The sequence below is a fragment of the Pontibacter oryzae genome, assembly GCF_003576375.1.
Lineage (GTDB): Bacteria > Bacteroidota > Bacteroidia > Cytophagales > Hymenobacteraceae > Pontibacter > Pontibacter oryzae.
On sequence record NZ_QWGE01000001.1, the window covers coordinates 230,351 to 288,021 of the forward strand.

At 45.9% G+C, this 57,671-nt stretch carries 49 protein-coding genes and 1 tRNA gene (1 of these 50 cut by a window edge); 6 read left to right on the forward strand and 44 right to left on the reverse strand.

Translation table 11 applies throughout. From position 1 onward, the window contains the following. Positions 1 to 121: 121 nt before the first annotated feature. Positions 122 to 195 (forward strand) — tRNA-Arg (locus D1627_RS00975). A 451-nt stretch (positions 196 to 646) separates the two neighbouring features. Here D1627_RS00975 and D1627_RS18245 read toward each other — a convergent pair. The 3 genes from D1627_RS18245 to D1627_RS00995 form a co-directional block, all read right to left on the reverse strand. Beyond that, positions 647 to 976 carry a hypothetical protein gene (locus D1627_RS18245; RefSeq protein WP_147383158.1) on the reverse strand — a complete coding sequence of 110 codons (330 nt, stop codon included), beginning with the start codon at positions 974 to 976 and terminating at the stop codon, positions 647 to 649. A 419-nt stretch (positions 977 to 1,395) separates the two neighbouring features. After that, entirely contained in the window at positions 1,396 to 1,587 is a 192-nt protein-coding gene (locus D1627_RS00985) for a hypothetical protein (protein WP_119430358.1), read from the reverse strand. A gap of 355 nt (positions 1,588 to 1,942) precedes the next feature. Next, entirely contained in the window at positions 1,943 to 2,395 is a 453-nt protein-coding gene (locus tag D1627_RS00995; RefSeq protein WP_119430360.1) for a hypothetical protein, read from the reverse strand. A 282-nt stretch (positions 2,396 to 2,677) separates the two neighbouring features. On the opposite strand from D1627_RS00995, the gene D1627_RS01000 reads away from it, so the two are divergent. Further along, positions 2,678 to 3,664 (forward strand): IS110 family RNA-guided transposase, encoded by a 987-nt coding sequence (locus tag D1627_RS01000; protein ID WP_233555515.1) that lies wholly within the window; start codon positions 2,678 to 2,680, stop codon positions 3,662 to 3,664. A gap of 151 nt (positions 3,665 to 3,815) precedes the next feature. Here D1627_RS01000 and D1627_RS01005 read toward each other — a convergent pair whose 3' ends face one another. From D1627_RS01005 to D1627_RS01130, 26 genes are all read right to left on the reverse strand, one after another. After that, entirely contained in the window at positions 3,816 to 4,595 is a 780-nt protein-coding gene (locus D1627_RS01005) for a hypothetical protein (protein ID WP_119430362.1), read from the reverse strand. A gap of 124 nt (positions 4,596 to 4,719) precedes the next feature. Further along, positions 4,720 to 5,184, reverse strand: coding sequence for a hypothetical protein (locus D1627_RS01010; protein ID WP_147383161.1), 465 nt, complete (start codon positions 5,182 to 5,184; stop codon positions 4,720 to 4,722). 91 nt (positions 5,185 to 5,275) lie between these two features. Then, entirely contained in the window at positions 5,276 to 6,259 is a 984-nt protein-coding gene (locus D1627_RS01015; RefSeq protein ID WP_119430364.1) for a gliding motility protein GldB-related protein, read from the reverse strand. A 95-nt stretch (positions 6,260 to 6,354) separates the two neighbouring features. Continuing rightward, a complete protein-coding gene (locus tag D1627_RS01020; protein WP_119430365.1) occupies positions 6,355 to 7,077 on the reverse strand; it encodes a hypothetical protein in 723 nt (240 codons plus the stop codon). 73 nt (positions 7,078 to 7,150) lie between these two features. Continuing rightward, a complete protein-coding gene (locus tag D1627_RS01025; protein ID WP_119430366.1) occupies positions 7,151 to 8,275 on the reverse strand; it encodes a TlpA family protein disulfide reductase in 1,125 nt (374 codons plus the stop codon). 303 nt (positions 8,276 to 8,578) lie between these two features. After that, a complete protein-coding gene (locus tag D1627_RS01030) occupies positions 8,579 to 8,884 on the reverse strand; it encodes a hypothetical protein (protein ID WP_119430367.1) in 306 nt (101 codons plus the stop codon). A gap of 663 nt (positions 8,885 to 9,547) precedes the next feature. Then, entirely contained in the window at positions 9,548 to 10,360 is an 813-nt protein-coding gene (locus D1627_RS01035) for a S1 family peptidase (RefSeq protein WP_119430368.1), read from the reverse strand. Positions 10,361 to 10,529: 169 nt separating this feature from the next. Beyond that, on the reverse strand, positions 10,530 to 11,984 hold the full coding sequence (locus D1627_RS01040) for a tyrosine-type recombinase/integrase (protein WP_233555461.1): 1,455 nt from the start codon (positions 11,982 to 11,984) through the stop codon (positions 10,530 to 10,532). A 152-nt stretch (positions 11,985 to 12,136) separates the two neighbouring features. Next, entirely contained in the window at positions 12,137 to 12,484 is a 348-nt protein-coding gene (locus D1627_RS18680; RefSeq protein ID WP_233555462.1) for a hypothetical protein, read from the reverse strand. A 443-nt stretch (positions 12,485 to 12,927) separates the two neighbouring features. Beyond that, a complete protein-coding gene (locus D1627_RS01050; protein ID WP_119431060.1) occupies positions 12,928 to 13,590 on the reverse strand; it encodes an NAD-dependent epimerase/dehydratase family protein in 663 nt (220 codons plus the stop codon). A 52-nt stretch (positions 13,591 to 13,642) separates the two neighbouring features. After that, entirely contained in the window at positions 13,643 to 14,143 is a 501-nt protein-coding gene (locus tag D1627_RS01055) for a hypothetical protein (protein WP_119430370.1), read from the reverse strand. 100 nt (positions 14,144 to 14,243) lie between these two features. Continuing rightward, on the reverse strand, positions 14,244 to 15,323 hold the full coding sequence (locus tag D1627_RS01060; protein WP_119430371.1) for an aldo/keto reductase: 1,080 nt from the start codon (positions 15,321 to 15,323) through the stop codon (positions 14,244 to 14,246). A 101-nt stretch (positions 15,324 to 15,424) separates the two neighbouring features. Then, complete coding sequence (locus tag D1627_RS01065; protein ID WP_119430372.1) at positions 15,425 to 16,417, reverse strand: SDR family oxidoreductase; 993 nt, start codon at positions 16,415 to 16,417, stop codon at positions 15,425 to 15,427. Positions 16,418 to 16,469: 52 nt separating this feature from the next. Then, positions 16,470 to 17,597, reverse strand: a complete 1,128-nt coding sequence (locus D1627_RS01070) for an MBL fold metallo-hydrolase (RefSeq protein WP_119430373.1) — start codon at positions 17,595 to 17,597, stop codon at positions 16,470 to 16,472. A gap of 68 nt (positions 17,598 to 17,665) precedes the next feature. Beyond that, positions 17,666 to 18,580 (reverse strand): AraC family transcriptional regulator, encoded by a 915-nt coding sequence (locus D1627_RS01075; protein ID WP_119430374.1) that lies wholly within the window; start codon positions 18,578 to 18,580, stop codon positions 17,666 to 17,668. A gap of 349 nt (positions 18,581 to 18,929) precedes the next feature. Beyond that, a complete protein-coding gene (locus D1627_RS01080) occupies positions 18,930 to 20,081 on the reverse strand; it encodes an adenylate/guanylate cyclase domain-containing protein (RefSeq protein WP_119430375.1) in 1,152 nt (383 codons plus the stop codon). 360 nt (positions 20,082 to 20,441) lie between these two features. After that, positions 20,442 to 21,161, reverse strand: coding sequence for a 3-ketoacyl-ACP reductase (locus D1627_RS01085; protein WP_119430376.1), 720 nt, complete (start codon positions 21,159 to 21,161; stop codon positions 20,442 to 20,444). Positions 21,162 to 21,259: 98 nt separating this feature from the next. Then, positions 21,260 to 21,829, reverse strand: coding sequence for a Crp/Fnr family transcriptional regulator (locus D1627_RS01090; protein ID WP_119430377.1), 570 nt, complete (start codon positions 21,827 to 21,829; stop codon positions 21,260 to 21,262). Positions 21,830 to 22,155: 326 nt separating this feature from the next. Beyond that, positions 22,156 to 23,019 carry a pirin family protein gene (locus D1627_RS01095; protein WP_119430378.1) on the reverse strand — a complete coding sequence of 288 codons (864 nt, stop codon included), beginning with the start codon at positions 23,017 to 23,019 and terminating at the stop codon, positions 22,156 to 22,158. 11 nt (positions 23,020 to 23,030) lie between these two features. Beyond that, complete coding sequence (locus tag D1627_RS01100; protein WP_119430379.1) at positions 23,031 to 24,050, reverse strand: pirin family protein; 1,020 nt, start codon at positions 24,048 to 24,050, stop codon at positions 23,031 to 23,033. 36 nt (positions 24,051 to 24,086) lie between these two features. Continuing rightward, positions 24,087 to 24,464 carry a DoxX family protein gene (locus D1627_RS01105; RefSeq protein ID WP_119430380.1) on the reverse strand — a complete coding sequence of 126 codons (378 nt, stop codon included), beginning with the start codon at positions 24,462 to 24,464 and terminating at the stop codon, positions 24,087 to 24,089. A gap of 96 nt (positions 24,465 to 24,560) precedes the next feature. Next, the gene (locus tag D1627_RS01110; protein ID WP_119430381.1) at positions 24,561 to 25,031 is read right to left on the reverse strand and encodes a Crp/Fnr family transcriptional regulator; all 471 of its coding nucleotides are present in this window, start codon (positions 25,029 to 25,031) and stop codon (positions 24,561 to 24,563) included. A 705-nt stretch (positions 25,032 to 25,736) separates the two neighbouring features. Beyond that, on the reverse strand, positions 25,737 to 26,693 hold the full coding sequence (locus D1627_RS01120; RefSeq protein ID WP_119430383.1) for an SRPBCC family protein: 957 nt from the start codon (positions 26,691 to 26,693) through the stop codon (positions 25,737 to 25,739). Between the two features lie 299 nt (positions 26,694 to 26,992). Then, positions 26,993 to 27,157, reverse strand: coding sequence for a hypothetical protein (locus tag D1627_RS18305; protein WP_158607127.1), 165 nt, complete (start codon positions 27,155 to 27,157; stop codon positions 26,993 to 26,995). Between the two features lie 670 nt (positions 27,158 to 27,827). Continuing rightward, positions 27,828 to 28,241, reverse strand: coding sequence for an STAS/SEC14 domain-containing protein (locus D1627_RS01125; RefSeq protein ID WP_119431061.1), 414 nt, complete (start codon positions 28,239 to 28,241; stop codon positions 27,828 to 27,830). A gap of 181 nt (positions 28,242 to 28,422) precedes the next feature. Beyond that, positions 28,423 to 29,448 carry a LacI family DNA-binding transcriptional regulator gene (locus D1627_RS01130; protein WP_119430384.1) on the reverse strand — a complete coding sequence of 342 codons (1,026 nt, stop codon included), beginning with the start codon at positions 29,446 to 29,448 and terminating at the stop codon, positions 28,423 to 28,425. A 175-nt stretch (positions 29,449 to 29,623) separates the two neighbouring features. On the opposite strand from D1627_RS01130, the gene D1627_RS01135 reads away from it, so the two are divergent. The 4 genes from D1627_RS01135 to D1627_RS01150 all read left to right on the forward strand — a co-directional run bounded on the left by D1627_RS01135 (position 29,624) and on the right by D1627_RS01150 (position 34,270). Beyond that, positions 29,624 to 31,084, forward strand: coding sequence for a mannitol dehydrogenase family protein (locus D1627_RS01135; RefSeq protein ID WP_119430385.1), 1,461 nt, complete (start codon positions 29,624 to 29,626; stop codon positions 31,082 to 31,084). Between the two features lie 14 nt (positions 31,085 to 31,098). Next, entirely contained in the window at positions 31,099 to 32,475 is a 1,377-nt protein-coding gene (locus D1627_RS01140) for an MFS transporter (RefSeq protein WP_199688350.1), read from the forward strand. Positions 32,476 to 32,518: 43 nt separating this feature from the next. Continuing rightward, the gene (locus D1627_RS01145; RefSeq protein WP_119430386.1) at positions 32,519 to 33,253 is read left to right on the forward strand and encodes a hypothetical protein; all 735 of its coding nucleotides are present in this window, start codon (positions 32,519 to 32,521) and stop codon (positions 33,251 to 33,253) included. A 123-nt stretch (positions 33,254 to 33,376) separates the two neighbouring features. Then, on the forward strand, positions 33,377 to 34,270 hold the full coding sequence (locus D1627_RS01150) for a carbohydrate kinase family protein (RefSeq protein WP_119431063.1): 894 nt from the start codon (positions 33,377 to 33,379) through the stop codon (positions 34,268 to 34,270). Positions 34,271 to 34,405: 135 nt separating this feature from the next. Here the strand turns inward: D1627_RS01150 and fbp are convergent, their stop codons facing one another. From fbp to D1627_RS01225, 15 genes are all read right to left on the reverse strand, one after another. Beyond that, complete coding sequence (gene fbp, locus D1627_RS01155) at positions 34,406 to 35,413, reverse strand: class 1 fructose-bisphosphatase (RefSeq protein WP_119430387.1); 1,008 nt, start codon at positions 35,411 to 35,413, stop codon at positions 34,406 to 34,408. An 88-nt stretch (positions 35,414 to 35,501) separates the two neighbouring features. Further along, a complete protein-coding gene (locus D1627_RS01160) occupies positions 35,502 to 37,721 on the reverse strand; it encodes a heparinase II/III family protein (RefSeq protein WP_158607128.1) in 2,220 nt (739 codons plus the stop codon). Positions 37,722 to 37,856: 135 nt separating this feature from the next. Next, complete coding sequence (locus D1627_RS01165; protein ID WP_119430389.1) at positions 37,857 to 40,052, reverse strand: alginate lyase family protein; 2,196 nt, start codon at positions 40,050 to 40,052, stop codon at positions 37,857 to 37,859. Positions 40,053 to 40,105: 53 nt separating this feature from the next. Next, positions 40,106 to 41,446, reverse strand: coding sequence for a polysaccharide lyase 6 family protein (locus D1627_RS01170; RefSeq protein WP_119430390.1), 1,341 nt, complete (start codon positions 41,444 to 41,446; stop codon positions 40,106 to 40,108). 164 nt (positions 41,447 to 41,610) lie between these two features. Continuing rightward, a complete protein-coding gene (locus D1627_RS01175; RefSeq protein ID WP_119430391.1) occupies positions 41,611 to 43,089 on the reverse strand; it encodes an IPT/TIG domain-containing protein in 1,479 nt (492 codons plus the stop codon). 59 nt (positions 43,090 to 43,148) lie between these two features. Further along, complete coding sequence (locus tag D1627_RS01180; RefSeq protein WP_119430392.1) at positions 43,149 to 44,657, reverse strand: RagB/SusD family nutrient uptake outer membrane protein; 1,509 nt, start codon at positions 44,655 to 44,657, stop codon at positions 43,149 to 43,151. Between the two features lie 12 nt (positions 44,658 to 44,669). Next, entirely contained in the window at positions 44,670 to 47,762 is a 3,093-nt protein-coding gene (locus tag D1627_RS01185) for a SusC/RagA family TonB-linked outer membrane protein (RefSeq protein WP_158607129.1), read from the reverse strand. Positions 47,763 to 48,094: 332 nt separating this feature from the next. Next, the gene (locus tag D1627_RS01190; RefSeq protein ID WP_119430394.1) at positions 48,095 to 48,754 is read right to left on the reverse strand and encodes a bifunctional 4-hydroxy-2-oxoglutarate aldolase/2-dehydro-3-deoxy-phosphogluconate aldolase; all 660 of its coding nucleotides are present in this window, start codon (positions 48,752 to 48,754) and stop codon (positions 48,095 to 48,097) included. 10 nt (positions 48,755 to 48,764) lie between these two features. After that, positions 48,765 to 49,790 (reverse strand): sugar kinase, encoded by a 1,026-nt coding sequence (locus tag D1627_RS01195; RefSeq protein ID WP_119430395.1) that lies wholly within the window; start codon positions 49,788 to 49,790, stop codon positions 48,765 to 48,767. Between the two features lie 152 nt (positions 49,791 to 49,942). After that, entirely contained in the window at positions 49,943 to 50,710 is a 768-nt protein-coding gene (locus D1627_RS01200; protein WP_119430396.1) for an SDR family NAD(P)-dependent oxidoreductase, read from the reverse strand. A gap of 48 nt (positions 50,711 to 50,758) precedes the next feature. Continuing rightward, complete coding sequence (locus D1627_RS01205; protein WP_119430397.1) at positions 50,759 to 52,057, reverse strand: MFS transporter; 1,299 nt, start codon at positions 52,055 to 52,057, stop codon at positions 50,759 to 50,761. Further along, a complete protein-coding gene (locus tag D1627_RS01210) occupies positions 52,054 to 52,413 on the reverse strand; it encodes a cupin domain-containing protein (protein ID WP_119430398.1) in 360 nt (119 codons plus the stop codon). The genes D1627_RS01205 and D1627_RS01210 overlap by 4 nt, the downstream gene beginning before the upstream one ends. Before the next feature lie 5 nt (positions 52,414 to 52,418). Further along, on the reverse strand, positions 52,419 to 54,635 hold the full coding sequence (locus D1627_RS01215) for a heparinase II/III domain-containing protein (protein ID WP_119430399.1): 2,217 nt from the start codon (positions 54,633 to 54,635) through the stop codon (positions 52,419 to 52,421). A gap of 3 nt (positions 54,636 to 54,638) precedes the next feature. Beyond that, on the reverse strand, positions 54,639 to 57,017 hold the full coding sequence (locus D1627_RS01220) for a polysaccharide lyase 6 family protein (protein ID WP_119430400.1): 2,379 nt from the start codon (positions 57,015 to 57,017) through the stop codon (positions 54,639 to 54,641). Between the two features lie 294 nt (positions 57,018 to 57,311). Then, positions 57,312 to 57,671, reverse strand: the 3' portion of a protein-coding gene (locus D1627_RS01225) for a FadR/GntR family transcriptional regulator (protein WP_119430401.1). 339 nt of this gene lie beyond the right edge of the window; 360 of the gene's 699 nt are visible here — the last part of the coding sequence; its start codon lies beyond the right edge, outside the window — the gene reads right to left on this strand; the stop codon is at positions 57,312 to 57,314.

A 57,671-nucleotide genomic window follows, 5' to 3' on the forward strand; every position in this document is an offset into this window, starting at 1 on the left:
CGTAAAACAACCCGCTTTATGCAGGATTGTTTTATTAAACTGAAACAGCAAATAAAAGTGTAGAATTTTAATACCAGAAGTTTCATTTTGTGCGCATAGTTCCTATTTTTGCATACCTATTGCACCCGTAGTTCAACTGGATAGAATATCGGATTTCGGCTCCGAGGGTTAGGGGTTCGAATCCTCTCGGGTGCACATAACTCCGAAAACGCCTTGTAAAGTATTTTTACAAGGCGTTTTTTTATTGTTCAGAGCGGTATCTACATCCTTTTCTAAGCAAAGGCTTGGTGAACTAGCCAGTGACCTAGTTTCAAAATAAAAACAGGTCACGAATAGCAAGGTAAACCACTGATTAAAAGCCTACTACAAACAAGTTTCTCTACATGAAAGTGGTTTTTTTTAATAGGAAGAACAATAAGTATACATTCTCATTTTCTTTACTGGCTATTTTGAGCAAAGCCAAACTCAAAAAGTTAGTTAAGCCCTTATCCAAATCAGAGTTACCGTGAACAGGTAAACGGTTAACTTTATCTTGAAGTATATTCTGGTTAACGCTTTCTGAGGTAGCAACAAAGGACGGGCGAAAGGGTAAACAGTATCAATACTAACATGGTGGCTTCAACTGTCGAAGCGGGTACAGACTAAGTTATTTTATTTCCATCACCTCCCCGCCATGGTTGGTGTACTTCCCTTTTTTCAGTTTCAAATCCCAGCGCCCTTTCTCGATTTCATACTCCCTGTCAAGCTGGTTTATCAACTTTTTCACCTGCTCAATTTCTGGGGTATCGGGCTGTTGGTACAACTCAGGATAGCTGTAAGTTCTTTCTCCCTTATTGTCATGGATAGCTATAGACCAATAGTCACCGTCCAGCCAATGCACCTGATACCCGTCCATCGCTTCCGCTTTCTTCAAAAGCTCTCTCTCGTTCTTTATGACTTGATGTAAGGTAGAGGTAGTGGGTACTGTTTTTTTCATTAAAATAAGTTTGTTGTCTTTGAGGCGGTGAGTGTAGCGGTAAAGGTCAGTATTGCTCACGCCGTTCTTTTTGAGGCTATAGAATAGCTTTGATGCTATAGGGTTGGCACCCCTGAATGTTATTTCCATTAGTACAGAGTCCGCAGCGGCAAATGTCTCGGCTTGCGGTACTGATACTTCTGACTTTTCTTCCCTTCCAAGAGAGCAAGCAGAAAGCGACACTACAAGACATATAGCTACAGTTATTCTCATTCTATACTTTTTAATTTAGCCTAACGTGCTCGTGCAGCTCTTATGCTCGGCTACGCCTCGCCTATCAGCTGCACGAGTTTTTACTTAACGTACTTGGCTATAAGGCGGCGTAGCTGGCTTATGGGTATGGTTAGCAAACGTTATTCTTTAACTTGTTAACTATCTGTTTAAATATAAATCACTTCCCCTGGTTTTGATTTCTTGATTTTGTTAATAATTTCTTTACCATGTTCTACTGAACGACAAGGAATGACTATTTTATTGGGTGAATTCTTAATTTCATTTAAGACAGCCAAATTTCCAGCCATCATTTTCTCAATCTTCAGGGTGCCAATGATTTTTGGCCTAATCAGTTTCATCAGATTAATAGCTTCGAATTTTGGGAAGAGGTTTATTTGCTCAGGCTGTATGTAAACAACCTGATATGGTATTATTTAATTCTTTAGATGCTTTTTGTTGTCCTTTTTCTTATTTCTATTCTTAAAGTCACCTTCGAAAAATTGTCTTATCTTACTAAAGGGTGATAAACTATAATATGCTACAACTAAAAATATTAAACCTATCAAAATCAACAATTCTCCACCAAAACCTGATGGGGACAATGTCCTGCTATTAACACCAATAGCCACAAGTTTGTATACAATCATCTTGATGCCCCAGATGATAAAAACTATTGCCATGATGAAGGATGATATAGTCCCTATCCTATCTTTTTTACCCTTCATTTCTTTGAGATATTTCCCTTACCGCTGCTTCCAGTTTAGGTAAGTCATTCTCATTTGTTCTGAATCTGACTTCGTGTATTATATTTCCATTGTAAAGAATCATCTTATCATAGCAGAACTGGAAGAGCATATCAGCCTGCCACCATATTTCTCTTTGGGTTTTATCCTTATCTTCTCTTATTATTTCCACCTTGTCCAGATTCTTCAAGTCATGCTCTTCTTTGAATAAAAATGGTCTTAGGAAGTAGAACTTAGCCACACCATTTTCCAGATGAACCACACAGTCATAGTAGCTAACCCAAACATGCAGTATTAACCCTGACAGGATTCCTAAGCCAATCGCCAAAAGAGTATTTTCTATAACATACCCAAGCAGCAGAGATAGAACAACTACTTTGAGAATCAGAGAATAAGTATTAGCTGGTACACCTGTTTTTACCATTCTATAATTTTAATACTGCATAACCTTTAGATTAGCGCTATATCATTTTTCCAATACCTCTAGCACCCTTTTACCAGGTAAGGGAGTATTCCTCCTATACTTGAAGAGCAGCCAGTGAACTACTCGCTAACCAGGCGAAATTCCTACAGTCCGAATCAGTCTGGCTGCTTTTACTTTTCATTGCAGGCGGGGAGTCATATAGATTTTCGGGACTTTGGGCCCATGATAAAGGTTTCGATTCGCAGCTTGCCTTAACTAATGCTAAAAGATATGGAAAAGCCAATGCAACCGCAAGTCTCCCCTTTTATCCTGGGCGTCGATGTCTCCAAGGACAGTTTGGACGTATGCCTGACCCGAAAGAATGACGGAGCCCTGCAACACCAGAAGTTCAACAACAACAGGGAGGGCTTTCAGCGGATGAAGGCCTGGATGAAGCATCAGGGATGCGAGGCTGGCACTGACACCCTATGCTGCATGGAGCACACGGGCATGTACACCAGGCAACTGGTGCACTACCTGCTGGCAAGAGGCGTGCACGTGTGGCTGGAGAGCGCCCTGCAGATAAAAAGGAGCATCGGCATGGTCAGGGGAAAGGACGACAAGGTGGATGCCCAAAGAATCGCCCGCTATGCCCTCTTGCACCAACAGCAGGCCCGGTGCCTCTCGCTCTGTGGCGTGACGCTGGAAAGGCTGAAGGACTTGCAGGCAAGCAGAAACAGGCTCATCAAGGCGCTCAAAAGTATCAAGGGCACCATCCAGGAACTGCTCCCTATAGACCCTGTGTCTGCCAAAACGCTGGAGCAGGTCAACCGGAAAGCCATAAAGGGCTTGGAGAAGAGCAAGGAGCAGGTGGAGGAAAAGATGCAGGAGTTCATCGCAAAGGACGGTGAGTTGAAGCGGAAATATGACCTGATGACCTCGGTGAAAGGCGTGGGAAAGGTGCTGGCCATTTCCCTATTGGTCTACACGCAAGGCTTCTGCAGAATGGACGACGGGCGCAAGCTGGCCTGCTACTGCGGGGTGGCTCCCTTCGAGTACCGCAGCGGCACGAGCGTGATGGGCAAAACGGGGGTATCCAAGTTCGCCAACAAAGAACTAAAGCAGGTGCTGCACATGGCGGCCCTGAGCAGTATACGAAACAACGGGGAGGTGAGAACCTACTTCGAGCGGAAGGTAGGGGAAGGCAAGAGCAAGATGAGCGTGTTGAACGCTGTCAGAAACAAACTGCTGCACCAGGTAGTGGCCGTCGTCAAGAGGGGAACGCCTTAAGAGGTAAGGTTGAACAATATTTAGAGCACAGCGCTTGTTTTTATCATAGATTTCGGACTTGGCTTTGCGGTGGCTCTGCTACCGTAAAGGTGTTGTTGTGTAATGTATTTCTTCAGGAGTTTTTTTAGTATATGCAGTTCAGATGAATTGGCTACCTTGGCCCATACCTGAAATCAATAAGCTCTTTGGCCGCAGGGTCGAAAAACGCTCTATCGCCTAAATAGCAGCAATTCAAATCTACCCTTACCACCTTCTTTCCATTCAAGGTATCTTCCTCTATGCTTCTTATTCCATAATTGCATGGAGCATCAGAATACTTCTCCCCTCTTTCTTTCAGGTATATGCAGACCTTGTATAGGTAGCCATTCGAATCATCGCTCTTTGGTTCGCACTTACACTCTGAAATTGCTTGTTTAGGCTCTACAAGGGGAATCATGTCCTGAATATTCACTGGAAGGCTGTTATAGCTGAACCGTACAATCCGCTCCCCTATGTTCTGCACAAATTCACTTCTTGGCTGCTTATCGCGAAACCTGGGATCGAGTTTATACTCAATCCTGACTGGAAACAACATAAGCTGAGACGTATGTATTTTCTCCCCTGTACTGTTCGGCAGGTAGAGAGTGTCCATGTGCTTTTCTATGAAAGATAGTGGAAAGTCATCATGTCCCATGGGGTCAAACCAGAAGCCATTCTCTAAGTTTTTCGTCCTAAAGCTCTTTAACCAATTCTTTTCATCTACTTTTTTTGCGGAAACGAAGTACCAGTCACTTGTACCTATTAAACTCTTCTTAGTTATTATGACAAAGCCCTCTTCAACAAGAATGTCATCAAAGCTTGAAGTGCCTTTTCGTTCTCTTTTATAATCTACGATGGAGCTTACATAGGTGAATTTTTCAACCACAAGGCTTCCAATGTAAATCAGAGACATTAGGACAACTATAGAAAAAATGATGAATACCGTTTTCTTCACTATCTAATTCTTGATATTGCACACAACGTGCTAGTCTATGAGGCGGCGAAGCTGCCATATAGGTGTTGTTGTGCTTTGTTTTTTAGAGCTTCTCTTCAATCAATATTCTCATGGCCGTTTCAGATTCTTCAAATGCTAAGGTCAAACTTCTCTTTACTTTACTTCCTTTGTCAGGTAAATAACATTTAGCTTCCTTTTTGAAAGAGCCGATAATAGGCTCAGGTATATAGTTTATTTTTTCGACAATATTATTTCTTTGAGTGTATCCTGTGATTTTTTCATCAAGTCCAGACAACTTCACAAATCCTGTTACTGAGATCTTCTCAGGGTTAGCGGTCCATAAATTAGCTATCTCATCCTTTGTCTTTGATATTGCTATTAAATATTCTTCGTGGCTGTTCTGTTCTATGTGTGCTAGCAAATTTGGCAGATCATTCTTAAGGACAATTTCCGACGTATCATCAATTGATATTTCTATTGACTCACTTGATTTATTGGAACAAGAAAAAAGCAAAATGAATAGGAGTGAAAAGAGGATTGTTTTCATGTTTGTGAATATTAGTAGATTCATATTAAGCACAACGGTATTGTACATGAGGTGAGCGAGGCATCAGCCGAAGCTTTGCTCATGTGCTTGGTTAGCTACTGTATTTCTTCAAATAGCCACTCTTTAGCAGAAAGCTTTCAGCATCCGACATCAAGATAATGTCCGCAATAGCTTGTTTCTTGTCTTTGGCATTGTTGTAATATGCCTCGCAAATTTTAAAACCTATGAAATAGGCTAAATCGGCTGGTCGGTTTGTTCGGTAATCATACATCCAATCTGTGTCGCCGATAGCCTTCCCATTTTTGACATCATTATAGAATTCGTTCCATAACTCCCTTTCGTGTTCCACACCGTAATCATATATGGCTTTGCTTTGCGTTATCCTGCCCAACATCAGGGAAGCGATAAACTCAGCTGCCCCTTCCACTATGGTTTGTTTCAGCAGGGATTCATCTGCATTATCTCCACTTGGCTGCTGTGTATGAACAGCTTCGTGGGCTACTACACCAATGATATCACCTGTTTGGTTTCCTAGGACAAGCCTCATGAAATCATTCTTGTCAAACTCATTGAGATTGACTGTTTGGTCAGCTGCTACAATCTCAGTCCCTATCAGAATCAATCCCTCTGAAGTTGTGCCACCTGTTCTCAGGGTTCCAATAGCGAAGCACACGTCTGGCTGCTTAAAGGACGGGTAAAGTTCAAGCAGCTTATCAAAAGCAGGCTGTAGTTCGGATTTCCTGTTCTGCACGTCTTCGGTTAAGGGTCTGATTGTTTTCCAGAATTCAGGCATAGTTCTCACCAGCTGGACGTACTCTTTGGCTGTGAAATTTCTTAGCTGCAAGAACTCCTTGAAGTATGGACTTGCTTTATCCAGGTATAACTCTTGAAATGCTAAAACACTATCCGATGAAAGTTCCAAATGGTCATATGCCTTCCAGAAATTTTCTATGTCCTGCGTTTCAATTTTATAGCTAATATCATTTGATTTATCTATTTCATTAGGAACTTTAGATGGGGTGCAGCTTAAGATGAGCAAGCCACCAAGTAAAATGCTACAGAGACTCCTTTTCATTTATAATCATTTATTGTAGCTAACGTGCTGGTATAGCAGATGGTGAGGCAAAGCCGAAGCATACCTGCTATACTTTGTTACCTGCTTTTGTTTTTCTATTTCTTAGTTGATTCAAGCAACTCTGCCATCTGCTCATACCATTCAAGATATGCTCCGTCTGGCTGGAACTTAGTTTTGAATTCTTTAAAGTATACTTCTGATTTCTCACTTCCTGAAGCTGCTGCAATCATCAGGCTGTTAGCTAACTTCATTTTCTTCTCTGTGTACTCTTCTGTCGCACCGATCTGCTTTTGCCATTGTGTTGACTCAAACTCTTGCAGCGCCTGGACAATTTGGGCTTGGCTATACCTAGCTACAGAATTCAGTTTCTTTTCCCTTTCGAGTTTCCCATTCTCATAATAGAAGTATTCGGTAAGCCACTTCTCTTTTACAAGTTCCCGGTTATTACCTAAAGCCAATAGCTCTAACTTCTGTAGCTGAAGAGTGTCCTGCTCAAATCTTATTTCATACTCTTCAACTGCGCTCCAAAAATCAATGATACTGTCCTTGGCGCATTCTGACAGCACAAACTCAGAGTATATTTTTTTTCCTTCTCGTAATTCAGGATAGCCACAGATTAGGAGCTTGTTGCCATTGGAAAAAATGAAAGTTGTGTCAGGCTCTGACTCTGCATACTTTGAAGCTGCACATTCATCACAGTCTCCTTCAGACGCACCTGTACTGCCTACTACTTCTGTTTCTACTACTTGCACTACTTCCTGCTGCTTAGGAGCACATCCAGCTATAAGTAGGTAAAGTAGTAAGTATAGATTCTTCATGATTTCTATTGCAGGTAACGGGCTTGGCCATAAGGCGGCGCAGCTGGCTTATGGGTGTGGTTACAGCTAGTTCTTATTCAACAAGCATTTTCTTTATATCTTCTTCAATCTGCTCTGAAAATCCATAGTACTCCTTTCTCACTACACCCTTGGAGTCTACTAAAAAGTATCTTGGGTAGCTATTTACACTGTAAGCTTTTAATAAATCTTTGTTTCCGATGAGGTTATTGAAGGTAATCCCTTTCTTTTTTGTCAATTCAATTGCTTTCTCCTTACTCTCTGATACTATCCCGATTACTTGGAGCTTTTCGGGATACTTGTTCTTTATTTTCTCGACTTCAGGGAATGATTTTATACACGGACCGCACCACACTTCCCAAAAGTCGATCAAAGTCAATTTGTCAACTCTCAAAGTTTCTGTTTGGTTCTCATTCATTAGATTCACTAGCCTAATCTCGGGCAGTTTATTACCTATCAATTTATTCTGCTGCCGAACTTCTTCGGGAATTAACTCAAAGTCAACGAATCCATGCTTGTAGTCAGCAACAGAGCCTTCAACAGCGTCGTTTATCTTGATGTCACTCAAGGCAATTTGATGTACTGCTTTATTGCCCAGTATTTTATAGGATCTTGTTATTTTTGTTGGCAAGTAATTACTTTTGTTAAGTTCGACTAATGTGATTCTGTCGGTAACATTGTAGATTGTATCATCTTTAAAAGTATACTTCAGTATGTACTTATCATCACTTTGAAGTAGCTCGGCGGATGTGTAGGCAGAGTCAAGTTTGAAGATTTGAGGCGCAACCAGTTGGCCGCCAGGGCTACCTAGGAACCCTCTGGGGTTTGACTCCATTTTATAGGTTTTATCTTCTAGTGAGTATACAAATCCATACCCGTTATCATACAGATACTCTTTTGGGAAGTTCTCTCGCCTAACATAGAAGGAGAAGCCAAACAGATCATCTTGTTCATTTATTTCTATAAGTGCTGTACCTTTGTTGTTCCATACAGTTCCATCCTGAGCGAAGGTGTCGATCCGCTGTATATGATATTCGACTTTTTTGATCTGAGTCGAATTCTCTTCAAATTTTGAAGCCACGTAATCCAAATCTATTTTTTCTTCTGTACTGTCAACTGCAACTGCTTTACAGCCCGTCACTAGAACAGCTGAAATAAGTAAGGTTATGATTGTTTTCATATTTCATAATTTACTGTAACGGACTTGCCTATGATGTGGCGTAGCTATATTATAGGCGTGGTTAGGTGTTGTAATTATTTCTTAATTAGTTTTCTTATTAATTCTACTACCTGAAAAATAAGCAACACAGAGCCTAAAAGTATAATTGCCAATCCCCCATAGAAGGAAGCTGAACTGTAGCTTGGTTCTAAACTTTTATACCAAGGTAAGGCCAGTAAATAAAGCCCAGCCTTTATGCATAGTATGGAGAATACAAGTCTTATTATAATTCCCACTTTTATCTGGATGGTCATTTTAACTTTATTAGTCTTCTTTTTCTTTAACAGGATAAGTGTGGAAGACATAAACCTGCTTGTCTATGAGGGCTTGTTCATAGTACTCAAGTCCATTTTTATCTTCTAAATAGTCTTCTCTTGTTATAGTGTAAGCTTCATCTAATACCAGAACATTCCAATTCATTTCTTCAATTTCATTTCTGGCTACAATATCGGCTTGCTTAAAATTTTCTGACTCTATCCAGCACTTTATGTAAGCACCACCAATATCTTCCAAGTCGCCCGTTTGGCTTTGCGGCTTCCCATGATAAATCAACAAGAACATTTCTTCCATATTTTTTATACCACCTAACGTTAAGTCTAGGTGGCGTCTCGTTGGAGGGTCGCTGTGCTCTGCAAGGTTCCTCCAATGGCACCTAGACGGTGTTGGTCGAGGTTGTTTTCCCTTTTTCTCCCGGGTTATGCGGACATTGCCCCGGATTAATGCGAACTTTTTCTTCTTTAGGGAAAACACCCTGCATGGTTGGGTTATTTTCTCCTTTTAAACTCCTTCTAAGTGGCGCTTTAGCCTTCTGGCAATGACGTTAATGTGCTATTGGCGACGTTGCCAGAGGCTCAGGGCTGGCCCACAATCGATAAAAAAACTAATCAATCATTGGCCTCTCTATTGCAACCAACTCTCTGTAAAAGAGCCACCTGCCGAAGTTGAATACTTGACTTTGTCAATTCTCAACTATAACTTCGCCCGCTCAAAGTCTTGCCTGGACGCTTCCGTCCGAAAGCCAGCTTTCTCCCGGCACCGCCGAAGCAAAACTTCGGGTCAGAAACTACATTTCTTCCTTTGGCTCTTTTGCTGACCGTTGCCCGGCTTTAGTAGCCTTTGATGCCCTCCAGCCCCTTAAAAAGCCTGAAAGACACGCCACTTTAAAACCCGAAAATAATCCCAATCACGGCCAACGGCTTGGCTAAAAAGCGTTTTAATGCTTTTTAGCTTTTGTTATAGGCTGTTAATATTTGTTTCAATTAGCTCAGTAATTTTATCAAACGGTACACATACAGAGAATCCAGAGTTTGAAATATCAACATGTTGAATTCTTTCTCTATTATTATACCAAGTTGTTTCATAAGGTATATAATGAGAAACAAGTCCAATTACCCTAAAATATCCATCCTCCCCATGCTCTACTATTGGCCCTCCTGAATTGCCCTGATACGATGGACAATCTATAATAAATGTATTTTCATTCTTATTTATCCCTGATACAATCCCTTTTCTTATTAAAGGTTTATAAGCATCAAAATATTTACTTTGTCTAATACCAAGCGATGTCGGATATCCCATAAGATAAACATCATTAGCAATGCCTATCTTGTCTAGATTTCTAGTAGCTTCAATGTCAACTGAAGTGATTCTTGATGCTGTTTGTTCTATAACATATATGTAATCTTCAAGGACCAATTCTGCCGGACGTTTATGCTTACTTTTGTCTTTTTTGAGTGGTGGATTATTGGTTTTTAAATCCTTGTTTTTACCTAATAATATTATACAGACATCTGCTGTCTTTGAGTAGAAAATTTTTGCATCTAATAAATTAATTTGAAGAACTACTTTTCCATCATCTAATGGGGATGGGCAGTTGGCAATTAACAAGTCTCCATATAATTCATTTTTGTCGTCAAAGAATACATGCTTGGCAGAAACTAATAAATTATACCCTTTATATTTTAAACGGAACCCAGAACCTTTCGATTTGCCTTCATTGATTGTAAGTAAAATGGAGTAAGCAAAATTATCATTGTTTATTTTCATCCTTTAGATATTTTCTTAATTGCCTATAACTACTGTGTATAAGGAGTTATTCCGGTTATTGGCCCTTTAGCTGGAGTATTCGGAGCATGTTTATTTCTATATCCAAGCATATATTAGTAAGATTTCGGCTTGATCTCCTAAACATTCTAGAACTAAATATATAACATTCCTATAAATTATCAAGAGGGCTGATAATGCTTTCCAACCCGTGGCTCGTGATATGGGTGTAGATCTCGGTGGTCTTACTGCTTTTGTGCCCCAACAACGACTGAATGTATCGCAGGTTTGTACCCTGTTCTAACAGATGCGTCGCAAAAGAGTGGCGGAGCGAGTGAGGTGTTACCTTCTTTTGCAGGCCGGCTTTCTCTACACAGGCTCTGAACACATTGCGGATGCTGTCGGTAGTATACTGCCCCCCGTACTGCCCCTCGAACAGCCACACTTTCGGCCTGTACTCCCTGTAGTAGGCCCTAAGGTTCTCGAGCAGTTTCTGCGAGAGCAGCGTAGTGCGGTCCTTCTTGCCCTTGCCCCCGCGTATAAGCAGCAGGTTCCTGTCCGACTGCACATCGCTGATTTTCAAGCCTATAACCTCCCCTATCCGCAGCCCGCCGGCATATAGAAGCTGAAGAATACAGCGGTGCTTCAGGTTATCGGTGGCCAGGAGTATTTTCTGCACCTCTTGCCTACTAAGCACGATGGGCAGCCGGTCTGCCTTCTCGGGCCGCTCTACCTGGCTCAGATTCAGGGTGTGCTTGCCTAGCACCCGGTGGAAATAGAATTTAACAGCATTGATGCTCTGGTTCACGAAGGAGTAGGAGTAAGTGCCCGCCTGTACCATCTGCCTATGGTATGAATTGATTTCCTCCACCGTGAAGACATTGATCCTATCCAGTCCATCTTTTTTGTGGCCGTTAAAGAAGCGCAGCAGAAGCGAGTGATAGGTGCGGATAGTGGTAAGAGAGTAGTTTAGCAGGAAAAGCTTCTCTAAGTAAGGCAAAGGGCAGGTGAGATAGCCGGCATCCTTCCGATAGGTCTGTTCCCACAGCCTACGCATCACTGCCATGTCGTTTACCTTCATTGTGCCTGCCAGCCACACCTGTGCTGTACCTTGCACATCGTCAAGCAACTGGTACAGACTTACGGCATCGGTGGCTACGGCAAAGCACTTGGGCTCCTGCAACCACAGGCAGCAGGAGCTGCACTTCAGCGTTCTGTATACTAGCTCATTGTAAGGAAATGAGAGTTGGATAAATGTCTTCCCTCCATGCTCAAGTGGATGCAAGCGGATAACGGGTAGCTCCGGTAACTTCGCCAGGGGCTCAGACTGCAGGCTGCCTGAGGTTATCACAGCGCCCAGTGCCGGTCTCAGCCTTTTGGGCCTGTTGAGGTAGCGGGTGTCAACTAACGCCACCCCCTGGAAGTGTAGGTGCAACAGCTCAATAGACTCTGGGGCTTTGTGCATCACAAAGCACTTATAGGTCTTGCTGTACTTAGCCACTTTACTGGTCTTCAGCAGCTTAGTAATGCGGTGATCAGGCTTGTACCAAAGGCGAATGAACTGCTTCCCCCCGTGCTCGAGCAAGTTGAGGTACAGGACGGGGGCGCTACGGTAAGTCTGTTGCATGGGTCCGATGATATTTTTTATCAAATGTAAACCCCTTTAAAAGCTTATCCGTTTTTTGATGCACCTAAATGCGTTTACATACGTAACTATACGTTTCAAAAAACGGATGTTCTATGAAAGAGGAGAAACACTGTTCCCAGTGCGGAGGCACCTTAAGCGGCAGGTCCGACAAGCGATTTTGCTCCAACCAGTGCCGTGCCCAGGCCCACAACGCCAAGCGGCAGCAGAACGAGGGAGAACAACTGATGGTCCGCATCAATGCCACCTTGCGCCGCAACCGCACCATTCTCAGGCAGGCCAGCCCGCAGGGTAAAACCACCATCTACCGGCAGGTACTTGAAATGGCAGGACTCGACTTCCGCTACTTCACCCACCTCTACCGGACCAAAACCGGCAACACCTACCACTTCTGCTACGATTACGGATACCTGCTGCTGCCCGAGGAGAAGGTACTCATCGTTAACTGGCAGCCCTACATGGAAAAGTGAATGGAGAGACATACCCATAAAACCCACTTATGCACCAGAAGTCTCAGGGCATCCATAAAATGATCCGATATCCATACATTCGGGCAATAAGCCTTTCAATCATAATGTGCAGGGCTTTTCTTATTGCTCAGCAGATAATTTTTACCCAATAGGTGGCACTAACCTGCGAAATTGAATTAAGCTACTCCCAACTCTTGTAAATTTTTTATAGCAAAGAGACTCCCCAAATGAATGAGTTTGGGATAATTGCCCGGATATTAATCAATTCATGATATGGTTAAGTATACCCACTCCCACTTTCATAATTATAGTTTTAGTCTATAGTATAGATTACGTAGCAACAGAAACTCTACGCCTAATTTTGTCTCGTGAGAGTAAGAAGAAAAAAAAACGGTTCAAGTCAGTCCCAAACCGCTATTGCCCAGACACCATGCTGCGTGCTTCGATGTAATCTCCTATTTATTTGCTAACCTGTTAATATCATCTCCTTCCAGAAGTTTTAAGTCTTGAGGATGGTCAATCAGGTTAATCATGGCTTTGCCAATGTTTATGGTTGTTGTTACCGATTTCATTTTCTTTAGAAGCGGAAAAATAGGTCGGGTAAGAATATACATTGAATTGTAGAGCGTTGTTTTTGATTTAACGCCACGCTCGGGTAGAATCACTCCCGGCCGAAATGCATAGGCATCCTTAAAACCTTTCTTGAAGATCATATTTTCGGTTTTACCTTTTACCCGCGCCCACATGGTGCTGCTTTTTTCGGTGCTATCTGTACCTGCCCCCGAGACATAAGTAAAAAGCATGTTGGGGTTGGCCTTGAAAACGGCATCAACCAGTGCTTCCGTAACGGAATACGTTAGCTTATAGTAGGTTTCGCTACTTATACCTGCAGAAGACACACCCATACAATGAAAACAAGCATCAAAACCCTTAAAGTCATTCTGAATAGAGCAGAAATCTGTGAAATCGCTGTGTAGAATCTCCTTAATTTTAGGGTGATCAATAGCTATTGAAGACCGGTTGATCAAAAGCACTTGCTCTATCCGGTCATCATCCAGGCATTCTAATAAAACGCCTTTGCCTACCATTCCGGTGGCACCTGTAAGAATTACTTTCATACCTTTCGGAAAGCTGGCTATGCCATGTTTAGCTGCCAATAAAGGCGTCAAACTATTTGCGATGCATGATTAATTGTTTGTGATACGCGTCAATGCGGGCATGGGCTGTTCCGTCTATCAGTAAAATAACAATCATCATGGCAATTGTGGTAATGCTGATGGCCCGCCAGGTTGGCGTATGAACAAAGATGATGACTAAGGCTGCCACAATGATGATGAGAGGCACAATCTTGAAAACGATGGTTTTGTACTCGTTTAGCGTGCTTTCGGCACGCTCAATCTCTGAAGCCACAAAAGCCGAAGCATCTGTATTATAAGCTTTCTCAAACTGCGTTATTCTTGATTTGTTGGTGAAAAACAAGCCAAGCCCTATGGTTAGGAGTAAAACACCTGCAACCAGAGTGGGTATGATGTAGGCCCTTGCTATGTCGGTTTTTCCCAGTTGCCAAAACCCAAGGCTTCCGGCCATAAACGCCAGTCCGAAAAGAATGAAAAAGGGCGTTGAAAAAAGTTCGGCTTTCGCCCAGTCTGTTGCTGCTTTTAAAATATCCATGTTGTTAAGTTTTATAAGTTTTTTACCTAATAGATGTTATACTTCATCACAGTACCGAAGGCTTTAACCGAACCCTTTTCTTTTTCACTGAATTTAAATGTTAGTAACTGCTGGGCTGCATTTGCATATGAGTAGGTAAAGCATGGGGTTTGATTCCATTAATTTCAATATCGCCATGAATGAAGGATTGTGTGAAAGCACTGTTTTTGGTAACAGCTGTGGGTGGCGGAACTGAAAGCGCATCAAGGGATGCTATTTCATCGGCACTCAGTTTTACTGTTAGCGCTTCCATGTTGGATTTCAGGTGTTCTAGTTTTCTGGCTCCGATAATAGGTGCGCTTACACCGGGTTTGCTCATAAGCCACGCTAAAGCCGTTGCAGGCACTGTTGTGTTATGATTTTCGGCAATTTCCTTCAGTTTATCAAGAATTAGAAGTTCCTTTTCACCCAGATTTACACCACCCATGGCAGCCAGTCTGCCCTCCTGGTCTTTACCCTGGTTCTCTCGGCTGTATTTCCCGCTTAACAAACCACCCGACAGAGGCGAGTAAGGCGTTATGCCCAGGCCCATTTCCAATGCCATGGGTACCAACTCATCTTCTACGGAACGCTCCAATAACGAATACTCAATTTGAAGACCCACAAAAGGTGCCCAACCTTTTACCTGCGCGTACATCTGTGACTGTGCAATTTTCCATGCGGGTGTGTTACTTATACCTAAATAACGAACCTTCCCGCTTGCTACCACATGTTCCAGCGAACGCATTACTTCTTCGAAAGGCGTGTGCCAGTCCCAGGAATGTACCCAATAGATATCAAGGTAATCGGTTTGTAACCTGCGCAAAGAATTGTCCAGGTTTTCCAACATTGATTTTGATCCTGTTCCGCCACCATTTGGGTTTCCTGCGTGACCGCTGGAGGAAAATTTGGTTCCGATGACCATTTGGTTTCGCTTGGAGGAATGCTTGCCAACCAGATCACCGATGATTTTTTCGGAATGGCCATTCCCATAGACGTTGGCGGTATCCAGAAAATTACCACCCGCCTCTGTGTAATGGTTTAAAATCTTTTCTGCCTCCTGTGGGGTGGCGCCAATGCCCCAGTCCTCACCAAATGTCATGGTGCCCAAACAAAGTGAGCTAACCCTTAGCCCTGATTTTCCTAATGTTTTATAATTCATGATTTCCTTATTTATAAGACTATTCACTTTAATTATTAATATGATATTCTTTTACCCTGGAAAGGCCTGGCACATCAAGCTGACACTTACCGGATTAGCGTTTAGGCTACATCCTTCTTTAGCATGTTGCTTTGCTTTTCGGCTTCAAAACGCCATGTTATACCTGTTTCCTTTTCTGATAAAGCCCACAGTTTAGCGGCAACAGGTTTATCCTTGGCATGTGGCTCTAACTTGCACTCGCCAACCGGGCCTGTCCAATAGTTTCTTCCGGTAGGGCCATAGAAGGCGGTTTGGTCTAGGTTGGGCTCTGTGGCGCACATCAACATAGGATAAGCGCCTTTTTCCGCTGACTGTACCAATGGCGATATTTTCATCAGCTGCCAAACGAAACGTGTCATCAGACTGCCGCTGGTTTTGATAAGAGAAGTAGAAGAAGCGCCAGGGTGACAGGCATATACTTTCACAGCCGTGTTGCCAGCCTCCATCAACCTGTCCTGTAATTCATAAACAGTCATTATCTGCGCTAATTTGCTCTGGCTATAGGCATCGTTCCCGGTGTAGTCCCTGTCCCAGTTCATATCGTCAAACTTGATGGTTTTCAGGCCCATTTTATAGCCTTCACTGCCCACCACCACAATTCGCCCCTTGGATTTCTCAATCAATGGAAAGAGCAGGCCTTGAAGCGTGAAGTGGCCGTAGTGGTTCACGCCAAGCTGGCTTTCGAAGCCATCAACGGTAAGTTTCTGCTTTGGCACCTGGGCAATGGCAGCATTGCAAATCAGTGCATCTACACGCGTCACTTTCTCAAGCACCTCGGCTGCTGCTTTTTTTACAGAAGCCTGTTCTTCCAGATCCATCCGGACAAATGACACATCGATGCCATCACCGAGTTCTTTTTTATAAGTGGCCATCACCTCTTCTGATTTGCTGGCATTGCGGTTTAACATCACCACTTTTGCACCCCTGGATAGCAGTATCCGCGCTGCCTCATACCCTGTGCCGCTTGTGGTACCCGTAATCACGTAGGTTTTGCCTTGTAAGCTTTTTATTCTATCGGGTGTCCACCCTTGCTTTCCAAATGTATTTTGATTCATCTTTTTAATTTTAATTGTTGCTAAATGTTATTTCTGGTGTTATGGCCTGGGTTTATTTTATACCCTGCCACCATGGGGTAAATACCTGGCTGCTATCATTAAGCAGCACTAATTCACCAATCATGGGTGTGGCCAGTGGCAGGTTGGCTTCTGCTGCATACTTGGAGGCCATTTCCAAAGGCTCGTACCAAGGGTGTCCTCCCAAATCGAACTTGCTGGAGTGTACAGGTAATATGCGTTTGGCATTCAAGTCTTGGGCAGCTTGCACCAGTTCTTCGGGTAGTGTGTGTATCTGTTGCCAGGCTACATTGTATTGGCCATTTTCTAGAATAGCTATGTCAAAGCCCCCAAACTTTTTCCCGATTGCTGCGAAGTGTGAATCGTAACCGCTATCACCGCCAAGGAAGATTTTCTTCGAAGCTGTTTCCACTACGAAGGATGTCCACAGTGTTTGGTCGCGTTTTAACCCACGGCCCGAGAAGTGGCGTGCCGGTGTAAGGTGTATGTTCATGTTGCCGCTGATGGCTACCTTTTCCCACCAGTCTTTTTCGATGATCCTGTTTGCCGGAAAGCCCCAGTGCTCTAGGTGAGCGCCTACACCCAAGCCACAAATCACCATACCCACTTTATCTTTCAGGCCTTTCATGGTCTCGTAATCGAGGTGGTCGTAATGGTCGTGGGTGATGAGCAGGATATCCACGGCCGGCAGGTCTTCGAGTTTATACACATCAGTGCCAGCAAATGCCTTCGTTGTCCAACTTACAGGGGAGGCGTAACCGCATAGCACGGGGTCAACCAAAATTTTCTTGCCATCTACCTGTAACAGGTAAGAAGAGTGCCCAAACCATACCAGCACATCTTCGGCGGGCAAGTTTTGCAGGTCGGTTTCTACCACAGGAATAGTATGGTCAGGCTTTACATCCTGCTTCTTCCTGAATAAATAATCGTACATCACTCCTGTAAAGGTATACCCCTCCGACACCGTGGTTGTGGGACTCAGGTTTTGGAACCTGCCATCGCGGTAGTTCGGTGATTGTTTGATGCGTTCGAGGCGCTGCCCCGTAGGTTTTTTTCCGAATTGCGGTAGCTGCATATAGATACATCCTGTTGTTGTGATCAGTATTTCAAGGCTCAGCAGGGCAATACCTGCCCGCATGAACCCTTTTTGGATTCTTGTCATGTGAATAATTTCTGTGCAAAAGCGGTCTGAATGATGTTTTAGAACATCCGTTCTACCACCGAAAGCTGTTAATTCAGGTTGCGGTATTCGGAGGGGCTATAACCGGTTTGCGCTTTGAATAATTTGCTGAAGTGCTGCGGGTATCCGAAGCCCAGTTCGTAGGCTATCTCGCTAACAGAGCGTGTAGAACCAAGCAACAGATTCTTGGCCTGGTCTACCAGATACAATTGAATGTGCTCCTTAGCGCTTTTACCGGTTTCGGCTTTTAACAAATCGCTTAAGTAATAGCCCGACATATGTAGGGCCTCACCGCATTGCTGCACGGTGGGCAGGCCTTTTTCTGTCAGTTCCGGCGAAGCGAAGTAAGTTTTGAGGTATTGTTCAAAGCGCACCAGGTAATCTTTATTCAGGTTGCTGCGGGTATAGAACTGCCGGTCGTAATACCGTTTGCTGTATTTTAAAATGCTTTCGAGATTGTGCACAATCAGCTCCTGCGAGTGCTTGTCCATGTTCTGCCCAATCTCGGTACTGATGTTTTTCACCAGCTCCAGCAACATCTTCCTTTCCTTTTCGGCTACGTGCAGCGCCTCGTTTATGTCGTAGTCAAAAAAGGAGTAGTCGGATATGGATCGGCCCAGCGATGAGTGCCTTAACAGGTCAGGGTGAAAGAGGATCGTCCAGCCACCAGCCCCCGGGGGTGTGGCCAGGTGGTCGCTGTCGAAGGCAAGCACCTGCCCCGGGGCGGTAAACACCAGGGTGCCATCCTGGAAATCGTAAGCATTGCGGCCATAGAAAAACTTTCCTGTTCCGGAGGTTTTAAAACCAATGATATACAGGTTGATCAGGAAGCGGTCACTGGGTGCTTCTACGTTGGTGGGCACGTCTTCGGCATGGATAACGGCTATGAGTGGGTGCTGCGGACCCGCCAGCCCCAACAGGCGGTACATGTCGCTAACGGAAGATATGGTGGTGACTGGCTGCATAATGGTATCTGTTATACGTGCTAATTTCTTATTACAAAGATCTTACTTCTAACGCTAGTAATTGAATACGTTTTCCAGAATCCTGTATACATTTTAAGGATTAGCGACTGGCTTACACTTACTTGAGGGGTATATATAACTGCTTAAACCAAAACAGCCTGACCTATGGGACGGGCTGTTTCTGTTTATACTATAACCTACACTATGAAACTGGTCTGAGTACTTACTTTCGTACCTGTGCAGAAAAGTTTGCAATTAGAAGCATAGATTAAGTGGTTTGCACAGGCTCAGCGTATTGGCTGTTTGTTACTGCAAGCGTTAAGGTTGGCATTGCTAAAGTGCACGAGGGTTACTTCGCCATCTGCGGCTTTGAAGCAGGGTTGCTTATGGCATACAGTTCTGTTGCCTTGGTTTTTCCCTTTAAATTAATTTCACCCAGGTACTCAAACTTATACTTCGAATCAGCGCCAGCCAGCATTGTCATGGCGGGTTTAGAGACCAGGAATGACCTATTGTACTGGTTGCAGAGGCTTTGTATCCGGGCAGCTGTGTTAATGGCATCGCCATGGTAGGCTATTTCTCTTTTAATTTGCCCTACCTCCACAGCAGTAACAAGGCCAAAATGAAGCCCTGCTTTGAAGGTAGGAACACTTCCATAATGGGAGGTATAATACTGGCTCTTTTGGATCAGCTCTTGCTCAAAATCAAAAAACAGGGAGAGGCAAGCTTGCTTTCTTGTTGCTTCATAAACAGGCCAGGTAAGCACCGCCTCATCGCCTACGTATTGGTATATGGCGGCATTGTTTCTGGCTAAAACCTTGTTCAGGTCCATAAAGCAATCCCTTATCAAAGCGCTGTATTCCAGGTGGCCCAAGTTTTCGGCGTGCGTAACCGATGACTTAAGATCGAGAAACATGAAGAAGCGCTCCTCTTCCTGTGGCCTCCTATACCTCCCCAGGAGCAGCGGAATGAGTATGCCTGGCCCAAACATGTTGTTCATTTGGTTTATAAAGCTGATGACAACCGCCGTAAACGCAATGTAAACCAACAGCGACCAGAAGAAATAATGCCAGCTAACTTGGCTGTTGCCCAATATAGAGTAGTCCGTGGCTAGAAAAGCACTGATAAAGTCGAGCAGGAAAAACCTGATAAATAACAGCAGGCCCAAAACAACAATGGGGTAAATAATAATCCGGAGAAGAATCATCCGCCCGAAAGACAATTTCTGGAAGCCCAGTTTTATCAAAAGCAGGTCTATCGTGCCTAAAACTATGCCTAATGTGCCTCCGACTAAAACCGATGTAAGGATGACAGCCTTAAAAGAAAGCGGAAAGGTAACCTCCTGAAACTGCCCCATGTAAGCCGTGTGCATGTGGGTAATGAAGGCGTGCAAAAAGATGGCAATTATCCAAAAGTTAACCTGTATGCCCAGAAAACTTAAACGCGGATATCGATAGGCAATTTTACGAGCCCTTGAGGTATAGTCTATACTTGTGGCCATTGGGTTACTAAAGTGTAATTAGCTAAGGCAATGCCTTGTCATACTACTTCGCTATGTATAAGTTATACTCTGGAGTATGACAAGGGTGTTCAGCTGTGAAGTTAATAGTTTTGTACGTTACACTCTCCTTACCCTTCAGAGCATGCTGGCTGATCTGGAAAGCCTCTTTCGCAATTTATTATGAGGCTTTTGGCTGCATTGAGAACTGACGAAAGCCATATGCCATGCCCTCAATAAGTCCGCATCGTCCGTACCACAGGCAAATGCTAGGGGAGTAAAGCAAAAGGGACAGATCGTAACCTGCCCCTTTTTTAGTTATTTATACCTGCAACAGCTTTATCTCCAGTTATACATACCAGATTAAGGATTGGTAGACCATAAAGAGGCACTTTTTAGCATGGCTCTTTTAGGCAGCTTTAAACCGACAACAATCAATTCGGCAAAATCTTCTGGCTGCAACACGCTGTCTTCTGAATCGCGGGAAGCAATGCCCAGCTCTACTGACATATCAGAGGCAATGGTGCTCGGTGTTAACGTGGTAACCCTGATGTTCTGCTTACGCACCTCTTTCATCAACGACTCTGACATACCGATTACGGCAAACTTAGAGGCAGAATAAGCTGAGGTTGATGCGTTTCCGGTTAAACCAGCCGTGGAGGCTACATTGATAATGTCACCTGATTTTTGGGTTAACAGGTGCGGCAAAACCTCTTTCGTCACATAGTACATACCCAGGAGGTTGGTCTGAATGATTTGGGTCCACTGGCTAACCGGCATCTCCTCTAAAGTCCCGAATGCTGCAATGCCCGCGTTATTCACCAATATATCCACCGACCCGAATGTGTCGATAATCGTTTTGATGCCGGCCTTTACTTCTTCATAATTGCCCACATCAAACACAGCGTAAATTGCTTTTACCCCATAAGCGCTTAGTTCGGCTACGGTTGCCTGCAACACCGCTTCATTTCTGCCTGTTATGGCAACGTCAATTCCCTCTTTCGCAAATGCTATGGCGGTAGCCTTGCCTAATCCTCTGCTTCCGCCCGTTATGATCGCTTTTCTGTTTTTCAAGTTTTCCATTTCTAAAAACTATTTTTACTGTTGTATTAGATGAGGCAAATAACTGCATTTTAAAAGCGGGAAGAGTTGAAGAAGTTCAACTCTTCCCGCTTTTATGCTTAACTATTCTTGATCTTACTCAAAAACTCATGCCGAATACCCAGATAACTCGCGATTTGCTTATCGGTGAGTTTGGTGGCAATATGGGGGTAGGTTTGCACGAAATGGGAATAACGCTCTTTTGCAGTATAACTATGGCTGTGAATGACACGCCTATGGTAAGACACCAGTGCTTTCTGGAAGATGACGCGAAAGAGTTTATCTACAGCAGGGAAGGCTTCATATAGTTTTAGTTTGTCCTGCCGGTTAATGACCAGCACCGTACTGTCTACCAACGCTTGCATGTTTAAATCTGCAGGGGTTTGGTTCATGAAACTGTCTATATCCATCAGCCACCACTCCTCAGCCGCAAAGTATAGGGTGTTTTCCTTTCCGTTTTCATTTAAGTTGAAAACCCTGAAGCAACCTTCCACCACAAAGCCTTCAAATTTGCACAGTTCGCCTTGCCGCAGCAGAAACTCATTCTTCCTGACAACCTTAGGGTGAAAGCAGGCGCAAAATGCTTCGAGTTCGTGATCTGAAAATTTTACGTTCCGCTGAATATAGCGCTTCAATAAGTCGATCTTCACTGCGTATGTTATCTGTTCGCTCTTTTAGTAGTTCTTCCCTCTTTTTACCACTTAGTATGTTGTTTGTTCCCTCATTGGCTTTTCTACACAAGAAACAAATAGCTGCACTTGTTAGCGATTATACTTTGAGCCAAGGGTATCGGGTATGAAACGTAAGGCATCTCGGAATTGCGTACTTGCCTACCGAGACAAAGTTTGCTATGAACCTTAAACTTACAGATAGTTCTGCCCGTCCTATGTGTTATACCCATCGTTGTGTGCCGTTTTCAGAGTAGTCGTAGTTACTTCAAAAAACAATCAAAGATAATATAAAGAAAGTATCCGTTTTAAGGATAGTGTATTTCCCCATATTTCCCATTAGCATAATCTTCATATGCTAGCGCAACACCTTCTTGGCTATTCATTACAAAAGGACCTTGTGATACCATAGGCTCTCCGTATGTTTCTCCGCCAAATAGCAGAATATCCAGCGTCTCGTCAGATAAGTTTTCTATTTCAATTACTCCGGCTTCCTTGTCAAAGGCAATTAATTCACCTGCTCTAAAACTTTCTTCATTGATTATTGCCGAAGCCGTTGGCAAAACGGCAGCAACTTCTAGTTTTTGCGAAAAATCTATGCTAAATTTTTTTCCTGAGTTTAGCACAACATGAAATAAAAACTGCTTGGTGTAGGTGGGTATTTTGGATGTCAGTTCTTGATAACTCCCCACAATAACCCGAACAACACCTGCCTCTTCCGCAAGTTGTTTTTTGGGAACTTCCTCCGCATGTACAGGCAGGTACTCCGGTTTTTCTGCTTTTATTTTTGAAGGCAGGTTAATCCAAAACTGAAAGGCATACATTTCCTTTTGGTCGGAGCCAGCACTAGCCTTTGACCGCTCGTCATGAACAATCCCGTTGCCTGAATTCATCCATTGCACACCACCAGAACTTACCAAGGCATGATTCCCTAAACTGTCAAAGTGTTCAATCTGGCCCGTGATGGCGTACGTTAACGTAGCAATGCCCCGATGTGGATGTGGGCCTGTGCCCCCAGATGCGCTACTATTTATCTTCATGGGCCCCGCCTGATCCAAGAGGATAAATGGCCCAACAGCTTGCGTATAACCGTTAGGCAAAAAACGACTGATGGGTGTGCCACCCACCGAACTACTTTGGGCTGTATTTGAAAAGCTAATTTTCTTTTGCATGATTAGAAGGCTTATTTTTCTTCGGTTGTACCATCGGCATATTTCGCAAACCGTCCTTTCGCCCGATCAAACACTTGTTCAGTTGCAGACCATGGCCACCCGCCAAATTGAGTTTTCCGGTATTCTGCAAATCCTTGGCTTAATTCTTCTTCGGTATTCATTACAAAGGGACCACGGCTCGCTATAGGCTCGTTGATAGGTTTCCCTTGGAGTATGAGGAGATCAGCTTCTTTATCGCCATTGGTAATATGCAAACGCTGGCCGGGCTTCACTTTTACAAGATGGTTTACCGCAATTTTTTCACCTTCTACATCAATTGAGTTCCCACTGTAAAAGTATAGCGTATTGCGCACCTGCTCGTTTGCTGGTGCAGGAAGTATCCATTGGGCATTGGCTTCCATTTTTACACTAAAAATGGCTACCCCATGATCAGGGTTGGCCGCCCAAGAGTCTGGTGTTGGTTGTGGTGCCAGGTTAGATTTATAGCTCCCTGCGTAAACCTCAATAGTTGTTTTCTTCCCTTTGTTATCAATTTCATCAATTTTTGGAATGCTCTCTTTCCACAGCATTTTATAATGAGGCTCTACCAGTTTGCTCTTACTGGGCAGGTTTATCCAGATTTGAAAAATCTCCAGTGTGTTGGGCTTATCCGAGTGAAGAAGCGGAAACATTTCGGAGTGCTGAATTCCTTTTCCTGCTGTCATCCATTGTAGATCACCTGCACCAAACCTGCCTGCCCCCCCAAGAGAGTCAGTGTGGTCTACAAATCCTTGCTTTCCAATCGTGATTGTCTCAAAACCTCTGTGCGGATGATATGGAAACCCGGGTATGGTTTTGCCATGATACATGTTATAACCATTCTGCCCGGCAAAGTCATGCCCTATATTTCTGCCTGCTAACTCAGATTGCTCTACCCCCATTTTCTCGTTTCCTTTTGGGTAGTGATCAAGATGATGCACAGCCAACAAAAAGGGATCCTCAGTTTGCCAAGGTAGTTGCAGCGCTTCGATTGCTAATATTTTGCCTTTCATACGTTTCAGTTTAAGATTGCTAGTTCTGAGATCTGCTTAGATGATTGGAACGATGTATAGCCTTCCGATTGCTGCGAACAAAGCGAGCAACATCAAAACCAGGTTTGTTACGGCCTTGCTTTTTTCTTTTCGCCGGTAGTGAATTTGCATAGCTCTGACCATAGTCATGGCAAGTCCTATTGCAGCTAAAGGGGTTAATATGGGAAGGACACCAATGGCCATTGGCAGGATGATGCCTATAGCTCCTAACAGCTCCACAAAGCCTATTAACTTAATGCTGACGCCAGTGTATTGGTCTATCCAGTCTCCTAATTTTTCACTTAGCTCTTGTTTGGGTTTACTGAGCTTCATTGCTCCGGCCATGAAAAACATAAGCGCTAACAAACCTTGGACTATCCACAGTACTACATTCATTCTTTCTGATCTTAATCGTTTAAAATTTAATTACGATACAAAGATCAGGGAGCAAGAATGGCTATACATTAATGTAGATTAAGAAAACGGATTAGACTATTTCCGAGATTTCAGGCGCTGGCTTTTAGCGGCACTCAATGCTTCAGGGGTAATCCCTAGATAGGATGCGATCATGTATTGAGGTACTCTTTGTACAATGGTAGGATAGGTTGAAATAAAGTGTTCGTAGCGATCAATTGCGGATGCGCTCATAAGCATAATGACCCTACTTTGCAGCACCCTGATCCGCTTTATGATTTTCTTTTGGTCGAAATCTAACTCAGTGTTTTTTTCAATTTGGATAACCACTGAATCTTCTAAGGCATCAATATATAAATCACATGGTTCATCCCCCGAAGCATAGTCGGTAACTATCCAACCCTCAGGCCCGAACATAAAAATGTGCTCTTTCCCAGTTTCATCAATGGTATAGCTTCGGAGTAAACCAGATTCTACAATATAAGCTTTGCTATATAAGTCACCCTTTATTTGCAGGACTTGCTTCTTCTTTACATTGATTTTATTCATCTGCTATTTGGCCCAAAGTTTGATTTTCTGATATAATGGCACACATCGTTTAGCAAAGGTTGCGGACGAGTCGTAGCCGAGGATGGAGCCTGAGCCGGTTTAGCCAATGATTTTCTTCTTAAGAAGCCGCCCATAGTATACCCGTTGCTGAGTTAAACATTTGTTTAAGGGATTATGTGAATACCATGGCTTTCTTTCCTGAAGAATTATTTGCCAATTTGCTTAGTCTTCCTGCAACAAAAGTTTTTTAGCTTGGGCTGATAAGATTTCATAGGCTGCACCAAGTTCATGAACAGCTATAAAATTTCCTTAGTGTGGCCCACGTTGTTAAATTACTGACTATCATAGTCTTCTTCACTTAGGTTCAGCGTCAGGCTAATTTCCCCGTGTTCGTTGAACTCAACCAACCTTTTTCCGGATAATGCTAATACTGCAAAGCTCACGAGTTCTGAAAGTAATGGCAGTACGCTTGAGAGCATGAGATAGGCAGTTGCTCTAGTTGCTAACTCCGTGTTGAGGAACAGCAAGACAAAGATGATAATCCATATAATTGTAAAGCTAAAATAGAAGCATCGACTATACCAAGAAGGATCTTATTCTTTTTATCAATTATAGAAAGCTTCATACTTCGAGTTTTGCCAACGGTGCTGGTATAGCAGAGACGTAGCGTCAGCAAGCCTTACTGCTATACTTTGTTACCTGCTTTTATTTTTCTTCCGAATTCACTTTTATATGATTCAGCACTCTCTCATGGATTTGATGGATGATGAAATTACTCCAAGGCCGCCAGTACAGTGCAGGCTTAATATTATGGTAATACCAAGTTGTACCTTCTAATTTTGTTTGTCCGTTGGGTAGTGCTGTCAATTTGAACTGCCCTTGTTTAGAGACAAAATAATCGTGCAAATGAGGAGCGTCAATATCCCAGAAGCTAATCTCCTTCATTGGCTCTGGCTGTTCTACTACATCGAACTTTAGTAGCTTTGACTCATCCCATACCGTCACGGGTTCTACAAAGCTGCCTGTTGTAAAATTGCAATGGCGAACTGCGCCAACACCACTACCTTCGATCTTTGCGTTAATAGGATAAGCTATACCCGTTTTAAAAATGAATTCTGTCGGTGCTTCAAGTTCTGGAAACTCAACTACATTTTTCCAGACAGTCTCTGGAGAGGCATTAATTACAATGGAAGTTACAACAGAAGAAAGATGAGGTTCTTGTTCCTTTTCAATGAATGCCATAGTTGGAATTGAAGCCATGACTATAAGAATCATTGATGCTGAGCTATTCGGAGTTTTGGAGATAATTTCGTGGCCGAAAAAACTGCCCAACAATGTTAGTAGCACAGCTATCGGAGCTGCCATTGCAATACAAATCAGACCTTCTATCGCAAAAACCATTAGCCCTAGGCTAAAAACTATAAGAGTCAGAAAGGCAATATTTCTCGATTCCTTATAAGTTATAGTTCTGTTGTACCCGAACAGTATTGTTGAGGCTAACCCTATGAGCAACGGCGTTAAGATGAAAAGAGCAATACCATATTCTCCGATACCATATATTCCCCAAACAGTCAATGGTCCTGCCAACAGAATAGTTAAGGCTACAGAAAGCCACCTTCTCTTTTTTATATCTGTTGACAATATCTTGTTTAGAAAATTCATAATTGTAATTGCAGGTAACTACTGTGTAACAGGAATGTCAGTTCCTGGTATTTGCACAATATGTTTAGTGGCAAATAGGTTATGCTTAAGCAAGTTTAGTATACTGAAAGTAAAGTCTACAGAAGTCGCCAAGCATGCTATAGACAAACCTATCATTATTCATACAAGTGCATTATTCCCCCTTCAAAGTCTTTTTTGTACTTAACAGTGAGAGGACAGATGAGTAAATAAGGTTGGCTAAAGCCAAAGTAAATCCGTGCGAGAAGCTTAATTTGGTTTGAAGCTGGTTCTCTTAATTACTATTCTTGTTTTTCTGCTTTGCTATAGCTCTTATATCCTTGATTATAACCTTCTTTAAAGGCTTTTTTGTGACCTTCCCAGTTCCGAACAAAATCAATCAAGAAGAACGTTATAATTCCAATGAGAAAGAATAAAACATCTCTTTTAGTAAGCTTGCCTTTCATAGTTGATTTCGGTTAAGATTAACACTGACATACTTTTATTAAATATCCTGATTTTTTAAATAAGTCAAAAGTGGATCAACATTTAATTATGCTGTGTCTAACCACCTTAAGATTAGAATGATTTATTCACTTAATTGACTTTTTTATAAGAAATGCAAACTATAACCTTCACTCGGCTATTCGGGGTTTGCAATTCCTTCCTCGTTTTTAGCTAGTTTAAACCTTTATTCGGAATATTAAATGATATAGCCATTTTGTTATGTATAGGTATATGTAGACTTCGGTTTTGAAATGATGATGCATTGGCTGATTGTCTGCATTAGCCCTAGAAATACAATATTTCTAGCACAGCAAGCTGAATACTAGGCAAGGAGCACAGCAAGCTATACTTTATTGCCTTAAAGTACTATATAACAAAAGAATAAGATGCTCGAATCTAGGTTAATTTGATCCAACTCCTCCATAAGATTTATGCTGATACTGTACCATAGCTACCTTTAGATTACCATCGAAATTAATTGAACTCATCGATACGGTCTCGCATTCCATTGAAAAGAGGGCTTATATACTTCTGGCATAAAAACGCCGAGCCCTCTACCAATATATTTGTATAGGTAGAGGGCTCGGCGTTTTTAATTTCTAAACTAAGAAGCGAGTAACAGTGAGGCCGCTACCCCTTTAAGGAATACTGCCGTAGCCATGCCATGGCGCTAATTCTGCCTTCAAACATCTTTACCTCAAACGCTTTATTATTAGCGAAAAAGTTAGTGGCCGTTGATTCAGCAAAAGACTCAGGTGTAGTAATCATGGCGAAATGGCGTATTCCGGCTGCAGCTGCCTGTACTGCCCATTCATTAACAACCCACTCAAGCGAATGATCCCAGCTCCCAAGCACTTCGGTAGTGTCGTTGAGTACGCAGCTAAACCCCGTTTTTCTTATTACCTCGGTGTAGGCAAAGGCACCTGCTTTAATATTATCCTGAGTTAGGTATCCGACCCAGTTCGTGTGTACCCATCTGTTTTCGGTGTCCACGGTAATTGTAATAAATACCTTCCCAAATATATTCTTTAGTTCTTGTCTCATGTTACAGCGTAAGCACATTCAATTTATGCACAAAAATAAGGTAGTATAATTGTAGCACAATAAACTAAGCATCTCTTTTTTTACTTTTTCTAGTATTATCAACCAAAAAATAAGTCAAGGCTAGAATTATCTATACTATCACTATTTCTGAGCAATTATACATACAGGCTTATTATTAAACTTAAGTTGAGGATTTCTTAGTGAGTGTTGATGCTCTGTATATCAGCTCGGCATTTAGCACAACATTTTTGCTCTCGGCATTGCTATCTTTTATCTTTTCCAGCACTAACTCTGCAGCCGCCTCTCCCATGCTTACTAAGGGCTGCTCTACACTCGTTAGCTGAGGAAAGACATTTACGGATAGCTCTGTACCTGAGAAACTGGCAATAGCTACTTCGCCAGGCACTTTAACGCCTGCCTCCAAAAGGTGGTTCATTGCACCAATGGCCAGTGTATCTGTGAAAGCGAAAATGCCGTCGAATTCAATATTCTTATCGAAAAGCTTTTTGACTGCCATTTTGCCATCTTCAAACATTGTTCCTCCCGTTTTTACCACCAGTTCCGAATCAAATATACCATGCTTCGTAAGGATGCGTTTGTGGCCCTTTGCCCTCTCTACCGAATTGCGCACCGTGGCGGGCCCCATAATATGGGCAACTCTTCTGCAGCCGATACTCACCAGGTGCTCCACCATAAGCGATGCTTTAATATGGTCATCTACAATAACCCTTGAAACATCCAGTGATTTGGCGGGAATCCTGTCGAAGAAGACTAGCGGCGTACCTCGTTGCATAATCTCCTTATAAAGGCCTTCATTTATAGTTTCGTGGCAAAGGTTTAGAATGATACCATCCACGTTAAATGTTTCCAGCAACAACAGGTTTTCGCGCTCCCGCATAGGGTTTTCGTCTGATTGTAGAATCATGACCTTATAACCTAAAGGATACAGTATGTCTTGCACACCCTGCAGTACTTTTGCTGAAAACGGAGTGATCATTTCCGGCACAACAAAACCAATGCTCTTTGACTTTCCATACCTTAAGTTCAGCGCGGTTGAGTTTGGCCTGTAGTTAAATTTTTCGGCTGCCTCTAATACCCTTTTTCTAGTATCAGGATGAACGTTCTCATCATTCAATAAAGCCCTGGAAATGGTTGAGGTAGACAAGGATAGGTATTTTGACAAGTCTTTTATCGTGGTTCGTTTCATCGCGCGGCATTTAATCAAAAATACAAAAAGTTAGGAATGCATCACCCTGGGAACGTTCCCAGTTTTTGGGAACGTTCCCATTGCAGTATTCAAACAAGAAAAAGGTAAGTAATCACTATTCTTCTTAATTTGATTTAGTAATCAATTTAATTCAGGAAACCAGATATACCTTAGTATGAATATAGTAGAGAACACGTTCAAATCCGAACACATCAAGCCAGGCATATTACATATAGGCGTAGGTAACTTCCACAGAGCCCATCAAGCATTTTATACAAATGCATTACTGCAGCACGAAGACCAGGCCAACTGGGGAATTTGCGGGGTAAGCTTACTCCCAACAGATAAGAAAATAGTAGATGGCTTAAGGCAGCAAAACCTTGAATATACACTAACGGTCTGTGGCAGAAACGGACAGGATGAAATTTACAAAATTGCCGCACTGCAAGAACTAATAGCAGGCTACGAAGACCCTGGGTTGGTAATCGCTAAAATAGCGTCAGATTCCATCAAAGTAATTACGCTAACTATAACAGAGGGCGGATACAACCTGGATAAGGAGACTGGAGAATTTATACTTAGCAGCGAGGCGATACAGCATGACCTAAAGAACCCGAGCAACCCTACAACGGTTTTCGGCTTTGTGGCAGAGGGGCTGCGGGCACGCAAGAACCTTGGCAAGGGTGGGCTTACCATCCTCTCCTGCGATAACCTGCAGCACAACGGAAACACAGCCCGTAAAGCTTTTACAGCCTTTATAAAGGCGCAGGATGAGGCGCTGGCAGCATGGGTGGAGCAGCACGTTACCTTCCCGAACAGCATGGTAGACCGCATTACCCCTGCTACTACAGAACAGGATAAGCAGCGCCTGAACCAGAACAGCGGTATAAATGACCTAGTGCCTGTTTACTGCGAAGATTTTATCCAATGGGTAATAGAGGACAACTTTATAGCCGGCAGACCAGCCTGGGAGCGCGTAGGCGTTGAATTTACAGATGATGTGAGCGCTTTCGAAAACATGAAACTAAGCCTGCTGAACGCCTCTCATACCTTACTCTCTTACCCTTCTTTTCTGAAAGGCTACCGCGCTGTAGACCAGGCAATGCAAGACGAAGACATCGTTACGCTTGTGCGAAACTTCATGGATGTAGATGTTACTCCCTATGTGGAGGTTCCTGAAGGCACAGACCTTGATGCCTACAAACAAATCCTGGTAGAAAGATTCTCTAACCGAGCCGTTAGCGATCAGGTAAGCAGGCTCTGCTTCGACGGGGTTTCCAAGTTCCCGGTCTACATCATGCCAAACGTGCTGCACATGCTCCGCGATGACAAAGACATGACCAGAGTCGCCTTCCTGCTTGCCGCCTATAGACACTACCTCAAGTATCAGGTAGACGAAACCGGACAGACATACACAGTAGCTGAGCCCTGGCTCACCGCAGAAGACAAACAACTGATAGAAAGTGAGTCAGCTAATGATTTTCTGGAACTCTCGGCATTTAAAAGTGCAGATTTAAAAAGCTCCCCAGAGTTTACTTATCAGTATGAAACGTTTGCAACGGAAATCAAAGAGGCGGGTGTTACAAAGGTACTCCAGTCTATTCTCGTGAAGGATGCATCTTTCCAATTAAATTAAAACTCGTAACTGTTATGGAGATAATCGATGTAGAACCCGCCAATGTTGCTTCTAAAACTTCTACAAGCGTAGAACGCAGAAGCAAGTTACTGCCATTTGCAATTGTTACGTTTATCTACTTCATTGTTGGTTTTCTGACTACCGTGAATGAGCAGCTGCAGGCCCCCCTCAAGTTCACTTTTTTGGATGATGCCGGTAGCCTGAAAAACACCTTTACCACCCTTATTACGTTTGCCTTCTTTTTGGGGTACCTGATAAACGGAACCTTGGGCAGCAAGTGGGTGAACGCAAAAGGCTATAAAGGTACGCTACTGCGTGGTCTAATGCTGATGCTTTCGGGCTTGGTCATGTACTTATGTGCAGCTTTACTGGGCGCTAATTTCCCAAATTTAGTGTTCCAGTTAGGTGACGCCACCATAGCCTATGGCTTTATCGTTTTCGTGCTAGGGTCTTACTTAATGGGTACCTCAGCGGCCGTAATTCAGGTGGTAGTAAACCCTTATGTGGCTTCCTATGATTTAGCAGGCACACAACCCGTGCAGCGCCTCAACATCACAACCGCCATCAACTCCATCGGCACAACCTCCGCTCCTTTCTTCGTCACGGTTATCATGTTTAGTGGGGTTTCCATAGAAAACATCGAGATACACCAATTGCTTTGGCCCCTGGCTATGCTGATTGCCTGTGTGCTGGCAGTTACGGTAATAACAAACAAACTGCACTTGCCGGATATAGCCCATACCCGTTTCTCTTCCGGAGAGATGCCCCAAAGAAGCATTTGGTCTTTCCGCCATTTTGCCTTGGGTGTATTAGCCATTTTCTGCTATGTAGGCACAGAGGTGGCTATTGGCGCAAACATCAACCTTTATGCCTTTGAATTGATGGGTGCCGGGCACGCCATTAGCTTCTTCGGCAGAACCGACCTCATTATCGGCGGCATGGATTTGGGCATACACGCCTTACTATCTACCTTATACTGGGGCGGGTTTCTGGTTGGGCGCTTTGCTGCAAGCTTCTTCAGCACAGTATCAGCCAGGTTGCAGTTAACCGTTTCCGCGTCGCTCTCTACGGTGCTGGTTATTGTAGCGATGGTAACGCAAAACCTGTGGTTTCTGGTGGCAATTGGCCTGCTGCATTCCACTATGTGGAGCTGTATTTTTTCGCTTGCCACAAAAGGCCTGAACAAGTATACTTCTAAGGCTTCCGGGGTTTTTATCTCTGCTGTGTTTGGCGGCGCGGTCTTCACCATCTTGCAAGGTGGCCTGGCCGACCTTATTGGCTCCTGGCAGTGGACCTGGGTTTTAAACGTGATCTGTGAGTTGGTGATTCTATGTTACGCGCTTTTCTGGTACCGGATCAGGAAAGAGGATAACCTGGATGAAGTTATATAATAGCCACCGAAACACACCTGTCTACCTTTTAAACCTGGAAATCATGCGCAAAGTAAAATTGCTTTCGGTTTTAGTATGCATCTTGGCGGCTGGATCAGCAGTAGGCCAGGAGCTACATTCTTCGCTCCAGATCCGGAACAGCCATTTGTGGCGTGGGTTAGAGGTAGCAACAGGCTTAGTGTATACCGGAGACATAAAAGTCAGTTACAAGGGCTTTTATGGAGGATTCTGGAGCGGCGGGGATGCCAGCGGATCTTATAAAGAGTTCAACAACTTTATAGGATATAAGAAAGAGAGACTCGTACTGGAACTTTGGGATATCTATAACTTCTCCCCTGAGGCCACCTATAATAACAAGGAGTTTTTCAATTATAACCCGCAAGAGACAGGCCGTTTCTGGGATATGAGATCAAATTATACCTTAAGCACTCAGCTGCCTCTAACGTTAAGCTGGAACACCGTGGTTTTTGGCAGAGACAAAACCGCGGAAACTCGGGAAAACAAATACTCTACTTTTGTTTCCGCGGAATACCCTTTATACAAAAAACAAGGTTTAGAAGTAAAGGGTAGAGTTGGTTACAGCTTTGCCTTAAACCAAGGCGAAAACGAAAAAGCAAACTTTTTTGCCCGTGATGCAGGGATTAGTGAAGTCAGCTTTATACTGGCTAAAGATCTTGACGTGAAGGGCTATAAAATTCCGTTGGGTATCTGGGGTATGTGGAACCCCGTCAATGAAAATGCATTTCTTCAGTTCTCAGTACAGGCGTATTCATTCTGACTGCATTTTAACACAGGCCGGGAGCACTGCATCCAGATAGACGCTTGATTTAGTTTTATATCGATATAAATTGCTTTACAATAGCACATTTTTAAACTTTTACAATCTTATAATCAGATGAGTATGCAACCCAAGATTTTCTGTTTCGGAGAGGTATTGTGGGATATTTTGCCAACCGGTAAACTGCCCGGCGGTGCCCCCATGAATGTGGCTATTCACCTCCGGCGCAATGGCTATGATCCTGCGATAGTAAGCCGGGTGGGAAACGATGACTTGGGCAAGGAACTGATTACTTTTCTGGAAGAACAGCACATCAACACAGCCTGGCTTCAGATGGGCCAAACGCACCTGACAGGCGTTGTAAAGGCGAACATCCTTAACCGAAACGAGGTGGTTTATAAGATTGTAGAGCCAGTGGCCTGGGATTATATTCAGTACGATGAAAAGACGGCAGAACATATCGCACAGAGCGAGGTCTTTCTGTACGGCAGTTTGGTGGCTCGCAACAGCACTTCTCAGAAAACCCTGCTCCAGTACCTGCCGCTTGCCAAACGCAAGATCTTTGATGTGAATCTCAGGCCGCCATACTATACCCCGGAAAGGATACTGGCACTGCTGGAATTTGCTGACATCGTGAAAATGAACCACCAGGAACTGGCAGAGGTTTGCGGGTGGCTTGAGGCAGAGGGAGACGAGGCGCAGCAGATGCGGTTTATCAAAGACCGTTTTAACCTGGAGCTGGTGATTGTGACCCGTGGGGATAAAGGCGCTGCTGTGTTACATGATGCATCGGGCTATTTGGAGCATGCGGGCTTTCCGGTAGAGGTAGAAGACACAATAGGCAGCGGTGATGCTTTCTTGGCCACATTCCTGACTAACTACCTGCAAAAAAAACCACTGGACTATACATTGGAAAGAGCCTGCCTAATTGGTGCTTTTCTGGCCACGCAACGCGGAGCCACTCCCAAGTACGTGCCGCAAGAAATCAATGCAGATTATTTGAAGGCCTCTGTTTAGTTGAATGCCAAACTTAAGCTCTATACTTCATACAGGCTTCACTCTTTAAAAGCAAAATGCACAGCTATACTATAGCTGTGCATTTTGCTTTTAAAGAACTTGGGCACAAGGCTACCACTTATGCGGTTTGTGGCATCAGGCGGTCAACACTTTTTCGGCTAAGAATGTATGCACTTTCTCTACCATTTCTGGGGAACCGATTACGAGTGGGGAGCGCTGATGCAACTCCGTCGGTGTTTTAGTTAAAATACGTTCCGTGCCGTCTGTGGCCATACCTCCTGCTTGCTCAATAATCATGGCCAGCGCATTGCACTCATACACCAGCCGTAGTTTGCCATTGGGAGCCTTAGCTGTTGCAGGATAAATGTATACACCACCTTTTAAAAGGTTCCGGTGGAAATCACCAACAAGCGAGCCGATATAGCGGCTGGTATAATTCTGCTCTTTGCAATAGTCGAGGTAAGCTTTGATACCCTCAGGGAAGCTGTTGAGGTTCCCTTCGTTACAGGAGTAAATCTTACCTTCCGAGGGTGTCATGATCATGGGGTGCGAGAGAAAGAACTCCCCCAAAGAAGGCTCGTAGGTAAAGCCGTTCACGCCGCAGCCAGTTGTGTACACCAACATTGTGGAAGAGCCGTAGATGATGTAGCCAGCCGCCACCTGCCTTGCGCCGCTCTGCAGGCAATCTTCTAAGGTGCCGTCACCGCTCGCATCAGAGGTGCGTCTGTATACCGAGAAGATGGTGCCAATGGCCACGTTTACATCGATGTTAGAAGAGCCATCCAGGGGATCCATGGCCACGATGTACTTGCCTTCGGTATTTCCGGTCTGGATCACGTGATCGTCCTCTTCAGAGATGATCGTGCATACTTCCCCGCCGTTGCGCAGTGCCCGTATAAACCTGATGTTGGCGATCACATCCAGCTTTTGCTGCTCCTCGCCTTGTACGTTCTGCTGCCCGTAATTCCCGGTGATGCCCAGCAAACCCGCACGGTTTATTTCCCGGTTCACAATCTTTGCGGCAAGCGCAATATCTCTCAGCAACTGCGATAGTTCACCTGTTGCATAAGGGAACTCCTCCTGCTTCCGCATAATAAACCTGTCCAGCGTAGTACCAACAGGCAGTGCTAATTGATCGTCCATATCATCGTTTTTTATAAGAGTGTAAACAATTCTCCATACTTATTTCTCCTGTCTTATACTTTAAGCTGCCGGATCGTAGCAAGTTGTTTTACCGAACCGAGGCAGTAGCAAAATCAACTTTCAAAGTACCGGCAGGAGGCAACGTATATTTCTTCTGCGCTTTCCCGCTTGCGGTAAGTATAACTTCATCAGCGCTCAGCGAACTGATTTGCAGGGTTCCTCCTTCCACATTAAGTTTCAAATCCTGAGGTGTGTCTAAAGTCAAAATCTGGCCTACAATGTTTATACTTTGGCAGCTGAAAAGCAAAAACTCCTCGCCGCGCGCCAACACATGGGCTGCCTTTATACTTGTGGTTTTAGAGGTATAATTGCTTGCGAACAACTGCCAATCGCCCAGCTCCTTTGCGGTTGCTTCAATGCGGTTAGAGAAGCCTTTGTAAGGGCGCAGCACGGTCAGGAAAGTATAATCTTTGGCTGGCTTGGTCTGGTACACGACTCTGTTTTTACCGTTATTGCCGCCCAAGGTGGTACGCTCGATTGGCTCCAGTTGCAGGATGTCCAAGCCAGTGGCGTCTCCGAAGTTTGCCCGAGCTAAAACTGGAGCATCTTCCAGCGAATAATTGCCCTGCCATACTTGCTGGTAGCGGTGTTCAGTCGGGCTCTGGAAGCTGTCTTTCACGATCCAAAAATCATCCTTCAGGTAAATTACCTTGCGGGTATAGCTGATTTGCTGTTTGTCGTAGCCGTTGTGCGTACCGATGAACAGGTCGTGTTTTTCTGATGGCTGCCATACCTGCACCGTGGCTTTTGGCAGCACAGCGAATTTACCAAAGCCGCTGCCCCCGGAATTGCCTGCATATTGCTGCCCCTGCGGAATGGAATCTGCCAGCGCCACGTTTTTCACCCACGAGTTTTTGAACAGCTCCAGATCCGGCAGCGAGTAACGCACCTGGTAATTGGGCAGCAAAGGCACACCAAACGCGTAGGCTTGAACCCCTAAAATATCCCCGTGCTGGTGATCCGGTTTCTGCTTGGATACTCCCGTCGAGATGATCATGTACATATCATTCGGGTTCCAGCCTTCGCGCATTACGTAGTAGCCGGTTTCCGGCAGGGCTGTAGAGGTAAAGGCCGGTTTTTGCCGCTCGATATTTTGAAGAGACTTTAACTGCTCCCGCGAGGTTAGCCAGTAATACGTACTGCTGATGGCATCCGAGGCGAAGTAGCCGTACGCAGGATCGTCGAACAGCAGATAGCCTAGCAGCATGGCCTCCCCTATCTCGTTCTGCGTCGCCCAGGGCTCGTCGGTATCATCCTGCAGCACAGGGGCGTTTTTGTTCGGAAAAGCGATGGCTGATAAAGCGGTAAACATCCATTGCAGGCTCTCGGACCAGGCGGCATCTACGGGCATGTTGTTGCGCTGCGCCAGCTGGTATACCATAAAATAATTGTCGATGTCGCCGATGTGGTAGTGCACGGTGCGCTCAAACTGAAAACCGTCCGGGTTGATTTCCTTTGCCAGGTGCTCGCCGAGTAGTTTCATCGCATGCGCATACCATACTTTAGATTCTTCCACCTCCGGATAAAGCATGGCAATCATAGCCAGCGCTGTCATGCCCTTAGTTTGGTGGTTGCCATACTTGAACTGCTGGTTATCGCGGTACAGGAAAGCTGCGTGTTGCAGAAACGTGCGGATCAGCAAGAGTTGCTCTTCGTCGGAGTAATGCTCGGAGGCCAGAAAGGCGTGGTGCGCAAAGAGCCAGTTGAGCATGCGGTTCCCGCCCCGGAACGCCTCGTAGGTGCCGTTTCCGTCTTCCAGCGTCTCCACTTTACCTGCGTTAAACGCCGCGTTCAGCGAGGCCACCTGCTCCGTGAAATAGTTGATGTACTTCTCGTTTCCGGTGATGTAATGGCTGAGCGCCATATCCGGTGCTTTGTGCTGGCGCGATAAATGGCGCACGGCATACGCACTCACGTCTTCGCCTTTCAGGTTTTTGAAGGGCAGCTTCCATACTGTTTTCGCCGGGTATAGGTCCATGTGCGAAGCGGCGTTTACCGGATGGGCCGCCGCTTGTTCCGGGAAGCGGGCCAGGTAATCGCTTAGCCGTTCCTCAAAGTGCTGCCAGTTAAAATAATACCGTTCCGCCGCCTTCTGCCTAAAGTATGCCGCCAGTTGCTGCACCGCCTTTTCGCGGTTTTTCTTCCCTCCTTTTTGGTGCAGTTGCAGTGCCTGTGCCAGCGCCGGGTCCGTTGCCCCCTGCAGCACCTTAAACAGTTCCTGCTCTGTCAACACTTTGTCTGCCGGCACTTTGGGTGTTGCCGCTATAGCAGCAAAACTGGCTAAAAGGCAAAGTATAAATAAAGCGCACTTTATACCTGATCGAGTAAAACCTGAAAAGCTATACATATAAAGTTCTTGTTTTCATTTTAAAAAATGAGGTAGCTATAACCTCACCGGCAACTCGCCGCGCAAGCCATACCAATGCGTGCCTTGCCACCGTACTTGTTTTCCATCCAGGTTCACTTCGCAAGGCTCCGCTGATACCGGCCCTGTTGCCAGCAGCAGCACGCGCTCCTCACCGGAAGCAAGGCGCAACCCAACCGCTATACCTGTAGTGGATTTTGACAGCAACTCCACCGCCGCCACCTGTGTACCAGCTTTGGCATGCGGCTCCACCACCGACACAAAAGTATGCTGCTTCGCATGCGGCACCCGAAGCATCAGCCCCGGCTCATGGCGCAGGTTCTGGTCTGGGTCCGTTGCTCCTATCTGTGTAAAGAGGATTTGTGTTTTGTCTATAGCTGCAGTCGTCAGGGTATAAAATTGCTTCTTGTTCTGCCAGGTGATTTGTGCCGATCCCTTGCCGGGTTTTGCCTCGGCTTGCAGCAGCAGGTGCTCATAGCCATTGTCCTTGCCCAAAGTAGTTTCGTTGGTTGCTTTCCGCTCAAAGTTTGTGGCAGCTAATTCCCCTAAATAATAGTAGGGTAAGTCGTACTGGTGCTCGGTATCCGAGGCAAGGTCAAACACATCGAGCAGCACAGGCTCTTGCAACTGCGTATCCTGGATAAGGGCCACGTAGCGGCTCATCTTCACGCCCGGAACGGCATCGGCTGTGGTGGCTGCAGAAACCTGCACGGCTGCGTTCTCACTGTTAAAGTATAAAGCCTGCGGGGCCGACTCCTCCGAGCGCTTGATGTCGCCGCCAAAGTGTGATTGCCCATCAACCACCACTGTATTGTGCGCCACCGTTTGATGCGCCCAGGTTTTGTTTTCAGCTAGGTAACGGCCGCCGTTCTTCTCCAGGACGTTCACAAAACGTACCGCCCCGTAATCCTGCAGCACCTCCTGCCCCTTGTCGTAAAGCAAGATAGAGAGCTTATCGTAATGCCCGTGGCTGAGCCCGTGCGCGCTATACTTGAACACGGCACAGGTATGCTCCGGCGCAGCGCCGCTCCGCAAAATACCAATACCCCCATCATTTCCCTGCGCACCGTCGCGTACTGCCATCGAGCGCCAGTTAAAAGGTACAGCTTCTCCTTTGCTTAAGGCAGCGGCCACCGCTACGCCTTCCGCTGTCAGGATGACGCGCTGCTGCATGTTGGCAATGCTCAACAGCTCCGGCTGGCCTGTGTAACCATACACCAAATCCACAGCATACACCAGTTCTTCGGTCGTCAGGTTCTCTCCTTTAATGGCATCATTCATCGGGAAAAAATCGTCGTTATAAGTGAGTTGCAGCGTTGTTTGCACGGCCTTCACCAGCACGCTGTCGCGGTAGGCAAAGGGTTGATATTTGGGTTGGTGCTGCGCAATGGCTTTGCCGAAAAGCACAAAAGGCATCATAGCATAACGCTGGTAATAAGGTCCTTCGGTATAGTAACCATCCGGGGAGAAAAGCTGATCTAGCTGCGCAAAAAAGCCGCCTTTGCCATCTTTTCCTAACCCGTACAATGATTTCTGCACCAATTCCTGATCGCCCAGCACATAGCCTGTCATACCCACCGCGGCCACCGCCCAAGTACCGTGGTTATGAATGCGGTTAAAAGAGTAGGCAGACTCTTCAGACAGGAACTTCGTCATCGGGTAGAAAAGCTGTTTGTTCAGCGTGTTCCGGTCCTCGGGGCTCAGCCAAGTATAAATGCAATCGTAGGCTTGGATAGTGTGCACCAGCCACACGCAATCGTTCAGGCTTTGCCAGAAAAGCTTGCCGGGTGTTTTAGAAGTTGCCTCCGGGTGAAGCGGTAAAATCGGGTAAATTTTAGCGTAAGCCAGCAGCATGTCCCGGATATAGCGGGCGTAACGTTCGTCTTTGGTCACCTGGTACACGATGCCCGCCGCCTGCATGGTTTTGTAGTTTTTCTGGTGCTGTTTATGGGTATGCCCGCCGGCGGGGTCGCGCGGAAATGGCACGTCCATTTTCGCCTTCAGCGCTTTGTCGACCTCTTTTTTCAGTTGGGCATACGATTGGTCCAGCAAAGGATAACGGCCCAGGCTTTCCTTTATCTGCCGCGCGCCCTGCTCCGTCAGCAGCAACGACGGGTGAGCCGTTTTGACTTTTGATGACTTCTGCGCCAGGCCCTGTTGCCACAACAGCAAACAGCAAATACAGAAAAGCTTTATGCTATACTTTAAATTCATAATGGCTTGGGTGAGAAATCGGGTTTATACTTTAACTGGTCTTGAAACTGCTTTTACAGCGTGGGGCGCAGCCACTCCGGGCCTACAGCGTCGAGGCTTACAGGCAGTTCCCGATCCGGTGTGCCTTTCACTTTCCAGAGACCGTTTTTGCCTTTCACAAAGGTTTGTTTGTTTCTGGTAAAGCCCTCCACCGGTGTAGGCACGCCGATGGTGTACTTGTTATTGCGGAAGGTAATGCCGGGCAAGGGGTTTTCCATTTCGTACACCACCTTGCCGGTGGGATTGTAGTAAGTGTTGTCGGCGATGAGGGTGCGCTCTGGCAGAAGGGTTTGCTTTGCTCTGCTTCCCACGCCCAGTTGCCAGGGGCTGCAAAACACAAACGTATTGTCTTTGATAGTGACATCGCGCACCTGGTGGTAGCCGTTCAGCGGAGAATTGATAATGCCATTCATCACCACCAAACTGGACTTGTTCTCGCTGCCATTCAGTTCCTGCAGAAAGTTGCCGTATACCTGGTGGCCTTGATTGATGACACGTATGCCGCCGGTGCCCTTCACTCTGTTCCCAATAAACACATTGTCACGGATGATGTTATTGTTGCCGTGGCGCAGCACTACCGAGCCCTGCGACTCATAGAACACATTCTGCTGAATCACATTTTCCGCTGATTTGATGGAGATGATCTCTGCCTCACCATCGCAACGGTAAAAGTAGTTCTGCTCCACTACCGTTTGTGAGCGGTGCATCGAGTGGTCCGAAGTGCCTATGCGGATTGTTTCGCCACCGTTTTTGCCCAGCGCGGGCCGGTGCCCAAAATAGTTATGGTCGATGCGGTGCTTGTTTTCGAGGCTAGCCGAGTCGCTGAGCCATACCACCAGCGTGGTGCCCTCGCTTTTCTTGCCTTCCAGCAGGTTATGGTCGAAGCGATTGTGCTTGCCATAGATGTTCACCCACTTCTCGTCTGCGCCCACATTGCTGTAATCCTGAATCACGCAGTTGGTGACGCGGCAGTTGTTGGCCACTGTTTTAGAGTCTTTGCGGAAGGAAATCACCGTGTTAGAAGGCGCCATCCCATTTTTAAAATGTAGGCCGTTTACTTCCAGAAACTCCCCGGCTATCCGGATTTCGCTCTGGCCGCTCAGGATCACTTTTCCCTTTTCCTGAGCTGTGAGCACGATAGGCATTTCTGCTTTGCCTTGTCCCTCGAAAAGTATGGATACGTTTTCCCATTGCCCGTTGGCCATCACCAGTGTGTCGCCGGGCTTGGCCCTGGCAATAGCTGCTTTCAGTTCTGCCTGGTTTTTCACGAGTGTACTTGTGGCGCGGGGTGTCCAGGCACTACTCAGGCTAAGCGTGAGCAGTAACATTATTAAAACAGCGCTATTATTTCTCATGGGTATTCTCTGTCTTATACTTTTATTGCGATGCTATACTTTAGATTCTATCTTTCCTTAAACTGCCGGATCACAAAAAAGCACCGGTTAACCCGTAGCCTATACTTGTTGGGCAAGTAAGCAGACTGGCTAACCGGTGCGGGAATAGGAATTTTGGCTATCAGTTAAAAAGAATCTGTCATGTCTACTGCGCCGATGCCTGTCAGCACTTTATCAGTAATCGAAATCCAATCCATATTAGCTTCAAGCGGCACATTCTGCTGGCTATCCACTAAGAAGTTTACACGCATATAGCTGTCGGCTGATACGGCAGACTCAGTTACGGACGGTGCCAGATCCTTCAGACGAACGGCAATCAGCGCCCATTTTTTTCCATCTTCTCCAAATACTTCTTTATACTTCTCTGGGCTCAAGTCCTTTAACTTAAGTGAGTAGCTGTCATTTTTGGTAAGGTAGATTTTGATTGTTGGTGTGGTGTTATTTACGTGAAGCCAGAAGTGCAACACCGGCTGGCCGCTAGCGTTGTTCGTGTACATGCTCTTCCAGGAGCTATTAGTCTGCTTATCGAAACGGATATACGTAATCGAGCTACCGCCTGCGTCGCCGGCTGCATCAAACATCTTCAGGTGGTAGTAAGCGTTACCTGCCGGGAAGGCCGGCTGCGCTACTGTGCCGTTGATGGTGCTGCTAACAGTATGTGCTGACTTGCCAATAGTGACAGCCGAGAGACTTTGATCCTCAAAATCGAAGTAGGTTTCTACGGCGCTGGCAATGTAGGCTACCGGGTTCTCAACCACCTGCTGCTGCCCGTTGTTAGTATACTGCAGCTTAAGGGATGTATTGGCAGTAGCCCCACCTGATGCAACAAACGTGAGGGCTCCGGCCTGCTTATCTGTTATAGTGGCTTCTGTGGCGCCAACAAACACCTTTTCCACCATATTCATATTCTGACCTTCCAGCGAATAACTTTTCCCTTTTATGATGAGTGGCGTCCAGTTGCTAACACGCGGAGACGGCGTTATCACCTGTATTCCAGATTTCACGGATACCTTCTCGCTGCCCGATGGCGTGAAGTAAGTATAGGAAACATCCACCACCTGATCGTTAGAGAATAAAGGAACCAGCACAGCAATGGAGGCGCCACGCTGGTAAATAATGCTTGCCTCCTTTTCACCGAAAAGCACCTTATCAACTACATTTAGCTTTGTGCCGCCAAGAACAACCACCTCATTGGCAAAGAGCTCCTCCTTAATATCGGACAGCTCCAATTGCACTGCAGGGGTTGGGTAATTGATCTGCAGTGTACCTTCCGAAGTTCCGTCTTTTTTAGCGGATGTAAGCACCCTGACCTTTCCGCTTTTGGCCTGCGGTGCCACCTGCACTACCAGTTCATTGCTATTTACGCGGCGATAGATCGGGCTTAGCACGCCACCAATATACACGCTGTCTACAAAGTTCAAGTTCTCGCCGTAGACTGTCACCAGTCCTTTTACGTCTGCTGCTGCCGGCTCGAACGACGAGATCACCGGGCTTACGCCTTTTATTTCTTCCAATGTTTGGTCTACTTCCTCGCCATAGCAGGAGGTCATGAGCACCAGTACCACCAGGAACTGGAGTAACCTATTATATGATAGCTGTAACATGCTGTTTATACTTTACTTGTGACGATATATTTTGTGATTCCGAATGGCTTGCGCCAGCCTTAATACCCGATATTTTGGGTGATTCGAGGGTTTACATCCAACTCAAACTGCGGAATAGGCAATACGAGCTGCCAATCTGAAATAGGGCCAGTTGCAAAGAATCCCTGATCCGGGTTATTATAGTATGGCTCGGTTTGGAAGTGCGTGTTCATTACTGATTTCGCCAACCCAAGGCGCAGCAAATCGAACCAGCGCTGGTTCTCGAAGGCGAACTCTAATCTTCGCTCTTTCGCCAAGGCCAGTACAAAGTCATAGTAGTTTCCGGCATTCATGGCAGAGTACGGTTCGCTTCCGGGCATAGCACGCCTGTGCACCTGGTTTAGGTATCCGATTGCCTCCTCCGTTGGGGCACCGTTATTTTCGTTAATTGCTTCAGCTAATAGCAGTAGCACATCAGAATAACGCAGGATAGGCCAATCGTTCTCGGCATCCTCGGCTACGGCAAACTTGGAGAGGAATTTAGTAACGAAGTTTATGTTTGTAACTTTACCGCTTTTACCAACCCAGCTTTGAGCCATTGAAGCCTCTTTCCTAGCGGCGTCTCCTTCATCGATAAAAGCATTCGTGATACTTTCGGTTGGATAGTTATACTCTTCACCATCTCCTGTTACTACATAGTTCTCGCTATTGTCTGGGCCGAAAAGATTTGCAAATGGAGAGCCCAGCCCTACGTTGCCGGAGGTATAGCGCACGGCAAATAAAATCTCGCTGCTGTACTCGTTGCTGATACTGAACACCGAAGCATAGCTGCTCTGAAGATTATACTTACCTACAATCTCGCGCAGTAGGCTTTCGGCTTTCTCTACATCTCCAGGGCCTTTTGCTGTGAGAAGCGCCTTTGCCCAAAGTGCCTGTGCCGCCCATTTGGTTACGCGCCCTTTGGCTACGTTGGTTTGCAGCATGCCTGTAGCCAGTTCCAGATCATTAAGCAGAAATGCATATACCTCTGCCTCGGTGCTGCGCTGGTAATTTTTACCGATGGCTTCCTCCCCTGTCATGGAGTTTTCTGTGATAAACACGCCGCCCCACAGTCTCACCAGGTTAAAGTACGCCAAAGCTCGCATAAAGCGCGCTTCACCCTCGTACTGCCCACGAAGCGTTGGGTCTGCTACCACCTCGATGTGGTCCAGCACGTCGTTAGAAAGCGCGATGGTGCGGTATGCGGCACGCCAGTAATTTTCCACATACTCGTTCAGTGGGTTTACCACAAAGCGGTCTAGGTCACGCACCGTGGTATGGCGGGCCACACTGGCGCTTGGCGTTATGGTTGTGTTATCGGAGCGAATCTCCGTGAGGGCCCATTCATGCTCCATTAAGCCATGCAGGCTGTTGTAGGTGGCGATTAGGGCTTGGTTTATGTCTTGTGCGTTTTGGTAAAAACCGCCTTCTTCCACTTCGGAGATCGGGCGCAGGTCCAGTTGGTCCTCGCAGGAAGAAACAAAGCAGGTGGCTGCTACCAATGACAGGCTCAGGCCTGTACGCTTTAAAATTGTATGGATAGTTCTCATTTTCTTTGCAGCTTAAAATTTCACATCAATACCCAAGGTAAGCGTACGCTGGATCGGGTAGGCACCACGCTGGTACCCCACGATAAGTGGCGACTCGTAAAGCCCGCTCGTCATCTGTGCTTCCGGGTTAAGGCCTGTATACTCATCAGACATCAGGTACAGCAGGTTATAACCAGAAACATACACTCTGATATTCTCCAGTTTTACACGTGAGGAAAGTGCCTTAGGCAACGTATAACCTAGCACGGCACTACGTAGTGCAATGTAAGAGGCATCGTGTACCAGGTAATCTGTGTTCACCCACTCGCGGCCGTTTTTCTCGCGTGGCTTAGAGGCTGCGTAATCCGGGCTGAACCAACGGCCATCTGTAAAGTCGTGGTGCAGGTAACGAGACTCTGTATAATACCCGTCGCCGCTGAACACCTCAGCTCCCTCAGACCCTTCTAAAGTCACGCTCAGGTCAAAGCCTTTAAAGTTTACTCTGTTCGTAATGCCCCAAGTATAATCTGGGAAAGGACTGCCTGTCGCGGTACGGTCATTTGCGTCAATCACGCCATCATTGTTGATGTCTGCCACGCGTATGCCGCCCGGAGCATCTTCGGCAGAGTGCGGGTTGGCGTTAATCTCCTCTTGGTTCTGCCACACGCCAATCATTTTATAGCCATAGAATTGCACCATCTCCTCACCTACCTTAGAAATGTACTGTTCCCCGCGCTCACCGGTATTGATGAACTGTGGTGCGCCCCCCAACGAGAGCAGTTTGTTTCGGTTAGCAGAGATGTTAGCGCCTACCTGCCATGTAAATTCTGGCTTGTTCAGCACGTATGCGTTCAAGGAAAGCTCCAGGCCTTTATTCTCGATGCGGCCTATGTTGTTCCAGAAATTGCGGTAGCCAGATATGGCTGTGATGTTTTGCTGATAGAGCAGGTCTTGTGTTACCGAGTAATAGTAATCTGCGGTTAGCGTTAAGCGGTTAGAAAACAAGCCTAAGTCTACCCCATAGTCGAACTCAAGCGTTTTCTCCCAGGTAATGGAGTTGTTTGAAATCGTTTCGTTGATCTGGCCAAGCCCTTGCGCCACACTCCCGATGCCGTCACCGAAAACGTAGTTTGCCCCTGCCAGGGTGTTCAGGTTCACATAGTTATTGATGTTGTTGTTGCCAGTAAGGCCAACGCTAGCACGTAGTTTGAATACGTTGATTGCCCCTAATTTATCAGCCCAGAAGGCTTCGTTGGCAACATTCCACCCAACAGAGGCAGATGGGAACCAGCCATACTTTTTCTTATCACCGAATCTTGAAGAGCCATCTGTACGCATTGCTACGGAAAGCAGGTACTTGTCTCCGTAGGCGTAGTTGATACGGCCTAAGTATGAGATCAATGCGTCTTCTTCTTTTAGAGTAAAGGAGTTGGCCAAGTTAAGCGTAGTAGCGGCATTTACTGTAGGCACATAGTCTGTAGGCTGCTGCGAGCCCTCTATAGAGGTGTACTTATAGTCTGTGTACTGGTATGTATAACCTGCCAGCGCATTTACTGTATGCTGCCCTTGCTCCCACTTGTAATCCAGGGTATTTTCGCTCAGGATGTCTTTAGAGAGCAGCGTGTTGTTTGAGGAAAGGCGAAGGCCAGCGTCATCGGCCTTAGAGTTGCGCCATCTGTCGTAGTCTCTATATTTTATGTATGTGCCGAGCGTCGTTTTAAAGCGCAGGTTCTTAACGATATCCCACTGCAAGAATGAGTTGGCAACCAAACGGTAATCATACTGGTGGCGCCACTCGTTTTCCATCCGTGATACCGGGTTGTTGTTACCTGTGCCCCAAATGTTTGAATTTGTTACAGTTTGTTCGTTTCCTTCAGCGTCTAGGTAAGTGAGCACGATATTTCTGTAGTGCCTGCCATGGGCATATTCTCCTTCGGCGTAGCCTGTGGCAGCAGAAGTATACGCATTGTGCCTAACCGGCGACCAAGTATGAGAGCGGGTAAAATCAGCAAAAGGCACTGCCGATTTTTGAGTATGGGTATAGGTTGGCTTTAAGTCTAAGCCGATCTTAAGTTTCTTATTTAGCTTGGCGTTGATTTTGGCTGAGAGGTTAAAACGATTCATGCTGTTATCTTTTAGCATACCCTCATCATCAACGTACTGCCCCGAAATAAAATAGTTGATGTTTCCGCCACCGCCAGAAACGTTCATCAGGTAGCTTTGCATCGTGGTTACATCGCGTGTAGCTTCGTCCTGCCAGTCGGTTAAGCCCGAGTTATCAGCGATAAGGCGCATCATGCGCTCTCTCGACGTAAAGTCCAGCACCTTGGCTTCCCGTCCTTCGCGGGCAGCCTTCGCATCCTCAATCAGTTGGTTTTCACGTAGCAGCATATCGGTATATGCATAAGCATCCATCACATCCTCTTTCTTATAGAAGGACTTCACACCAAAATATGACTGGAAATCGTAACGTGGCTCGTTTGCCTTACCCTCTTTCGTTGTAACCAGGATAACGCCATTGGCTCCGCGCGAACCGTAGATAGCCGTGGAGCTTGCATCTTTTAAAACCTCAATGGAAGCGATACTGGCTGCATTTATAAATTCAAGGCCATCAGTAGTAGGGTAGCCATCTACTACTACCAGCGGAGAGCTTCCTGCACTGATGGAACTTACCCCACGTATGCTTATTTCAGGTGCCTCACCAACCTCGGAGGTAATATTCTGCACCTTAACACCTGCAATCTGGCCTTGTATAGCTTGGTCGATGCGCGAAACAGGTATCTGCTCCAGATTCTGGTTCTCGAGCCTGGCGATTGATCCTGTCAGGTGTGATTTTTTTTGCTCACCATAGCCAACAACCACTACTTCGCTTAGCTGCTTGGTGTCGGTCTGCAGCGAAACGTTTAGCTGCTTCTTTCCTTCTAGCGGCACGACCATTTCCGTAAAACCGATGTACCGAAACAATAAAGAGCTATTAGGTTCGGCTTTTATCTCGAAACTACCATCCGGCCCTGATACAGTCCCGACAGCAGTACCTTGCACCAGTATAGTTACACCAGGCAGAGGCTCCCCTCCATTATCAGTAACTTTTCCGGTTACAGTGCCTGCCGCTTTATTACTTTGCACGGTTTGAGAGTAACCGGTAGCGCAATACAACAGCAGCGCAGAGAATAAGAGAATATTTCTCAGCAATCTCCCGATTTGTGGCTTTGCAGGTAAAGCATTTTGCATAATTTTAATGTTTTAAGGTATAAGGTTAATTGAGCTTCATTTGGTTTACCGTAAATTGGTTAACCAATATAATCAATTTTATTTCACATCTATCATTTCTGCAATGCTTTTTTTATATTTTTTTTCCAGCTTAATAAAGTAATCACTCACCAACGTAAATTACTGATATTTTGACTTTTGAAACCAATAGCGTGTTGCTGGTTTCCTTGGCAAAATTAGCCAGCTGGTCAAGAATTCCGAATACCCTGAATAGTTAGTAATGCCTCACTTGTTGCTCGCTCAATGGCAGCATAATTGTACTTATCAAGTATTAACTTTGAACCCGCTCCTACACAAGTTACACCTGCTTTAAACCAAGGGGCCAGTTTTTCCTCCTCAAGTGAAACACCACCGGTTGGCATTACCTTTGTCCAAGGACATGGCCCTTTAATAGCCGCTATAAAGTTTGGATTTATACTTTCGCCAGGAAATAGCTTTACTATCTCGGCACCCAACTCCTCAGCAGCCGAGATTTCGGTTAGGGTTTGGCAGCCAGGCAACCATAACACCTTACGGCGGTTACAAACTTTAGCGATGTCCTCGCGAAGCACCGGCGTTACGATAAACTCAGCACCGAGCTGCATGTATAAAGCGGCGGTGCCCGCATCGGTTACAGAACCAATGCCAAGTATAAGCTCAGGCAACTCAAGGCGTGCATACTTTACCAGCGCAGCAAACACCTCATGGGCAAACTCTCCCCGGTTGGTAAACTCCACTACCCTGGCTCCTCCTCTGTAACAACTACTCAGAATTTGCTTTGCCGCTGCCAGGTCAGCTTCGTAAAACAGCGGAATCAGGCCTGTAGCTTCCATAGCTAAGGCTACTTCTATTCTTGAACGTCTAGACATTTGCGTTTTTTTAACGGGATACACGGGCAGCAACAGAGCTCCCTTCCATGAGTTTGGCAACATCGGCCACTTTTACCAGATTGGCATCTCCTTCTATACTATGCTTCAGCGCAGATGCGGCTACAGCGAAGTTCAGGGCGTACTGCAAGTCATCTGGGTGTTGGAGCAACCCATAAATAAGACCGGCCATAAAGGAGTCTCCTCCGCCTACGCGGTCAATGATTGGGTTCAGGTCGTAAACTGGAGATAAAAGTGATTCGTCGTGCTGAAGCATCAATGCAGCCCAGGAATTATGGCTGGCATTTATGGTGCGGCGCAGGGTAGTTACAGCCGTTTTGATGTTTGGAAACTTTTGAACCAGTAGCCGCAGCACCGCCTCGTTATAGGCTGGGTCGTCAATATCATACCCTTCTGCTTTAATACCGAAATAGTGCCAGGCATCATCAGGGTTTGCAAGTACCACATCGGTAAGAGCCATTAACTCTGTCATGACTTCCTCCGGCGAATCGGTGTACTGCCACAGCTTGCTACGATAGTTCAGGTCGCAGGAAATTTGCAGGCCAAGCTGTTTAGCCATCTTTACGCCCTCCAAGCATACTTCTGCCGCGCTCTGCGAAACTGCCGGCGAAATACCGGACCAGTGAAACCAGTCATGCCCGGCAAGCTGTGCTTCCCAGTCTATCATGCCTGGCGCCAGCGCAGCAAAGGAGGAATGGGACCGGTCGTAGATAACTTTGCTGGAGCGGAAACCAGCCCCGCTTTCCAGAAAGTATAACCCGAGCCGGTCACCGCCTGTATAAACTCCCTGCGTACCAACCCCGTACCTGCGTAGCTCCTGCCACACGCACTCACCTAAATCGTTGGCAGGCACGCGGGTAATAAACGAGGACGGAACGCCGAAGGTAGCCAATGAAATGGCCACGTTTGCTTCTGCCCCTCCGTAACAGGCATTAAACTGCCTGGCTTGCCCAAACATCTGGTGCCCCGGCGTAGACAACCGCATCATGACCTCTCCAAAACAGGCTACTTTTTTCATAAGGCTTTATGTTAATTATTAGCAGAAAATAATACAGTTAATGTCGATGTTGGTATCTTTATCATGACTACCTCCAGCTACCTTAACCACTTTCCCTGCTAAACTCATACTATGTTTACTATTATAAACCGATGATAATTCTAAGGCTATTGTTATATACCAAGAGCTTGGCCACCACCTACTTGTATGGTTTCAGCGGTAATAAATGACGCATCTTTGCTAGCCAGGAAAGAAACAACAGAAGCTACTTCTTCAGGCTTGCCCAATCTCCCCAACATAATATTGTCCTTCCATGAAGCGAATACCTCAGGCTTAGTGGCTTTAATCTGAGCGTGGAAAGGCGTATCGATGGTACCAGGAGATACAGCATTTACCCTGATGCCGTATTCGGCTAGGTCTTTCGCCAGTGCTCTGGTGATGGCATGAACCCCGGCTTTGGAGGTGCCATAAATTCCTGCTCCAGGTCCGCCAGCATTCCACCCTGCGTTTGAAGTGTAATTGATGATAGAAGCGTTTTCTCCTTTTTTTAAGTATGGGATAGCAGCTCTTGAAGTAAAAAACACTGAATCAAGGTTTAGCGCCATCACTTTTCTGTAGAATTCAGTGGTCATTTCTTCAAATCTTGATCTACCTCCTAAGCCTCCGGCATTATTTACCAAAACATCGATTCTGCCGTAGTTTTCGCCAATTCTATTAAAATTGCCGTTCACCTCATCTTCATTGGTAACATCAAAACCATAATACTCCGCTCTGATACCTTCTTTTCGAAGCTCTTCCACCTTTTCAGCTCCCGCATTATCGTCTATACCGTTTAAGATCACTGTAAAATTATCTTTACCTAATCTTTTTGCCACTTCAAACCCTATACCTCCAGTGGCGCCTGTAACAACTGCTACTCTATTTTCATATTGATTTTCCATAATCCTTTATGATTTAATTAGGATTGTTATAAATTATTTGTTAAAAAATTAGTTTAATACTGTTTCTTGTTTTGCTTTCACTGTGATAGGCTTAATCTCGCCGCTAAGTACCCACACAGCAAGTATGGCAAGCGGCACCAGAATTGCGCCCAGTACAAAGAAAGGAACATAAGAATCTACTGTGATCACGGGTACCAGCCACGTGGTAATAAGAGTGCCCACAATGGCAGCCGTACCACTGACACCAGCCAGAGAACCCACGGATTTGCCCGAAAAGAAATCACTAGGCAAGGTTTGTATGTTGCCAATAGCTATCTGAAACCCGAACAGGATAACCGCAATTAGCAGGACAGCCATTAGCGGCGTAGCTGCAAATGCGGTTAGAATCAAAGCAGGGAGCATGATAGCCCCGCCAAGCGAGATGATGATTTTGCGGGTTCGGTTAACACTCCAACCCTTTTTAAGCCAGAAGCCAGCCAGCCAGCCCCCGAAAAGGCTTCCGATGGCTGCCCCTACATAAGGCACCCAAGCGAACAGGCCTATCTGCTTCACGTCAAAGCCAAATCGGTCAGCTAAGTAAATCGGAAGCCACGACACGAACAGCCACCACACAGGATCGATGAAAAAGCGAGTCGCGATTACAGCCCAACTTTGGCGGTAACGCAGCATCTCAAACCAGCCTGGGGCATATTCCTCCTCCACAGACTCAGCTACCGCATCAGGCGCTTTTTGGCCCGACAAGATATACTGACGCTCTTTATCGGTTAACCAAGGGTGCTTGCTCGGTGAGGCCTTGTAAAGAATTACCCACGGAATTATCCAGATGGCACCTAAACCTGCAATTACCACAAATGTAGCACGCCAACCGATAGCCACATACAGCAAGGCAATGATTGGCGCAGAAACCACAGCTCCTATGGATGCACCGGAGTTAAATATACCTTGAGCAAAAGCACGCTCCCGGATAGGGAACCACTCCGCATTGCTTTTAGTAGCACCTGGCCAGTTGCCCGCCTCGCCAAAACCAAGCGTAAACCGGAAAATACCGAAGGAGGTAACTGATTTTGCAACTGCATGAAGCGCAATGGAGGCTGACCAGATAACAATGGAAAGCACGAAACCAGCACGTGTGCCCAGGCTATCGAAGATCTTACCAAATGCAGACTGGCCAACAGCGTACGCCACCATAAAAAAAGAAAGGATCAGGGCGTAATCCTCTTTGCCAAGGTTAAGGTCTTCGGCAATGCCGGGCCACATCACGGCCAGGGCATTACGGTCGATGTAGTTGATTACCGTGGCTAAGCCCACCATGCTCACGATAAACCACCTGAGTCCTTTTACTTTCATGTTGTAAGTGTTTCAGGTTTAAAGAAATCCTCGCGTATCGGGCTAAAAACGTCAATTAGCACACCTGCCTCCTGGCAAACGGCGCCGTGCCATACGTGCGGCGGAATGTAAAAGCCATCGCCGGCGCGCAATACTTTCTTCTGGCCGTCTATCTCCACCTCGAAAGCGCCACTCACCACGTAAGTTGCCTGGGCATGAAAATGCTCATGTACGGCACCAACGCTCCCTACCTCGAACTGTACTTTTGCCATCAGAATCGTTCCGTCGTAACCCATCAGCTGACGCTTTACACCAGGAGCTACTTCTTCCCAAGCCAACGTTTCACCGAACAAGTACTCTTCACTTTGCTTTTGCATATCTTTTATTTTTTTAGTTTGAAATAGTGATAAGGTCCTACCCAGTTCAGTTTGCCTGACTGCGTTTTTATGTTATGCTTAGATTTAACTGCGGGATTTGTGGCCAGCGTAAAAGCGCGCAAGTCGCCGTTCATCGTCTCTATCCAGATAATTTTGGCACCGTCCTGCTCTTGCAACCGCAATGACTTTATCTGGCTGCTGGCCTGGGTGGTGTACTCGTCCTTGGCGTTAAACTCGCCGTGTGGCTCCAGCACCGACACAAACACCGTTTGCCCGGCATTGCCTTTTTTGCGGAGCATCAGCCCCGGCTCGTTACGAAGGTTAAAGTTAGGGTCGTTGGCACCGATACGCGTGAACAGCATTTCGGCGTTCTCACTACCAATGGTGGAATAAGTATAAAACCTGTCGCCGTTGAGCCAGGTAACCTGTACCGTACCTGCAGGCAGCTTGCCTTGCGCCACCTGCCACAAGTGCTCGTAGCCATTTTTCTGCCCCACCGCCTTCAGTTGTGAGCTATTGTTTTGCACATCAAAGTTGGTGTTGATCAGCTGCCCCTGGTAGTATAGCGGCAGGTCGTATTGCTGCTGGGAATCTTTTGCGTTTATCTCAAACACATCAAGTATGATTGGGTTATCAAAAGCTTCATCACGAAGCATAGCCATGGTGCGGGTAAAGTTCACGCCTGGGTATACTTCCTTTATCTCCGCCGACATCACCTGCACATCTTTGTTAGAGACGTCGAAAAAGCGCGACGTTGGGAACGACTTCATGCCCAAGTCATAGTTGCCTCCGAAGTGGCTCTGCTCGTTTACCAGCACCGTGTTATGCGATACTGTTTGCTTGGCCCACGTCTTGTTTTCCGGTAGGTAATGCCCGCCATACTTGGCTTCCACATTCAGGTAGCGCGCCGCGCCGTAGTCCTGTATAATTTCGCTACCGTTGTCGTAGAACAGCCATGTCAGTTTGTCGAAGTGGCCGTGGCCCATGCCTTGTGAGCTATACTTCATCACCAGGGCCTCGTCTTTATCCTGAATGCCGGAACGGAGTACGCCCACAGCGCCTTCGTTGCCTTTGGCGCCGTCGCGCAGTTCCATAGAAGTAAAGTTGAAAGGCTGCACCTCCTTGTTGTCCAGCGCTTTTGCCACCTGCACGCCTTCCGCAGAAAGAATTACCTCGCCCTGCTTCTCGGCAATAGAAAGTAAGCGTTTGTCCTGGGTGTGGGCATAGGCTATGTTGGTGCCGTACACCAGCTCTACCGAGCGCAGGTCTTTCTCTTTCAGGGCATCGTTGAACGGGAAAAACTTCATATCATAAGTCAACTGCAGGGCCGTGTTGATGGCTTTCAGGAGGATGTTATCGCGGTAGCTGAAGATCTTGCGCTGCGGCTCGTTATTGGCAATGGCCTGCGCGAAAACTACAAACGGCATCAAGGCATAGCGTTGATAGTAAGGGCCTTCGGTATAGTATCCGTCCGGGGAGAACAGTTGGTCGAGCTGCGCCATAAACCCACCTGTACCTTTCTCATCAAGTCCGTATAGCGCCTGCTGCACTAGCTTTTTATCATTGAGCACATAGCCCGTCATGCCGACAGCGGCTACTGCCCAGGTACCGTGGTTATGGATTTTATCAAATGTCTCTGCTGATTCTTCGGAAAGGAAGCGAGCAGCCGGGTAAAACAGGTTTTTCTCTATATTTTGAATCTCCTGCTGGCTCAGCTGTCCTTTCACGGCATCGTAAGCCTGGATAGTATAAACCAGCCACACGCAATCATTCAGGCTTTGCCAGAACAGCTTGCCCGGCGACTGCTCTTTGCGCTCCGGGTGAAGGCCCAGCGTCGGGTAAAGTTTTGCGTAGGCGTTGAGCATGTTTTTTACATACTGCAGGTATTTGTCTTCGCCAGTCACCTGGAACAAAATACCAGCCTGGTGCATGGCTTTATAGTTGCGCTTGTGCTGCTCGTGCGTAAACCCGCCGCCGGCATCCTTGGGCATATGCACGTTTATACCAGCACTCATGAGCGCATCGGTGCTCTGCTTCGTTTCCTGAAAACTGGATGTAAGCAAGGGCGCATTGCCAAGCGTAGCCTTAATGGCGGCTACTCCGTCTGGTGTAAGTATAAGCGTTGGATATTGCTGCGGGTTTTGCGCGTAGGCCGGTGAAGTATAAATCATCAGCAGCAGCGCCAGCGAAAAGGTGAAAAGGGTGCGTAGCGTGTGTATCATGTACTATAAGTTGTTTCCGTTTTGGTTCAGCTTTCCATCGCTCCAGAGGGCACCAAGTGGTTTTCCGTCGCTGCCTTTGCCAGATAGTTTTGAGCCAGACTTGAGTTGAAAATTGCCTTGTCCGGGTTGGGTATATTCTGGTTGCACTGTGTACATGTGCTTGCCAGTTACATTGCCATAAAAGGAGTCAATTTTGCCGGACTGGTAAAGATTAGAGTAGTCGATGTGGTTATACGACCAGCGTGGGCTTTCGAAGAAAACCGCTCGGCCACCTTGCCCGCTGTTACTGAAAATGCTGTTCGTGATTTCGGCCCATTGCACGCCAACCAGGCGCAGTACCGAGCCAAGTTCTGTGTTATTCACTTTGTTAAAGGTGCAATGGTCCACTTTCAGGTATGGGCCGGCCGTACTTTCGTCGTTGCCACCACGGTATAAATCCAAGGCGCTGCCCATCACTCCGTTAAAAAGGCAGTTCTCCAGTATAATGTACTCTGCGTTATACTTGCCTTTATCCTCGCGTTCGGCAGATAGGTTAATCGCTATCCCTGAAATATCCTCGAAGGTGGAGTTGGTGAAGGAGACCGTATCTGCAAAGGTGCTCTGGTAAGCCTTAAAAGCGCCTGCACCGGACTCGTTAAAACCGTAGAAATCGCAGTTATTCACAAATAGGTTGTAGTGCTGGATCATCGGTTTCGTACTTGTCCGGATGGCCTGGTCGGCCACGCCACCGTCTGAATACCCGTTGAAAGCGACTCCCTCAACTTTAACTGTTCCGCCCTTTGCTATAGCAAGAAGCGCCTGCCCTTTGTCGTTGTAGCTCATCTGGATGACAGGCTTTGTCGCGAGGCCGGACTTGGCACGCAGCGTTATCCCGTGAGGCAATTCTAGAGTTTTGCTGATGCTGTACTCCCCTGCTTCCTGCAGCTCGATAACCGCTCCTGCTGCAGCGTTTTGTATGGCCTGCTCCAGTGCTCCTTTATCTCGTGTAACCTTTGTTATAGAAGCTGCCGCGTTTGTGTTTTCAGGCTTGTACCAGCTTACGCCGGTTGTGTTGGCATCAGCAGGAAGTTTTGGAGTGAGTGTTTCATTTTGGGATGCCCACAAGCCTTGCGCTGTTTTCTGTAGTTGAAGATTTGACGGCTCAAATCCGTTTGCCTTAAAGCCTTTCGGTGCACCGATAATTTTATTGTTTTGGAAGGAAACCCCGCTGATGTCATCCAGGGCGGTATATGGCGCTTGCGCAGTAGGTGTATAGAAAATGTTGTTCTGCACTTTTACGTTCTGCGGTGTGGCGGTGCGCTCGCTGTCGCTGCCTACGCCAAACTTCACATTCGCGCAGTTCATAAAGGCGTTGTCTTTTATCACAACGTCCTTTACCTGGTGGTAGCGGTTAATAGGCGAATCAGGCACTCCGTTCATCACACCGAGCGCAGCAAAAAAGCGGTCGCCCTGCAAATCCTGGAAATAATTGTTCTGTATCGTGTGGCCCGCATTTATTACTCGAATACCGCCGGTGTTCTTGCGGTTGTTACCAATGAAGTAGTTGCCCTCTAGTAGGTTATTGTTGCCGTGGCGCAGCGCCAGCACACCCTCCGACTCATAAAAAGTATTGTTCCGAACGATGTTATCTCCGGATTTGATAGAAACGATCTCCACCTCGCCGTTGCAGCGGTAAAAGAAGTTATTCTCCACAACTGTGTTGCTGGATGTAAGCGAGAAAGTGGACGTACCAATGCGCATGGTTTCGCCACCGTTTGAGCCAAGGCGAGGCCGCTCACCGAAGTAGTTATGGTCGATGCGGTGGTTATTCTGCTGACTTTCTTTGCTATTGAGATGTACAACTAAGGTTACGCCGCTATTGAGTTTATTATTCAGGTAAGTATGGTCTACGCGGTTATTTCTACCATATAAATCAACCCATGCGTCACTTTTAAAGCGGTCAGGCTGGTTGTATCCGTCTATCACACACTCGGTAACCCGGCAGTTATTGGCCAGGTTGTCTTTGTCTTTTCTAAATGAGATAACCGCATCATCCGGCGTATAGCCATTCACGAACACCAGCCCCGAGACTACTAAATATTCTCCGGCAATCTTTAAACTGGATTTCCCCTCTAATTTAACAGCCCCTGGGTGCTGCGCCATCAGTACAATAGGTTTCTCTGCCGTTCCTTTTCCTTCAAACACTAGGCGGGCGTCGCGCCATACCCCTGCTGCCATACGCAGTGTATCTCCAGGTTGTGCATTGGCTACTGCCGCCTCAAAATCAGCTTGCCCAACAACTGAGTCGCTAACCTGAATTGAGGTATAGGTTTGCGTGTACGTGCTACAACCAAACACTATAATGGAAACAAAGCTTAAGAAAAGTTTAGAACTTCTAGTCATAACAGCTATAGATGATAGTCCTTAGATTAAGCGTCTTTTATAGATTTGATTAATCACTCATCAGAAACAAAACAAGGTTCCATTGTGCTGCTGATGAATTATAATCTCTTTATATTGTTTTGATCAGAATTGGTCTTAAAGATCAAATTCTATTAACAATTACTAAGCTAAGGATTTTTTTTGGTTTACTCGCAATTGGTTGACCAATTTATTTTTTAAATTCTAATTGCTAACATCTATTGCCTATAAAGTATAGCAGCCATTATAAGATTTAGCTGCTATACTTTGCTAGCGTTAACCTTTAAAATTTACAACATCTTTTAGGTGGGTACTCATAGCTGCTTCAGCCTTATCAGGGTCTTGTATACTGATGTACTCTAAAATATCCATATGTTCCTCTAGAGCACCGTAAGGTCTGCCTCCGCCGCAGACATTTTGCTGGGTGAAGTGCGTGAGTATGTCAGGCGTTACAATGAGCATCAAAGATTTGAGTACGCTGTTTTTGCTAGCCTCAGCAATGCGGATATGGAACATCAAATCTTCTTCGATCCCTTGCTTTCCATTTTTAACTTTGGCCCGATAAGCTTCCAGCGCTTTTTCCAGATCAATCAGGTCTTCCGGGGTTCTGCGCATGGCCGCTAAGCGTACAGTCTG

Excerpts from the sequence above, each read along its gene's own strand:
- fbp (WP_119430387.1), bottom strand. The coding sequence starts at position 35,413 with ATGGACGATCAATTAGCACTGCCTGTTGGTACTACGCTGGACAGGTTT.
- D1627_RS01125 (WP_119431061.1), bottom strand. The coding sequence starts at position 28,241 with ATGAGACAAGAACTAAAGAATATATTTGGGAAGGTATTTATTACAATT.
- D1627_RS01120 (WP_119430383.1), bottom strand. The coding sequence starts at position 26,693 with ATGAATTTTCTAAACAAGATATTGTCAACAGATATAAAAAAGAGAAGG.
- D1627_RS01000 (WP_233555515.1), top strand. The coding sequence starts at position 2,678 with ATGCAACCGCAAGTCTCCCCTTTTATCCTGGGCGTCGATGTCTCCAAG.
- D1627_RS18305 (WP_158607127.1), bottom strand. The coding sequence starts at position 27,157 with ATGAAAGGCAAGCTTACTAAAAGAGATGTTTTATTCTTTCTCATTGGA.
- D1627_RS18245 (WP_147383158.1), bottom strand. The coding sequence starts at position 976 with ATGAAAAAAACAGTACCCACTACCTCTACCTTACATCAAGTCATAAAG.
- D1627_RS18680 (WP_233555462.1), bottom strand. The coding sequence starts at position 12,484 with ATGTCTCTCCATTCACTTTTCCATGTAGGGCTGCCAGTTAACGATGAG.
- D1627_RS01035 (WP_119430368.1), bottom strand. The coding sequence starts at position 10,360 with ATGAAAATAAACAATGATAATTTTGCTTACTCCATTTTACTTACAATC.
- D1627_RS01075 (WP_119430374.1), bottom strand. The coding sequence starts at position 18,580 with ATGCAGCCAGTCACCACCATATCTTCCGTTAGCGACATGTACCGCCTG.
- D1627_RS01060 (WP_119430371.1), bottom strand. The coding sequence starts at position 15,323 with ATGAATTATAAAACATTAGGAAAATCAGGGCTAAGGGTTAGCTCACTT.
- D1627_RS01145 (WP_119430386.1), top strand. The coding sequence starts at position 32,519 with ATGCGCAAAGTAAAATTGCTTTCGGTTTTAGTATGCATCTTGGCGGCT.
- D1627_RS01205 (WP_119430397.1), bottom strand. The coding sequence starts at position 52,057 with ATGAAAGTAAAAGGACTCAGGTGGTTTATCGTGAGCATGGTGGGCTTA.
- D1627_RS00985 (WP_119430358.1), bottom strand. The coding sequence starts at position 1,587 with ATGAAACTGATTAGGCCAAAAATCATTGGCACCCTGAAGATTGAGAAA.
- D1627_RS01055 (WP_119430370.1), bottom strand. The coding sequence starts at position 14,143 with ATGGATATTTTAAAAGCAGCAACAGACTGGGCGAAAGCCGAACTTTTT.
- D1627_RS01180 (WP_119430392.1), bottom strand. The coding sequence starts at position 44,657 with ATGAGAACTATCCATACAATTTTAAAGCGTACAGGCCTGAGCCTGTCA.
- D1627_RS01195 (WP_119430395.1), bottom strand. The coding sequence starts at position 49,790 with ATGAAAAAAGTAGCCTGTTTTGGAGAGGTCATGATGCGGTTGTCTACG.
- D1627_RS01080 (WP_119430375.1), bottom strand. The coding sequence starts at position 20,081 with ATGGCCACAAGTATAGACTATACCTCAAGGGCTCGTAAAATTGCCTAT.
- D1627_RS01050 (WP_119431060.1), bottom strand. The coding sequence starts at position 13,590 with ATGAAAGTAATTCTTACAGGTGCCACCGGAATGGTAGGCAAAGGCGTT.
- D1627_RS01110 (WP_119430381.1), bottom strand. The coding sequence starts at position 25,031 with ATGAATAAAATCAATGTAAAGAAGAAGCAAGTCCTGCAAATAAAGGGT.
- D1627_RS01130 (WP_119430384.1), bottom strand. The coding sequence starts at position 29,448 with ATGAAACGAACCACGATAAAAGACTTGTCAAAATACCTATCCTTGTCT.
- D1627_RS01040 (WP_233555461.1), bottom strand. The coding sequence starts at position 11,984 with ATGCAACAGACTTACCGTAGCGCCCCCGTCCTGTACCTCAACTTGCTC.
- D1627_RS01030 (WP_119430367.1), bottom strand. The coding sequence starts at position 8,884 with ATGGAAGAAATGTTCTTGTTGATTTATCATGGGAAGCCGCAAAGCCAA.
- D1627_RS01215 (WP_119430399.1), bottom strand. The coding sequence starts at position 54,635 with ATGATACACACGCTACGCACCCTTTTCACCTTTTCGCTGGCGCTGCTG.
- D1627_RS01140 (WP_199688350.1), top strand. The coding sequence starts at position 31,099 with ATGGAGATAATCGATGTAGAACCCGCCAATGTTGCTTCTAAAACTTCT.
- D1627_RS01005 (WP_119430362.1), bottom strand. The coding sequence starts at position 4,595 with ATGTCTCTGATTTACATTGGAAGCCTTGTGGTTGAAAAATTCACCTAT.
- D1627_RS01210 (WP_119430398.1), bottom strand. The coding sequence starts at position 52,413 with ATGCAAAAGCAAAGTGAAGAGTACTTGTTCGGTGAAACGTTGGCTTGG.
- D1627_RS01175 (WP_119430391.1), bottom strand. The coding sequence starts at position 43,089 with ATGTTACAGCTATCATATAATAGGTTACTCCAGTTCCTGGTGGTACTG.
- D1627_RS01065 (WP_119430372.1), bottom strand. The coding sequence starts at position 16,417 with ATGAATCAAAATACATTTGGAAAGCAAGGGTGGACACCCGATAGAATA.
- D1627_RS01085 (WP_119430376.1), bottom strand. The coding sequence starts at position 21,161 with ATGGAAAACTTGAAAAACAGAAAAGCGATCATAACGGGCGGAAGCAGA.
- D1627_RS01165 (WP_119430389.1), bottom strand. The coding sequence starts at position 40,052 with ATGAATTTAAAGTATAGCATAAAGCTTTTCTGTATTTGCTGTTTGCTG.
- D1627_RS01220 (WP_119430400.1), bottom strand. The coding sequence starts at position 57,017 with ATGACTAGAAGTTCTAAACTTTTCTTAAGCTTTGTTTCCATTATAGTG.
- D1627_RS01150 (WP_119431063.1), top strand. The coding sequence starts at position 33,377 with ATGCAACCCAAGATTTTCTGTTTCGGAGAGGTATTGTGGGATATTTTG.
- D1627_RS01095 (WP_119430378.1), bottom strand. The coding sequence starts at position 23,019 with ATGCAAAAGAAAATTAGCTTTTCAAATACAGCCCAAAGTAGTTCGGTG.
- D1627_RS01025 (WP_119430366.1), bottom strand. The coding sequence starts at position 8,275 with ATGAAAACAATCATAACCTTACTTATTTCAGCTGTTCTAGTGACGGGC.
- D1627_RS01200 (WP_119430396.1), bottom strand. The coding sequence starts at position 50,710 with ATGGAAAATCAATATGAAAATAGAGTAGCAGTTGTTACAGGCGCCACT.
- D1627_RS01010 (WP_147383161.1), bottom strand. The coding sequence starts at position 5,184 with ATGAAAACAATCCTCTTTTCACTCCTATTCATTTTGCTTTTTTCTTGT.
- D1627_RS01020 (WP_119430365.1), bottom strand. The coding sequence starts at position 7,077 with ATGAAGAATCTATACTTACTACTTTACCTACTTATAGCTGGATGTGCT.
- D1627_RS01105 (WP_119430380.1), bottom strand. The coding sequence starts at position 24,464 with ATGAATGTAGTACTGTGGATAGTCCAAGGTTTGTTAGCGCTTATGTTT.
- D1627_RS01170 (WP_119430390.1), bottom strand. The coding sequence starts at position 41,446 with ATGAGAAATAATAGCGCTGTTTTAATAATGTTACTGCTCACGCTTAGC.
- D1627_RS01100 (WP_119430379.1), bottom strand. The coding sequence starts at position 24,050 with ATGAAAGGCAAAATATTAGCAATCGAAGCGCTGCAACTACCTTGGCAA.
- D1627_RS01190 (WP_119430394.1), bottom strand. The coding sequence starts at position 48,754 with ATGTCTAGACGTTCAAGAATAGAAGTAGCCTTAGCTATGGAAGCTACA.
- D1627_RS01015 (WP_119430364.1), bottom strand. The coding sequence starts at position 6,259 with ATGAAAAGGAGTCTCTGTAGCATTTTACTTGGTGGCTTGCTCATCTTA.
- D1627_RS00995 (WP_119430360.1), bottom strand. The coding sequence starts at position 2,395 with ATGGTAAAAACAGGTGTACCAGCTAATACTTATTCTCTGATTCTCAAA.
- D1627_RS01070 (WP_119430373.1), bottom strand. The coding sequence starts at position 17,597 with ATGACAAGAATCCAAAAAGGGTTCATGCGGGCAGGTATTGCCCTGCTG.
- D1627_RS01135 (WP_119430385.1), top strand. The coding sequence starts at position 29,624 with ATGAATATAGTAGAGAACACGTTCAAATCCGAACACATCAAGCCAGGC.